General features: G+C 65.2%; 48 protein-coding genes, 1 tRNA gene and 2 pseudogenes (2 of these 51 running past the window's edge). 31 read left to right on the top strand and 20 right to left on the bottom strand.

The features are described 5' to 3' along the window. The 8 genes from RSPPHO_RS15040 to RSPPHO_RS15005 all read left to right on the top strand — a co-directional run. On the top strand, positions 1 to 207 hold the 3' portion of the coding sequence (locus tag RSPPHO_RS15040) for an SCP2 sterol-binding domain-containing protein (RefSeq protein ID WP_242390518.1). Its footprint begins 126 nt before the window's first position; 207 of the gene's 333 nt are visible here — the last part of the coding sequence; its start codon lies beyond the left edge, outside the window; it ends in the stop codon at positions 205 to 207. 158 nt (positions 208 to 365) lie between these two features. Beyond that, positions 366 to 1,670 carry an OmpP1/FadL family transporter gene (locus tag RSPPHO_RS15035; protein ID WP_014416072.1) on the top strand — a complete coding sequence of 435 codons (1,305 nt, stop codon included), beginning with the start codon at positions 366 to 368 and terminating at the stop codon, positions 1,668 to 1,670. A gap of 254 nt (positions 1,671 to 1,924) precedes the next feature. Further along, a complete protein-coding gene (locus tag RSPPHO_RS15030; protein WP_041795773.1) occupies positions 1,925 to 3,568 on the top strand; it encodes a long-chain-fatty-acid--CoA ligase in 1,644 nt (547 codons plus the stop codon). A gap of 175 nt (positions 3,569 to 3,743) precedes the next feature. After that, entirely contained in the window at positions 3,744 to 4,163 is a 420-nt protein-coding gene (locus RSPPHO_RS15025) for a MerR family transcriptional regulator (protein WP_041795771.1), read from the top strand. Between the two features lie 143 nt (positions 4,164 to 4,306). After that, complete coding sequence (locus RSPPHO_RS15020) at positions 4,307 to 5,443, top strand: thiolase family protein (RefSeq protein WP_041795769.1); 1,137 nt, start codon at positions 4,307 to 4,309, stop codon at positions 5,441 to 5,443. Further along, positions 5,443 to 7,764 carry a 3-hydroxyacyl-CoA dehydrogenase/enoyl-CoA hydratase family protein gene (locus RSPPHO_RS15015; RefSeq protein ID WP_041795767.1) on the top strand — a complete coding sequence of 774 codons (2,322 nt, stop codon included), beginning with the start codon at positions 5,443 to 5,445 and terminating at the stop codon, positions 7,762 to 7,764. Before RSPPHO_RS15020 ends, RSPPHO_RS15015 begins: the two co-directional genes overlap by 1 nt. A 94-nt stretch (positions 7,765 to 7,858) precedes the next feature. Beyond that, entirely contained in the window at positions 7,859 to 9,643 is a 1,785-nt protein-coding gene (locus RSPPHO_RS15010) for an acyl-CoA dehydrogenase C-terminal domain-containing protein (protein ID WP_014416066.1), read from the top strand. Positions 9,644 to 9,727: 84 nt separating this feature from the next. Further along, positions 9,728 to 10,252 carry a thioesterase family protein gene (locus tag RSPPHO_RS15005; RefSeq protein ID WP_041795761.1) on the top strand — a complete coding sequence of 175 codons (525 nt, stop codon included), beginning with the start codon at positions 9,728 to 9,730 and terminating at the stop codon, positions 10,250 to 10,252. Between the two features lie 777 nt (positions 10,253 to 11,029). Here RSPPHO_RS15005 and RSPPHO_RS19380 read toward each other — a convergent pair. Next, positions 11,030 to 11,245, bottom strand: a pseudogene (locus RSPPHO_RS19380) (IS1595 family transposase); the annotation flags it as partial. A 249-nt stretch (positions 11,246 to 11,494) separates the two neighbouring features. Beyond that, entirely contained in the window at positions 11,495 to 12,241 is a 747-nt protein-coding gene (locus RSPPHO_RS15000) for an SAM-dependent methyltransferase (RefSeq protein ID WP_041797636.1), read from the bottom strand. Positions 12,242 to 12,527: 286 nt separating this feature from the next. Here RSPPHO_RS15000 and RSPPHO_RS20235 point away from each other — a divergent pair, with 286 nt between their 5' ends. From RSPPHO_RS20235 to RSPPHO_RS14970, 7 genes are all read left to right on the top strand, one after another. Continuing rightward, positions 12,528 to 13,181 carry a toll/interleukin-1 receptor domain-containing protein gene (locus RSPPHO_RS20235; protein WP_157879266.1) on the top strand — a complete coding sequence of 218 codons (654 nt, stop codon included), beginning with the start codon at positions 12,528 to 12,530 and terminating at the stop codon, positions 13,179 to 13,181. An 18-nt stretch (positions 13,182 to 13,199) separates the two neighbouring features. Continuing rightward, positions 13,200 to 14,678: a tyrosine-protein kinase family protein gene (locus RSPPHO_RS18160; protein WP_081581808.1), complete on the top strand. Its 1,479-nt coding sequence runs from the start codon at positions 13,200 to 13,202 to the stop codon at positions 14,676 to 14,678. A gap of 31 nt (positions 14,679 to 14,709) precedes the next feature. Further along, positions 14,710 to 16,323 (top strand): ABC transporter substrate-binding protein, encoded by a 1,614-nt coding sequence (locus RSPPHO_RS19375; RefSeq protein WP_014416064.1) that lies wholly within the window; start codon positions 14,710 to 14,712, stop codon positions 16,321 to 16,323. Next, entirely contained in the window at positions 16,320 to 17,348 is a 1,029-nt protein-coding gene (locus RSPPHO_RS14985) for an ABC transporter permease (RefSeq protein WP_197535617.1), read from the top strand. Before RSPPHO_RS19375 ends, RSPPHO_RS14985 begins: the two co-directional genes overlap by 4 nt. Then, on the top strand, positions 17,345 to 18,250 hold the full coding sequence (locus tag RSPPHO_RS14980; RefSeq protein WP_014416062.1) for an ABC transporter permease: 906 nt from the start codon (positions 17,345 to 17,347) through the stop codon (positions 18,248 to 18,250). The genes RSPPHO_RS14985 and RSPPHO_RS14980 overlap by 4 nt, the downstream gene beginning before the upstream one ends. Positions 18,251 to 18,383: 133 nt before the next feature. Next, positions 18,384 to 19,238, top strand: a complete 855-nt coding sequence (locus RSPPHO_RS14975) for an ABC transporter ATP-binding protein (RefSeq protein WP_014416061.1) — start codon at positions 18,384 to 18,386, stop codon at positions 19,236 to 19,238. After that, a complete protein-coding gene (locus RSPPHO_RS14970) occupies positions 19,235 to 19,900 on the top strand; it encodes an ABC transporter ATP-binding protein (RefSeq protein WP_014416060.1) in 666 nt (221 codons plus the stop codon). Before RSPPHO_RS14975 ends, RSPPHO_RS14970 begins: the two co-directional genes overlap by 4 nt. Before the next feature lie 62 nt (positions 19,901 to 19,962). Here the strand turns inward: RSPPHO_RS14970 and RSPPHO_RS14965 are convergent, their stop codons facing one another. Next, on the bottom strand, positions 19,963 to 22,011 hold the full coding sequence (locus RSPPHO_RS14965) for an amylo-alpha-1,6-glucosidase (RefSeq protein ID WP_277905232.1): 2,049 nt from the start codon (positions 22,009 to 22,011) through the stop codon (positions 19,963 to 19,965). Between the two features lie 201 nt (positions 22,012 to 22,212). Here RSPPHO_RS14965 and RSPPHO_RS21595 point away from each other — a divergent pair, with 201 nt between their 5' ends. Next, positions 22,213 to 23,253 carry a diguanylate cyclase domain-containing protein gene (locus RSPPHO_RS21595; protein WP_014416058.1) on the top strand — a complete coding sequence of 347 codons (1,041 nt, stop codon included), beginning with the start codon at positions 22,213 to 22,215 and terminating at the stop codon, positions 23,251 to 23,253. Beyond that, on the top strand, positions 23,250 to 23,429 hold the full coding sequence (locus RSPPHO_RS21590; RefSeq protein WP_014416057.1) for a diguanylate cyclase domain-containing protein: 180 nt from the start codon (positions 23,250 to 23,252) through the stop codon (positions 23,427 to 23,429). The genes RSPPHO_RS21595 and RSPPHO_RS21590 overlap by 4 nt, the downstream gene beginning before the upstream one ends. Before the next feature lie 53 nt (positions 23,430 to 23,482). Here the strand turns inward: RSPPHO_RS21590 and parC are convergent, their stop codons facing one another. Further along, entirely contained in the window at positions 23,483 to 25,723 is a 2,241-nt protein-coding gene (gene parC / locus RSPPHO_RS14955) for a DNA topoisomerase IV subunit A (RefSeq protein WP_014416056.1), read from the bottom strand. Positions 25,724 to 25,930: 207 nt separating this feature from the next. Here parC and RSPPHO_RS14950 point away from each other — a divergent pair, with 207 nt between their 5' ends. The 4 genes from RSPPHO_RS14950 to RSPPHO_RS14935 all read left to right on the top strand — a co-directional run bounded on the left by RSPPHO_RS14950 (position 25,931) and on the right by RSPPHO_RS14935 (position 28,775). After that, positions 25,931 to 26,635 carry an ABC transporter permease gene (locus RSPPHO_RS14950; RefSeq protein WP_041795754.1) on the top strand — a complete coding sequence of 235 codons (705 nt, stop codon included), beginning with the start codon at positions 25,931 to 25,933 and terminating at the stop codon, positions 26,633 to 26,635. A 61-nt stretch (positions 26,636 to 26,696) separates the two neighbouring features. Beyond that, complete coding sequence (locus tag RSPPHO_RS14945) at positions 26,697 to 27,416, top strand: ABC transporter permease (protein ID WP_014416054.1); 720 nt, start codon at positions 26,697 to 26,699, stop codon at positions 27,414 to 27,416. A gap of 1 nt (position 27,417) precedes the next feature. Further along, on the top strand, positions 27,418 to 27,996 hold the full coding sequence (locus RSPPHO_RS14940; protein ID WP_014416053.1) for a hypothetical protein: 579 nt from the start codon (positions 27,418 to 27,420) through the stop codon (positions 27,994 to 27,996). 164 nt (positions 27,997 to 28,160) lie between these two features. Further along, on the top strand, positions 28,161 to 28,775 hold the full coding sequence (locus tag RSPPHO_RS14935; protein WP_014416052.1) for a 3'-5' exonuclease: 615 nt from the start codon (positions 28,161 to 28,163) through the stop codon (positions 28,773 to 28,775). A 50-nt stretch (positions 28,776 to 28,825) separates the two neighbouring features. On the opposite strand, the gene RSPPHO_RS14930 is transcribed toward RSPPHO_RS14935, so the two are convergent. The 7 genes from RSPPHO_RS14930 to glk form a co-directional block, all read right to left on the bottom strand. Further along, complete coding sequence (locus RSPPHO_RS14930) at positions 28,826 to 29,545, bottom strand: alpha/beta fold hydrolase (protein ID WP_041795752.1); 720 nt, start codon at positions 29,543 to 29,545, stop codon at positions 28,826 to 28,828. Next, positions 29,542 to 30,405: a bile acid:sodium symporter family protein gene (locus RSPPHO_RS18410; RefSeq protein WP_041795750.1), complete on the bottom strand. Its 864-nt coding sequence runs from the start codon at positions 30,403 to 30,405 to the stop codon at positions 29,542 to 29,544. The genes RSPPHO_RS14930 and RSPPHO_RS18410 overlap by 4 nt, the downstream gene beginning before the upstream one ends. A gap of 67 nt (positions 30,406 to 30,472) precedes the next feature. Then, on the bottom strand, positions 30,473 to 31,090 hold the full coding sequence (locus RSPPHO_RS14920) for a PqiC family protein (protein ID WP_014416049.1): 618 nt from the start codon (positions 31,088 to 31,090) through the stop codon (positions 30,473 to 30,475). Further along, positions 31,090 to 31,452 carry an MlaD/PqiB family protein gene (locus RSPPHO_RS21305; RefSeq protein WP_242390517.1) on the bottom strand — a complete coding sequence of 121 codons (363 nt, stop codon included), beginning with the start codon at positions 31,450 to 31,452 and terminating at the stop codon, positions 31,090 to 31,092. Before RSPPHO_RS21305 ends, RSPPHO_RS14920 begins: the two co-directional genes overlap by 1 nt. Beyond that, on the bottom strand, positions 31,403 to 32,713 hold the full coding sequence (locus RSPPHO_RS14915; RefSeq protein WP_014416047.1) for a PqiB family protein: 1,311 nt from the start codon (positions 32,711 to 32,713) through the stop codon (positions 31,403 to 31,405). The genes RSPPHO_RS21305 and RSPPHO_RS14915 overlap by 50 nt, the downstream gene beginning before the upstream one ends. Next, positions 32,703 to 33,977, bottom strand: a complete 1,275-nt coding sequence (locus tag RSPPHO_RS14910; protein WP_014416046.1) for a paraquat-inducible protein A — start codon at positions 33,975 to 33,977, stop codon at positions 32,703 to 32,705. The genes RSPPHO_RS14915 and RSPPHO_RS14910 overlap by 11 nt, the downstream gene beginning before the upstream one ends. After that, positions 33,974 to 34,957: a glucokinase gene (glk, locus tag RSPPHO_RS14905; RefSeq protein ID WP_041795748.1), complete on the bottom strand. Its 984-nt coding sequence runs from the start codon at positions 34,955 to 34,957 to the stop codon at positions 33,974 to 33,976. Before glk ends, RSPPHO_RS14910 begins: the two co-directional genes overlap by 4 nt. A 203-nt stretch (positions 34,958 to 35,160) precedes the next feature. On the opposite strand from glk, the gene RSPPHO_RS14900 reads away from it, so the two are divergent. The 4 genes from RSPPHO_RS14900 (at position 35,161) to menA (ending at position 38,558) form a co-directional block, all read left to right on the top strand. Beyond that, positions 35,161 to 36,288: a RuBisCO large subunit C-terminal-like domain-containing protein gene (locus RSPPHO_RS14900; protein ID WP_041795746.1), complete on the top strand. Its 1,128-nt coding sequence runs from the start codon at positions 35,161 to 35,163 to the stop codon at positions 36,286 to 36,288. Then, entirely contained in the window at positions 36,285 to 36,755 is a 471-nt protein-coding gene (locus RSPPHO_RS14895) for a cupin domain-containing protein (RefSeq protein ID WP_041795744.1), read from the top strand. The genes RSPPHO_RS14900 and RSPPHO_RS14895 overlap by 4 nt, the downstream gene beginning before the upstream one ends. A 111-nt stretch (positions 36,756 to 36,866) precedes the next feature. After that, positions 36,867 to 37,598: a class I SAM-dependent methyltransferase gene (locus tag RSPPHO_RS14890; protein ID WP_014416042.1), complete on the top strand. Its 732-nt coding sequence runs from the start codon at positions 36,867 to 36,869 to the stop codon at positions 37,596 to 37,598. Positions 37,599 to 37,640: 42 nt separating this feature from the next. Continuing rightward, entirely contained in the window at positions 37,641 to 38,558 is a 918-nt protein-coding gene (gene menA, locus RSPPHO_RS14885; RefSeq protein WP_014416041.1) for a 1,4-dihydroxy-2-naphthoate octaprenyltransferase, read from the top strand. Between the two features lie 40 nt (positions 38,559 to 38,598). Here menA and tldD read toward each other — a convergent pair whose 3' ends face one another. Further along, a complete protein-coding gene (gene tldD, locus RSPPHO_RS14880; RefSeq protein ID WP_041795741.1) occupies positions 38,599 to 40,041 on the bottom strand; it encodes a metalloprotease TldD in 1,443 nt (480 codons plus the stop codon). A 282-nt stretch (positions 40,042 to 40,323) separates the two neighbouring features. Here tldD and RSPPHO_RS14875 point away from each other — a divergent pair, with 282 nt between their 5' ends. Next, on the top strand, positions 40,324 to 40,533 hold the full coding sequence (locus tag RSPPHO_RS14875; RefSeq protein ID WP_041795739.1) for a cold-shock protein: 210 nt from the start codon (positions 40,324 to 40,326) through the stop codon (positions 40,531 to 40,533). A gap of 54 nt (positions 40,534 to 40,587) precedes the next feature. Here RSPPHO_RS14875 and RSPPHO_RS20600 read toward each other — a convergent pair whose 3' ends face one another. Then, complete coding sequence (locus tag RSPPHO_RS20600) at positions 40,588 to 40,782, bottom strand: hypothetical protein (protein WP_197535616.1); 195 nt, start codon at positions 40,780 to 40,782, stop codon at positions 40,588 to 40,590. 389 nt (positions 40,783 to 41,171) lie between these two features. Here RSPPHO_RS20600 and RSPPHO_RS22085 point away from each other — a divergent pair. Then, a pseudogene (locus RSPPHO_RS22085) lies at positions 41,172 to 42,482 on the top strand (right-handed parallel beta-helix repeat-containing protein); the annotation flags it as partial. Between the two features lie 185 nt (positions 42,483 to 42,667). Here RSPPHO_RS22085 and RSPPHO_RS14860 read toward each other — a convergent pair. Beyond that, positions 42,668 to 42,744, bottom strand: a tRNA-Arg gene (locus RSPPHO_RS14860). A gap of 54 nt (positions 42,745 to 42,798) precedes the next feature. Here RSPPHO_RS14860 and RSPPHO_RS18150 point away from each other — a divergent pair. The 3 genes from RSPPHO_RS18150 to polA all read left to right on the top strand — a co-directional run bounded on the left by RSPPHO_RS18150 (position 42,799) and on the right by polA (position 47,303). Next, positions 42,799 to 44,178, top strand: coding sequence for a type II secretion system protein (locus RSPPHO_RS18150; protein WP_051013925.1), 1,380 nt, complete (start codon positions 42,799 to 42,801; stop codon positions 44,176 to 44,178). 74 nt (positions 44,179 to 44,252) lie between these two features. Next, positions 44,253 to 44,426 carry a hypothetical protein gene (locus RSPPHO_RS20450; protein WP_173391154.1) on the top strand — a complete coding sequence of 58 codons (174 nt, stop codon included), beginning with the start codon at positions 44,253 to 44,255 and terminating at the stop codon, positions 44,424 to 44,426. Between the two features lie 99 nt (positions 44,427 to 44,525). Further along, positions 44,526 to 47,303 (top strand): DNA polymerase I, encoded by a 2,778-nt coding sequence (polA, locus tag RSPPHO_RS14850; RefSeq protein WP_014416035.1) that lies wholly within the window; start codon positions 44,526 to 44,528, stop codon positions 47,301 to 47,303. 50 nt (positions 47,304 to 47,353) lie between these two features. Here the strand turns inward: polA and RSPPHO_RS14845 are convergent, their stop codons facing one another. After that, entirely contained in the window at positions 47,354 to 49,627 is a 2,274-nt protein-coding gene (locus tag RSPPHO_RS14845; RefSeq protein ID WP_014416034.1) for a PAS domain S-box protein, read from the bottom strand. Positions 49,628 to 50,413: 786 nt separating this feature from the next. Next, positions 50,414 to 50,860 (bottom strand): response regulator, encoded by a 447-nt coding sequence (locus RSPPHO_RS14835; protein WP_014416032.1) that lies wholly within the window; start codon positions 50,858 to 50,860, stop codon positions 50,414 to 50,416. A gap of 240 nt (positions 50,861 to 51,100) precedes the next feature. Between RSPPHO_RS14835 and RSPPHO_RS14830 the strand changes: the two genes are divergently transcribed. After that, positions 51,101 to 52,345 (top strand): DUF1491 family protein, encoded by a 1,245-nt coding sequence (locus tag RSPPHO_RS14830; protein ID WP_242390516.1) that lies wholly within the window; start codon positions 51,101 to 51,103, stop codon positions 52,343 to 52,345. A gap of 60 nt (positions 52,346 to 52,405) precedes the next feature. Here the strand turns inward: RSPPHO_RS14830 and RSPPHO_RS14825 are convergent, their stop codons facing one another. The 4 genes from RSPPHO_RS14825 to RSPPHO_RS14810 all read right to left on the bottom strand — a co-directional run. Further along, positions 52,406 to 54,385 carry a methyl-accepting chemotaxis protein gene (locus tag RSPPHO_RS14825; RefSeq protein WP_041795732.1) on the bottom strand — a complete coding sequence of 660 codons (1,980 nt, stop codon included), beginning with the start codon at positions 54,383 to 54,385 and terminating at the stop codon, positions 52,406 to 52,408. 157 nt (positions 54,386 to 54,542) lie between these two features. After that, positions 54,543 to 54,887, bottom strand: coding sequence for a chorismate mutase (locus tag RSPPHO_RS14820; protein WP_051013924.1), 345 nt, complete (start codon positions 54,885 to 54,887; stop codon positions 54,543 to 54,545). A gap of 232 nt (positions 54,888 to 55,119) precedes the next feature. Next, the gene (locus RSPPHO_RS14815; RefSeq protein WP_014416028.1) at positions 55,120 to 56,481 is read right to left on the bottom strand and encodes a glutamate--cysteine ligase; all 1,362 of its coding nucleotides are present in this window, start codon (positions 56,479 to 56,481) and stop codon (positions 55,120 to 55,122) included. Positions 56,482 to 56,496: 15 nt separating this feature from the next. Beyond that, a protein-coding gene (locus RSPPHO_RS14810; protein WP_014416027.1) for a 16S rRNA (uracil(1498)-N(3))-methyltransferase crosses the window boundary here: on the bottom strand, positions 56,497 to 56,924 show its 3' portion. 346 nt of this gene lie beyond the right edge of the window; only the last 428 of its 774 coding nucleotides appear in the window; its start codon lies off the right edge, out of view; it ends in the stop codon at positions 56,497 to 56,499.

Here is a 56,924-nt window from a genome sequence, read left to right as displayed (position 1 = left end):
GCCCGCACCGCGGCCCCGGTCATGGTGCTCGACGACGATGACGCCCCGGGGGGCGACGACGTCGCGTGCAGTATCCGGCTGACACCGGACAATCTCTTGAAACTGATGGACGGTCGCCTTGACCCGTTGCTGGGGTACAGCATGGGAAAAATCAAGGTGAGCGGGTCCAAGGGCGTGGCCATGAAGTTGGTTGGCGTTCTGGCGTGAGGGTACCCTGGTCGTCAGGAGGATGACGGGGAATTGGTGCCAGCGCCTAACGTTGACGTTCACGTTATGCAGTTGACGTCAACGTCATCATGGTCTAGGGTCAACGTAACAAGGGCGGCGATCAAACCATAAGGAAACGCCGCGGGAGGAAACCTGAGATGACGATAAGCCAGGAACGCCGGAGGGGATCTCGGCAGGGCGGGGCAGGCGTGGCGCTGGGGGTGCTGGTAGCGGTCGGGATCAGCTCCCAGGCCCAGGCGGCGGGCTTCCAGTTGCGAGAACAAAGCTCCGAGGGGCTGGGCAACGCCTTTGCGGGATCGACGGCCAAGGCCTATAATCTTTCAACGATTTACTATAATCCGGCGGGCATGACGCGCCTCTCGGGCAACCAAACGGCGGGCTCGGCCACCTGGATTGCCCCCGTGTCGAAGTTTAGTGGATCGAACACCTTTGCCAATGGTCGGCAGACCGTAGGCAGTCAAGGCGATGATGCCATTGAAGATGCGGCGGTCGGGGCGACCTACCTGTTTTGGGATGCCAAGCCGGATTTGAAATTTGGTCTGGCCCTGACTTCGCCCTATGGGTTGCGCTCTAATTACGAAAAGGACTGGGTCGGGCGTTACCATGCGTTGGAAAGCTCGATCACCAATATCAACTTGAGCCCGTCCATTGCGTATCGCATCAATGACCAGTTGTCGATTGGTGGGGCGATCCAGTTGGCTTATGTGGATGTCACCTTGTCCCAGGCCTTGAACCTGTCGAGCCTGGGGTTTGCCGATGGCCGCACTAAGGTGAATGGGCACGACTTCGGGGTGGGGTTTGATATCGGGGCCCTGTATGAATTCACGCCGCAAACCCGGGTGGGCGTGAACTGGCGCTCGGAGATGAACTACACGCTGAAGGGCAATGCCGAGTATCGGGTGCCGGCAGCTCTGGCGGCCGCCATGGCAACCTTGCGCGATACCGACGCTCAGGCCGACCTGACCACCCCGGATACGGTGTCGCTGGGTGTTTACCACGAGATCACGCCGCAGTGGGCGGTGATGTCGGATATTGCCTGGACGAACTGGTCGGACTTCGACGACATCAGAATCAAGTACACGGATGGGCGCCCTCAGAGCATTACCGAAGAAAACTGGCGCGATACGTGGTTCTTCTCGGTGGGGACGACCTATCACTTGAATCAGACTCACGCCTTTAACTTCGGCGTGGCGTATGATCAGGGGGCTGTCTACGACAAGTACCGCACGGCTCGTATTCCTGACTCCAACCGCTACTGGGTGTCGGCCGGTTATACCTACGACTTCGGCAATGGCGATAACATCAACCTCGGGTACACCCACATTTTTGCCGATGCAGCCAAGATCAACGAAACCGGATCCGTGGCCAGTGCCGGCACCTTGAGGGGTGAGTATGACAGCCACGTTGATATTTTCAGTGCCAGCTTTGTCTACAAGTTCTGATGTCTCCTGAAGTCGGCGCGTCCGGGTCGTTTTAAACGCGGCGCGCTAGTCCGCAGGGAGGCGCCTCGGTTTGGTTCTGGGGGGCGATGGGGCGGGGCTCGGGAACGCGGGGCCGCCCCCGAGCCCCGCCTGGGGGCGAACGCCTCCAGACCTCTCCTTTTTTGGGTCACTCCAGGAAAAGAGGCCGGGCCGTGGCGCATCGCTCCGTTAAGAAAAAGTCGTCGCTGGACGAGGTTGGACCCGTGAGGAACACCATGCAGCATTCGACGTCCCCCCTTCCCGTTGGGCCCGTGGCCGCCTTGTTCGATCAGGCGGTGCAGGCGTGGCCCGCGCAGCCCGCCGTGGATTTTTTGGGCAAGCGCTATACCTACCGTGAGATGGGCGATCTTGTGAACCGGGCGGCCCGAGGCTTGCAGCAGCTCGGCGTCAGAAAAGGGACGCGCGTCGGCCTTTGTTTGCCCAACACACCGTATTTCGTGATCTTTTATTATGCGATTCTTAAGATTGGCGGAATCGTTGTGAACTATAACCCGCTCTATGTCGAGCGGGAGTTGCGTCATCAAATCGAGGACTCAGGCACCACGGTGATGATCACCCTCGATTTGCGCCAGATCTACCCCAAGGTCGCCACCATGCTGGAGGAGACCTGTCTGGAGCGCATCGTCGTTTGCCCGATGAGTAGCATTTTGCCCTCGGTCAAGGGCCTGCTCTTCCAGGTGATGAAGCGCTCCGAAATGGCCGAGATCCCCCAAGATCTCCGCCACGTGCCCTTCGAGCGCCTGATCGCCAACGATGGCCGGCCCCGCCCGGTCGAGATTACCGCAGACACCGATGTCGCCGTCTTGCAGTACACCGGCGGTACCACCGGCGTGCCCAAGGGTGCCATGTTGAGCCACGCCAACGTGACCGCCAATACCGAGCAGTTGTTCCAGTGGATCCCCGAAGTCCAGCAAGGTGCAGAGCGCATGCTGGGCGTGCTGCCCATGTTCCATGTCTTTGCCATGACCGTGGTCTTGAACCTGGGCGTGCGCGTTGGCGCCGAACTGATCTTGGTGCCGCGCTTCGATCTGGAGCAGGTGCTTAAGCTTATTGGGCGCAAGCGGCCGACCCTGTTCCCCGGTGTGCCCACCCTCTACACCGCTATCAACGGTGCCATGGGGCGGGGGACCTGGGATCTGTCGTCGCTCAAGGTGTGCATTTCCGGCGGCGCCCCCTTGCCCGTCGAGGTGCGATCGCGCTTCGAGACCCTGTCGGGCTGTCGTCTGGTCGAGGGCTATGGCTTGTCTGAATCCTCGCCGGTCGTGACCTGCAATCCTCTTTCGGGCGAGCCCCGGGTGGCCTCGATCGGCCTGCCCATGCCGCGTACTCTGGTCGAGATCCGCGACCCTCTCGCCCCCAAGACCCTGCTGGGGCCCAACGAAAAGGGCGAGCTGTGCGTGCGGGGGCCGCAGGTTATGTTGGGCTACTGGCAGCGCCCCGACGAGACCCGGGATATCTTTATCGATGGCGCCCTTCGCACCGGTGATATCGGTTATTACGATCAGGATGGTTATTTCTACCTCGTCGATCGCATCAAGGACGTGATCCTCTGTGGCGGCTACAACGTCTATCCCCGCGTCGTCGAGGAAGCCCTCTACCGTCATCCGGCGGTCGCCGAGGTGGTGGTGATCGGCATCCCCGACGAGTATCGCGGCCAGGCGCCCAAGGCGTTTGTTCGGTTGCGCGACGGGGCCGAGGCGACGCCCCAGGATCTGCGGGCCTTCCTGACCGATCAGCTCTCGCGCATTGAAATGCCCAAGAGCATCGAAATTCGTGACAGTTTACCCAAAACGATGGTGGGCAAGTTGTCGAAAAAGGAACTGGTGGCCGAGGAAAAGGCGCGGGCCGGGGCGTCCTGATCGCTGTCTTTTTTGTCGCTTAAACCAGCTTTCGGGTTCCGAATACCTCTTAAGAACGATGGAAAGTTCGCCACGATGGCCCTGCCAGCGTCCTGTTCATGTGCTATCAAGGTGACGTTGAGGGAAGCTCGTTTCCCTTTACGTTATCTCGTTGCCCCTGGGAAAATGGACGACCATGGAAAAGATCTACTCGATTACCGAGTTGGCCAAGGCGCTCGATATCACGCCGCGCACGATCCGCTTTTACGAGGATCAAGGCTTGATCGCGCCGCAGCGGGTGGGGACCACCCGGGTCTATTCCCATCGGGACCGGGCGCGGATGATCTTGATCTTGCGAGGCAAGCGGCTGGGGTTTTCGTTGAAGGACATCAAGGAGTACCTCGACCTGTACGACGTGGACACGACCCAGGTCGAGCAACTCCGGGTTTTGGTGAGCAAGGTCCAGGGGCGCATCGCCCATCTGGAGGACCAGCTCAAGACCGTGGAAACCAGTCTCACCGAATTGCGCGACATCGAGCGGGCCAGTCTCGACACGCTGCGCGCCAAGGGGGTGAGCCTGGAAATCGATCCGGCCGAGGTTCAAGACGAGACCTGAGGGGCGGTGATCGCGGCTTGCGTCCTCTGGCCCCGGGGCTGTGCGCCCGGGGAGCCAGGGCCGACGCCCGCGTGCCTCCCGGGGTGTGCGGCCTTGATCCAGACGGCTTTCCTCCCTCTCCCCTTATCCCAGGAGAAGATTCGATGACGAAGGTGGTTGTCGCCGGGTATGTGCGCTCGCCGTTTACCCCCGCCAAGAAAGGGGCCCTGGCCTCGGTGCGCCCGGACGATCTGGCGGCTCAGGTGGTCAAGGGGCTGGTCGAGCGCCTGGGCGTGCCGGGGGCGTCGATTGAAGACCTGTTGCTGGGCTGCGCCTTTCCCGAAGGCGAGCAAGGCCTCAACGTGGCGCGTCTCGTCGGCCTGATGGCCGGCCTGCCCCAGAGTGTGGGCGCCGCCACCCTCAACCGTTTTTGCGGCTCGTCCATGACCTCGGTTCACGTGGCGGCCGGCGCCATCGCGCTGGGCGCGGGCGAGGCATTTGTCTGCGCTGGGGTCGAGAGCATGACCCGGGTGCCCATGATGGGCTTCAACCCCCTGCCCAATCCGGCTTTCGCCGCCCAGATGCCCAGCGCTTACATGGGCATGGGCGATACCGCCGAGGCGGTGGCGGCGCGCTGGTCCATCTCCCGCGCCGACCAGGAGGCCTTTGCCCTGCGCTCGCACCAGCGCGCCTGCGCTGCCGCCGCTGCCGGAAACTTCGCCGACGAGATCGTGACCATCACCGGGCGCAAGGGACGGGTCGAGGTCGATGGCTGTCCGCGCCCCGAGACCACCTTGGAGGGACTGGCCAGCTTGCAGCCCGCCTTCAAGGCCGAGGGCGTGGTGACGGCCGGCACCTCCTCGCCCCTGACCGACGGCGCGGCTGCCGTTCTGGTGTGCTCCGAGGACTACGCCCGGACGCATGGCCTGGAGATTTTGGCGGCGGTCAAGGCGGTGGCGGTGTGCGGCTGCGACCCCGAGATCATGGGCATTGGCCCGGTCGGCGCCACCCGCAAGGCCCTGGAGCGGGCCGGGATCGGTGTTGCCGACCTGGATGTGGTCGAACTCAACGAGGCTTTTGCCAGCCAGGCCCTGGCCTGTATGCACGATCTCAAGCTGTCGTCCGATCAGGTGAACCTGGACGGCGGCGCCATTGCCCTGGGCCATCCCCTGGGCGCCACCGGCGCGCGCATCGTCGGCAAAGCGGCCAGCTTGCTCAAGCGCGAGAAGGGTCGCTACGCCCTGGCGACCCAGTGCATCGGCGGCGGCCAGGGCATCGCCACCATCTTGGAGGCGATGTGATGAGCGACATCCGCAAGGTTGCCGTCTTGGGGGCCGGCGTCATGGGGGCCGGGATCGCCGCCCATGTCGCCAACGCCGGCGTGCCCGTGCTGCTGCTCGATATCGTGCCGCCCGGGGCGGAAAATCGTAACGCCCTGGCCGAGGGCGCGCTGGCCCGGATGCAAAAGGCCGACCCGGCTCCCTTCATGAGCAAGGCCGCCGCTGCCTTGGTCACGCCGGGCAACATCGAGGACCACCTGGAGCAGTTGGCCGACGTTGATTGGATCGTCGAGGCGGTGGTGGAACGCCTGGATGTCAAGCAGGCGCTCTATGCTCGCCTGGAAGCGGTGCGCAAGCCGGGCTCGGTGGTGTCGTCCAATACCTCGACCCTGCCGCTCGCCACCTTGACCGAGGGCCTGCCCCCCAGCTTCGCCCGCGACTTCCTGATCACCCACTTCTTTAACCCGCCGCGCTACATGCGCCTCTTGGAAGTGGTGAGCGGTCCGGCCACCCGGCCCGAGGCGGTGGAGGCCGTCTCGCGCTTTGCCGATGTTCGCCTCGGCAAGAGCGTCGTGCCCTGCAAGGACCGGCCCGGGTTCATTGCCAACCGGCTTGGCGTGTTCTGGCTCCAAGCGGCGGTGGTCGAGGCCTTCGAGCGCGGGCTGGCGGTCGAGGATGTGGACGCGATCATCGGCAAGCCAATGGGCATCCCCAAGACCGGCGTGTTCGGCTTGCTGGATTTGGTGGGCCTTGATCTCATGCCTCATGTCAACGCCAGCCTCGCCGCCGCCCTGCCGTCCGAGGATGCCTTCCACACCTTCAATAAGCCGCTGCCGATCGTCGAGCGCCTGATCGCCGAGGGCTACACCGGCCGCAAGGGCAAGGGCGGCTTCTATCGCATCAACCGCGAGGCGGGGAAGCGCAAGGAAGCCCTTGACCTGACCACCGGCACTTACCGCCCGGCGCGCAAGGCCGATGTCCCGGCTCTGGGCGAGACCCGGCGCTCGGTTGGCGCGCTGCTAGCCCATCCCAGCGCCCACGGCCAGTATGCGTGGCGGGTCATGGGATTGACCCTGGCCTATGCCGCCGCCCTGCTGGGCGATGCCGCCGATGACGTGGCCGCCATCGACGAGGCCATGCGGCTGGGCTACAACTGGAAGTTCGGGCCCTTCGAGCTGATCGACCAGATCGGCCCCGACGTTCTGGCCCAGCGCCTCGCCGCCGAGGGCTTGGCCGTGCCGCCCGCCCTCACCCTGGCCCAGGGGCGGACCTTCTACCGCGACCACGAGGGCCGGCGTCAGCGCCTCGGTCTTGAGGGCGTCTATCACGACCTCGTGCGCCCCGAGGGCGTGCTGTTGCTCCAAGACATCAAGCGCGCCAGCAAGCCGATCTTGAAAAACGGCTCGGCCGCCCTGTGGGACATCGGCGACGGCGTGGCCTGCTTCGAGTTCACCAGCAAGATGAACTCGATCGACCCCGACATCATGGATCTGTTGGGCAAGACGTTGCGCCGGGTCAAAAAGGACTTCAAGGCCCTGGTCATCCACAACGAGGGCAGCAACTTCTCGGTCGGCGCCAACCTGGGCCTCGCCGTGTTTGCCGCCAACATCGCCGCCTGGGGCGAGATCGAAAGCATGGTGTCCCAGGGGCAGGAAACCTACCGCGCCCTGAAGTATGCGCCGTTCCCGGTGGTTGGGGCGCCCTCGGGCATGGCCTTGGGTGGCGGCTGCGAGATCCTCTTGCACTGCGATGCCGTGCAGGCCCATGCCGAAACCTACATGGGCCTCGTCGAGGTGGGCGTTGGGCTGGTGCCGGCCTGGGGCGGCTGTACCGAAATGCTGCACCGCTGGTCCTCCCTGGGCCGTCTGCCCAAGGGACCGATGCCGGCCGTGGGCAAGGTCTTCGAGATCCTGTCCACCGCCACCGTGGCCAAGTCGGCGGCCCAGGCCCAGGAGCTGTTGTTCCTGCGCCCGGGCGACGGCATCACCATGAACCGCGATCGCCTGCTGGCCGACGCCAAGGCCCGCGCCTTGGCCCTGGTCGAGGGCTACACCCCGCCCGAGCGCCCGACGTACACGCTGCCCGGCCCGGCCGCCCACACCGCCATGATGATGGCGGTCGGCTCCTTCCGCCGCCTGGGCAAGGCCACCCCCTATGACGAGGTGGTCTCGGGCGCCCTGGCTGGGGTCCTCTCGGGGGGCGCGACCGACGTGACCGAACCCCTGGACGAGGACGCCCTGCTCACCTTGGAGCGGGATCACTTCATGACCCTGGCCCGCACCCCGGGCACCCTCGCGCGGATCGAAACCATGCTGCTGACCGGAAAACCCTTGCGCAACTGAGCCTCAAGGACCGAGGGGTCTGGGGAGGCCCGCCTCCCCAGCCTTCCCTTGCCGTCCCCCGCTCTGCCTTGCCCCAAGACACAGGAACCTCCCCATGGCCAGCTACCGGGCTCCCCTGCGCGACATGCGCTTTGTCCTCTACGAGTTGATGAATGGCGAAAGCCTCGCCAGCCTCCCCGGGTACGAGGAATTCACCCGCGACCTGATCGACCCCATTTTGGAAGAAGCCGCCAAGGTCTGCGAACAGGTGCTCCATCCCCTCAACCGCTCCGGCGACGAGGAAGGCTGTACCCTGGAAAACGGCGAGGTTCGCACCCCCAAGGGCTTCCGCGAGGCCTACACCACCTTCCGCGAGGGCGGTTGGACGGCCATCGCCTGCGATCCCACCTACGGCGGCCAGGGCCTGCCCAAGAGCGTCAACGTGCTGGTCGAGGAAATGATCTGCGCGGCCAACCTGTCGTTCGGCATGTACCCCGGCCTCAGCCATGGCGCCTATGTTTCCGTGCACGGTCACGGCGACGATGCCCTGAAGGACCTTTATCTGCCCAAACTGGTGGACGGCACCTGGGCCGGCACCATGTGTTTGACCGAGCCCCATTGCGGCACCGACCTTGGCCTGTTGCGCACCAAGGCCCAGCCGCGTGGCGATGGCAGTTACTCCCTGACCGGGACCAAGATTTTCATCTCGGCCGGCGAGCATGACCTGACCGAAAACATCGTCCATCTCGTCTTGGCCCGCCTGCCCGACGCCCCCAAGGGCATCAAGGGGATCAGCCTGTTCCTGGTGCCCAAATTTATCCCCAACCCGGATGGCAGCCTGGGCGCGCGCAACGGCGTGTCGTGCGGCGCCATCGAGCACAAGATGGGCATCAAGGCCTCGGCCACCTGTGTGATGAACTTCGACGACGCCCAGGGCTGGCTGGTCGGCGAGCCGCACAAGGGCATGCGCGCCATGTTCGCCATGATGAACACCGAGCGCTTGTCGGTCGGCATCCAGGGCCTGGGTCTGGCCGAAGCCTCCTATCAAGGCGCCGTGACCTATGCCCGCGAGCGGCTCCAGGGCCGGGCCCTGACCGGCGCCAAGCATCCCGACAAGCCGGCCGATCCCCTTTTGGTTCATCCCGACGTGCGGCGCATGCTGCTGATCCAGCGCGCTACCAACGAGGGCTGCCGTGCCCTGGCCGCCTGGACCGCCCACCAGCTCGACTTGCAAAACCACCATCCCGACCCGGCGGTGCGCCAGGAAGCCGAGGATTTCGTCGCCCTGATGACCCCCATCGTCAAGGCGCTGATGACCGATCTCGGTTTCGAGGCCACCAACCTGGGCGTGCAGGTGTTCGGCGGCCACGGCTACATCCGCGAGCACGGTATGGAGCAGTACGTCCGCGATTGCCGGATCGCCCAGATCTACGAAGGCACCAACGGCATCCAGGCCCTTGATCTCGTTGGCCGCAAGCTGGCCGCCAATGCCGGGCGCTCGCTGCGCCGTTTCTTCCACCCGGTTTCGGCCTTCTTGGAGGCCAAGGGTGAAGATGAGGCCATGGCTGAGTTGGTGCAGCCCTTGGCCAAGGCTTTCGTGCGGCTGCAACAAGCTACGGCCCAGGTGGCGCGCGCCGGTCTTGCCAATCCCGACGAGGCCGGGGCGGCGGCCACCGATTATCTGCGGTTGTTTGGTCTGGTGGCGCTGGGCTACCTGTGGGCCCGCATGGCCGAGGTCGCTCTGGCCCATGAGGGGGACGATCCCGATGGCTTCTACCGCGCCAAGGTTGCGACGGCTCGTTTCTATATGGACAAGATCCTGCCGCAGACCGGGGCGTTGTTCTCGTCGCTGATGGCGGGGGCGGGGAGTGTGATGGGGTTTGAGGAGGAGGCGTTTTAGGGGAAGGAAAAAGGAAGGCTGGGGAGGCGAGCCTCCCCAGACCCCTCCATTCCCTTAAAATCCCTCTTCAGGAGGAGAAGGCCCATGAACCTCTGGCTTCGGTTGCTCCGGGTGATCCTGGCCAGTCTGCGCCGTCCGCGGCTGGTCCTTACCGAGGAAAGTGTGCTGGATTTCCGGGTCGTGCCCACCGACCTTGACATCAACATTCACATGAATAACGCCCGCTATCTTGCCTTGATGGATCTGGGTCGGCTGGATCTGATTATCCGTTCCGGCCTGTGGCGCGCCGTGGTCAAGGAACGCTGGTCGCCGGTGCTGGGGGGCTGCATTGTCCAGTTTCGTCGGCCCCTGCGCCCGTTCCAGCGCTTTGTCCTCAAGAGCCGCATGCTCTCCTGGGACGACAAGTGGGTGTATATCGACCACCGCGTGGAGTCCGAGGGCGCGCTGGTCTGTTATGCCATGGTGCGCGGTGCCTTCGTCGGCCGGGGTGGGGTSMGATCCCGCCGGCCCGTAGGTCGTGGCCCGTACCGCCCTTTACCGGTCCCCACGCCGCCGTTGCCCCCTTGGGCCCAGGCGTGGAGTAATTTGGCTTATGAATGCAGTATGTAACAGCTACGTTTTCTGCGCCGGGAAGTCTTCTTCTGTCTCCAATTGGGTAATTTATACGGTTGATATTGCTATCAATGAATTTTGCCACTAAAAGCTTAGGTCCTCTAGCGCCTTTTTCTGATAGATATTTTATAAAGGGAATTACGTTGTTCGAATTGCATTGATTGCCGCCCTGAAGGTGGTAAATCGCAAGATCCAATGAATCTAAGAATAAGTTGCTGTCAATCTGGATGTTGCTAAGATAGTAAATCGGGTCCTGATACCCTTCTGTTGGGCGCATGATGCTTGCTATAGCGCTAGAAATCAAAAACGCGTCATGATATTTTGGATCATCCTTAGTGAGGTTCACAATATTTTTAATTTTATCAATGTTATTAGAATTTCTGGCATTAAAAATCATGGTTCGATAGTCTGGTTGCAGACTAAAATAATTATATAACTCTTTGCATCCAAGAAAAATACCAATAAAAAGACCTATTGCTTCAAAAAATTTATAGGCGGTGTTCTGATTGACAAAAAAATTGTAACAAATAGACAGAAGTACTCGCATTTTAATCGCAATTTTTTTTATGAAACTTTTTGTTTTTCCCAATAGTGTTGCGAGTGTTGACATCGGTGTCTCTCTTTCAGGGTCCGTTCCAAAAGTGACGTTGGTCTCGAGATCCGAGATGTGTCCGTCGAACTTAGCTAAGTACTAAATTTGATTCATTATCCACGTTTACAATTTTTTCGGAAAAAAATCAACCGGAAAGATTATCCAAAGCACGCTGTGCGTGCTTATTCCTTTACTGCCGGCGTGATCAACCCCTTATAGGGGATGGTGTGAAGTGCGAGGTCTACCCAGCAGGGTGCGGAACGCGGTATGTGCGGTTTTGCGTCGGTTGAAGTGGAAGGCAAATTTGTAGAGGAAGAATTGGAGGTGCTGGCGACGAGACCATGGTAGACGCCGAGTCTCCAGGTCTTGAGGGTGGAGATGACGCGGTGAACCCAGGGGGGGCGACATGGGGTCATGGTGTCGATCAGAGGGGCGCTTTCGGTAACATTGGCCTTGATGAACGGATGTAGGCTGGCCGGCCGGCGAGGCATCGGCGATCATGCCGAGGGCAGGCGGTCCCGGCACCTTGTGGTCGGTAAACTTGACGCCGCGCAGGCGAATTCATTCACACGAATGATCTCAGCTTTCGCGGCAAGTCCTGAGGGTATGGGGGCGGGAAGTTGTAAGAAGCTTCCCGCCCTGGGCTCTCAGCGTGCCATGAGGACGAAGACGCCCCAGCCCAGATAGTCTCGGCCGTAGCGGGTGTAGCGTTCGGGGGACGAGGTAAGTTCGGCGCGGACTTCGGGGGCGAAGGTGTCGGTGGGATGGGCGTCGAGCCAGCGGCGCATCGTCAGCCATTTGGTGGCTTCGTAGCGGTCCCAGCTTTCCGGGCTGGCCAGGACCATTTCCACCACATCGTAGTTGAGGCGGCCGAACGACGCGATAAGGTCGGGCAGCACAAGAAAATCGGCGAGGGACGAGGCGCGGCAGCCCTGGGCGATCGCGTCGCTGGGGGGCAGATGCCGCCAGTAGGGTTCGCCGATGAGCAAGAGGCCGCCCGGGCGCAGGCTTTGCGACAACAGCGCCACGGTGCCCTCGACCCCGCCGCCGATCCACGTGGCGCCAACGCAGGCCGCCACCTCGACCTTTTCCTCGGCGACGTAACCGGCCGCATCGGCATGGTGGAAGGTGACTTTGTCGGCGACGCCCAGCTCCCGCGCCCGCTGTTGCGCCTGCTCGGTGAACAGCGGGCTCAGGTCGATCCCGGTGCCGCGAATGTCATGGTCGCGGGCCCACGTGCACAGCATCTCCCCCGACCCGCTGGCCAAGTCGAGCACGCGCGTTCCCGGTGCCATCCGCAGCGCCGTGCCCAGGGTGGCCAGTTGCTCTGCGGTCAGGGGGTTGTGGATGCGATGAGCGCTTTCGCTCACCGTGAAGATCCGCGGAATGTCCACTGTCATAAGCCCTTGTCGATCACGTGTTGCTGGGAGGAAGGCGTCGGGGAAAGGTGTTGGGGGGCGTGTATCGTCCGTGAGTGTGCTGATGGGAAGGGGGCTCGTCTCCTAGATCCCTTGTTTCTGAGGAAGAGAAGCTCGGCTCCGTGAGTCTCGTCAAGGGAAGGCGAAAGTAGAGTGCGCAACTTTAGATAATCAATTTGACAAAATATTATTTTTACGATAACCGATTATGGGGAGTGCTTTAAGCTGCCATGGGTTTGGTTCTTTGTCTTGAGAGGGGACAATGAGTGATCAAAATAAACCTCCGTTTAGAATAAGAGAAGATTATGTTTATCATGCTTTTATAAGTTATAAGCGGGGAGATCTTTTGCATGGTTGGTTGAGGACGCATTTTTATAAAGAATTAAAATCACGACTAACTGACGTGATGGGGGAAGAGGCAAAAATATTCGTTGACTATGACGTTGAGGTTGGTTTAGTCCCAAGTAATGCACTGTTGGAGTGCTTGTATCACTCAAGATGTCTTGTTTCAATTTGTGGTGATGCTTATTTTAGATCGCCGTGGTGTTCCGTTGAGTGGAGGACGTTCGAGGCGAGGGATCTTTCAAACGGTGATATCAATTTGAGTAAGGACGGGAAAAATTACACGCTTAAAAGGATTTTTCCCATCAGGTGGCAGGATTGTATTGCAAATCCGTTGGTTTCCGGGCCGAATGGCAGAGTATGCTATGATTTTAGAGAATATCGACATTCCCACGAAAGCTGGAGCAAACATGAAACATATATAGACTTTCAAAAGGATGTAGACTGTCTTGCTGAACGTATTTCTGCTCTGGTCGACGGAATAGAACCGTTGAGTGCGGTGGGGAGTTGGGTAAATCCGCTCTATTGTCCTCTCCTTAATACAACTCCAGAGGAATTTCCTTTTAAGCTGTAAAGGGAGAGGGGCGAGTAGATGGGAATGGTACTGACTTTTTATTCGTATAAAGGGGGCGTGGGGCGCTCAATGGCGTTGGCCAATGTGGCGTTTTTGCTGGCTTGTTGGGGCCGGAAGGTCTTGACCGTTGATTTCGATCTGGAAGCTCCTGGGCTTGAGCACTATTGGGCGGGCCTCAAGAAAGATTTTGAGCGAAAATATCGACCTGGAGTCGTTGATCTCCTGTGTTCTTTCCGGGATAGGAAAGAGACTTGTTGGAGAGACTGTTTAATTTCTATAGATGTTCCCGTTAACGTAAAAGGTGAAGGTTTTCTTCACTTCATTTCGGCGGGTAGAGAAACAAATGACTATATTAAACTGGTTCAATCTTTGAATTATGATGTTCTTTTTGATGATGAAGAGATAAGTTTTGGTCAGTCTCTTCTCAGAATGAGGCAGGAATGGTTGGAAAGCTATGATTTTATTTTGATTGATAGTCGGACGGGGATTTCCGATGTCGGCGGCATTTGCACGATCATCTTCCCGGATATCCTGGTTGCAATCTTTACGGCCAACAAACAGAGCGTTCTGGGGTGTGCGGAGGTGATCCGCCGGGCGCGGTCGGCTCAAGAAAAACTGCCCGAGGACCGTCGGTTTCTTCGAGCGCTGCCACTCCTCAGTCGGGATGATCGTCGAGCTGAGGGAGATCAATCCGAGGAGTGGAGGATAAAAATTGCAGGAGAAATCGAAGAACTCTTTCGGGGGTGGTTGTGGGAGAGCGGCAAGGCAAAAAAAGTTCTCGATGGTCTTTACCTGCCCTATGTGGCCCGTTGGAGTTTTGGTGAAAAGCTTTCTGTCCACGAGCGTCCCTCCGAGCTCAATGACCCTGGATCCTTGAGCGCGGCTTATGCTCGACTTGCCCGCCTGATCGACGCCGATTTGGAGTGGGATCTTGTTGAGCCGGCCGTGATCTCCAGTCCAGGCGACCAAGCAGAGGACCTCCAGTCTCGGGGGGAAAATCTTCCGGCTCCCAAAGAAATCAGGGAGGGGGATCACAGGGAGAGTTCAGAGAGAGCTGATGCGGACACTCTTGCTCAGATGAGTCGTGAAATCACGAGTTTAATTTCTGGTAAAGATTATGAAAATGATAAAGACTATAAAAATACTAAAGACCTCTTGGAAGAGGTTTTTGAGGTGTGCCTAGCAAAGTACGGCCCCTCAGACCAGAAGACGCTGGAAGCCATGGGGAGTTTGGCCGATTTTCATTGGAATCGAATGGACAAGGAGCAGGCGCAATACTGGGTTCGTAGAGGTCTGTTGGTCCTTAGAGAGGCCTCTTCCACTTCTCAGGCTGCCGAGGAGTTGAGGGGGCGAGCTGTCCCCATGGGGGTGTTGCTGAACGAAGATCCCTCTATGTCTACAGCTTTTGCGGGTTTCTTGCCGGAGCAGTTCCCTCCCTTTCCTGTGACAAACCAGTTGCCGCCCCGGCACGGAAGCTTCACCTTCCCGGAGGGATGAAGGGACTGGTCGTGCGCCCGGGGAGAGCCTGATGATCCGTGTCGGCGGTTTGCGTTGCTTGGTGCTCTGTGCCGGTTTGATGGTTGGACTGGGGGGAGGGGGGCAGGCGGTCGAGGCGCGTACCCCGCCCGACATGGCGGTCATCGCTTGGCAGCTCGATGAACTGATGAGCCTGGATCCGGCCGAGGCCTACGAGTTCTCTGGCGCCGAAATCGCGGCCAACGTCTATGACCGGCTGGTCTATTACAACATCGACAATCCCGAGGAGATCCGGGGCGGCATTGCCGAGCGCTGGGAGATCAGCGCCGATGGCCGCACCTTTACCTTTCACATCCGTGATGGCGTGCGCTTTCACTCGGGCACCCCGGTCACTGCCGCCGACGTGGCATGGTCGCTGCACCGTGTTGTTCGGCTGAACAAGGGGCCAGCGTTTATCCTCACCCAGTTCGGCCTGACCCCCGACACGGTGGCCGATAAGGTGCGGGCCCTTGATGACCGAACCCTGGTGCTGGAGACCGACCGCCGCTTTGCCCCCAGCTTTGTGTTGAACGGCTTGGGCTCTTGGGTCAGCTCGGTGCTTGACCGGCAAACCATCCTGACCCACGAGGAAAACGGCGATCTTGGCAACGGCTGGCTCAAGACCCACACCGCCGGCTCGGGGCCATTCATGCTCGGGGTGTGGCGGCCCAACGAGATGGTTTTGCTCCAGCGCTTTGACGGCTACTGGCAAGGGGCGCCGGCCATGAAGCGCATCGCCTTGCGCCATGTGCCGGAGAGCGGGGCGCAACGCCTGATGCTGGAAAAGGGCGATGCCGACATTGCCCGCAACCTGTCGCCCGACGACCAAGCGGCCCTGGCCCGCACCGAGGGGGTGAGCCTGCGCCGCGTGCCCCAGAGCGCCCTCTATTACCTCGGTCTCAACCAGAAAAACCCGTATTTGGCCAAGCCCGAGGTGCGCGAGGCCCTGCGCTGGCTGGTGGATTACGACGGCATCGAGCGCGCTATTCTCCAGGGCTCGAAAAAGCCGCACCAAACCTTCCTGCCCGAGGGCTTCCCCGGGGCGCTTGACGAGACTCCCTATCACCTGGACCTGGACAAGGCCCGCGCCCTGCTGGCCCAGGCCGGCCTTGCTCAGGGGTTTCCCGTGAGCATGGAGGTGCGCAACACGTCGCCCACCGCCGATATTGCCCAGGTGTTGCAAGCAACCTGGGCGCAGGTGGGCATTCGTTTGGAAATCCGGCCCGGCGATAACAAGCAGACTCTCACCCGCTATCGCGCCCGTCAGCACGATATCTATATCGGCCGCTGGGCCCCCGATTACCTCGACCCCCACGGCAACGCCCAGGGCTTTGTCTGGAACCCCGACAACAGCGACAGCAGCCCCACCACCTTGCTGGCGTGGCGCAACAGTTGGGTGATTCCCGAATTGACCGCGCGCACCGAAGCCGCCCTGGCCGAGCCCGATCCCGAGGCGCGGCGCCAGCGCTATCAGGACTTACAGCGCGCGGTTCTGGCCGACTCCCCCTATGTCATCATGTTCCAGGACATCGCGGTGATTGCCGAGCGGGCCGGGGTGCGGGGCTTTGCGGTCGGGCCGAACTTCGATGTGGTCTACTACCGTGGCTTGATCAAGGGCGGATCGTGACCCCAGGACGCGGACGGATCCACGGCGCGGCGCGGGGGCTGGCCTCGATCCTGGTCACGCTGCTTGGCTTGCTGGCGGTGACGTTCGTTATTGGCCGGGTGGTGCCGGTCGATCCCGCCCTGACCCTGGTCGGCGACCGGGCCGGGGGCGAGATTCTGGCGGCGGCCCGGGCCCAGTGGGGCTTCGACCAACCGCTGTGGCGTCAGTTTCTGAGCTATGGGGCGGCGGTGTTCCAGGGCGACTTGGGGACCTCGATCCTGACCGGGCGGCCGGTGCTGGAAGACGTGGCGCGGGTGTTTCCCGCCACCTTGGAACTGGCAAGCGTGGCCCTGGCGCTGGGGGTGGGGCTGGGGGTCCCAGCCGGGGTCCTTGCCGCGTGGCACCAGGGGCGCTGGATCGACCAGGGGCTGCGGTTGTTCGGCTTGCTGGGCTATTCCGTGCCGGTGTTCTGGCTGGGCCTGATGGGCTTGGCGGTGTTTTATGCCCGGCTCGACTGGGTGCCGGGGCCGGGGCGGCTTGATGTGCTCTACGAAGGCTTGGTGGCTCCGCGCACCGGCGTGTTGGTGCTGGATGCCCTGCTGGCCGGCGAGCCCGAGGTGGCGCGCAATGCCCTGGCCCACTTGGTCCTGCCCGCCGGCATTCTCGGCCTGTTCAGCATGGCCTCGCTGTGCCGCATGACCCGCAGTCTGATGCTGGAGCAACTGCGCCAGGAGTATATCTTGACCGCTCGGCTCAAGGGTCTGTCCGAGGCCCGGGTGGTGTGGCGGCACGCCCTGGGCAACGCCGCCGTGCCCCTGGTTACGGTGATTGCTCTGTCCTATGCCTCCTTGCTGGAGGGCTCGGTGTTGACCGAAATCGTGTTTTCCTGGCCCGGCCTTGGCTTTTACATCACCAATTCCCTGTTGAACGCCGACATGAATGCGGTGTTGGGCGGGACCTTGGTGGTCGGCGTGGTGTTTATCGGGCTCAATAGGCTGTCCGATGCGCTCTATCGCTGGCTTGATCCCCGGACCCGTCTCGAATGAGCCCACCGCGCGCTTGGCTGTTTACCGATCCCCCCACCTCCCGCGTGCAGGCCGACCTCGGGCGGCTGGCCCGGGGCGCACGACGCCTGGGACGCCAGCCGCTGGCCATGGCCGGGCTTGGCGTCCTGGTCGTTTTGGTCCTGCTGGCCTTTGTGGGACCGGCCTTGGCGCCGCAGGATCCGGCGGCCCAGGATCTAGCGGCGCGTTTGCTGCCGCCCGGGACCCCGGGCCATCCCCTGGGTACCGACGAACTGGGCCGCGACATGCTCTCGCGCCTGCTGTGCGGGGCGCGGCCCACCCTGGGGATCGTCGGGTTGGTGGCGATCAGTGTCGCGCCGCTCGGGTTGGTGGTGGGCACCCTGGCCGGTACGGTTGGCGGCCGCCTGGATGCAGTGCTCATGCGCCTGACCGATATCTTTCTCGCCTTACCCCGGCTCATCCTGGCCCTGGCCCTGGTCGCCGCCCTGGGACCCGGCTTGGAAAACGCGGTGCTCGCCATCGCGCTGACGTCATGGCCGCCCTATGCCCGCTTGGCGCGGGCTGAAACCCTGGCCGTGCGCCGGGCCGACTATCTGGTTGCCGCCCGGCTGGCCGGTGCCTCAACGGCGCGGCTGGTGGTCCACCACGTCATGCCGATGTGCCTGAGTTCGGTGATCGTGCGGTTGACCCTCGATATGGCCGGGATCATTTTGGCGGCGGCCGGCCTTGGCTTCCTGGGCCTCGGCGCCCAGCCTCCCAGCCCGGAGTGGGGGGCGATGGTGAGTAGCGGCCGCAAGGTGATGCTGGACCACTGGTGGGTGGCCACGGTGCCGGGGGTGGCGATTTTTGTCGTGGCCTTGGCCTTCAACCTGCTGGGGGATGGCTTGCGCGATGTTTTGGATCCGCGAATGGAGGAGCGCTAGTGCCTTGGCTCGGGGAAGAAGGGAAGGCTGGGGAGGCTCGCCTCCCCAGACCCCTCGTTGACCATGCCCCAGGAACGGAGGGGTCTGGGGAGGCGAGCCTCCCCAGCCTTCCCTTAAAAAAAGCCCCGAGCCCATGCCCCCCCTACTCGACCTTCGCACCCTCTGGATTGACTTCCCCGGCCCGGTCAGTGCCGTGCGCGGCGTCTCCCTAACCCTACACCGCGGCGAACGGCTGGCCCTGGTCGGCGAGAGCGGGGCGGGCAAATCCCTGACTGGTCGCGCCCTGCTGGGACTGCTCCCGGCCTCGGCGCGCTGGCGGGCCGAGCGCTTGACCTTCGACGGCCAGGACCTCACCACCGTGTCGGACAAAGGCTGGCGCACGATACGCGGGCGGCGCATCGCCATGATCCTCCAAGACCCCCGCTATAGCCTGAACCCGGTCATGCGGATCGACCTGCAACTGATCGAGGCCCTGCAAGCGAAGGACCCCCACGTGTCCCGGCGCGCCGCCCGGGAGCAGGCCCGCGCCGCTCTGGCCGCCGTCGGCCTCGACAACCCGGACCGGGTGATGGCGTCGTGGCCGCATCAGGTGTCGGGCGGCATGGGCCAGCGGGTGATGATTGCCATGATGGTGGCGCTGGGGCCCGACCTGCTGATTGCCGACGAGCCGACCAGCGCCCTCGACGCCACCGTGCAGCGCGACGTGTTGTCCCTGCTGGAGGCCCTGGGCCGCGAGCACGGCATGGGCTTGCTGTTCATCTCCCATGACCTGCCCCTGGTGGCCGAGTTTTGCGACCGCGTGGCGGTGATGTACGCTGGGCGCATCCTGGAAACCCTGCCAGCCAGCCAACTCTCGCACGCCCGCCACCCCTACACCCAAGGCCTGCTCGCTGCCCAACCGGACCCGCACCATCCACGGACCTGGCTCCCCACCCTGACCCGCGATCCGGCGTGGCGTGATGSCCCCCTGGAGGAGGAACGGCCATGATCGAGGTGCGCGATCTCCGGGTTTGGCATCACACGGCGGGCCGCCGAGTCGAGACAGTGCGCGGGGTGTCGTTCAGTGTGGCGCCGGGGGAAAGCTTCGGGCTGGTCGGCAACAGCGGGTGCGGCAAATCCACCGTGCTGCGCGCCTTGGTCGGGCTGGCGCCGGATTGGTCGGGTTCAGTGCGCCTGGGCGGCGTCGCCCCCAGTGACCTCAGCCCCAAGGCCTTGGCCCGCCGGGTGCAAATGGTCTTCCAAGACCCCTACGGCAGCCTTCACCCCCGCCATACCGTGGATCAGGCCTTGTCCGAGCCGTTGTTGATCCATGGCCTGGGCCGGGAGCGCGACGCGCGGGTCTGCCGAGCCTTGGCCGATGTCGGCCTTGATCCCCAGGTGCGGTTTCGTCTGCCCCACCAACTGTCCGGGGGGCAGCGCCAGCGGGTCGCCATTGCCCGCGCCTTGATGCTCGATCCGCCCCTGGTCCTGCTCGACGAACCGACCAGCGCCTTGGACGTGTCGGTCCAGGCCGAAATTCTCAACCTGTTACAACGCCTGCGCCACGAACGCGGCCTGACCCTGGTTCTGGTCAGCCATAACTTGGCGGTGGTCCACCACCTGACCGACCGCCGAGCCCGCATGCAAGACGGCCAACTCATCGAGCCCTGATCAACGGACCGCAGGGGTCTGGGGAGGCCCGCCTCCCCGGCCTTCCTTTTCTTTTGCCCCCCTCAACAACGCTCCCACCCCACCTCGTGCGCCTCTCCCCCCACCCTCAGTCCCCGCACCCTGACGAATGTCAGCCCCGCCGGCAGGCGCGGATCCTCCAGCCTCACCCGACCGGCCATCGGATCAAAGCCCAGGCCCAACGCCGCCCCCAACAAAGCCAGGGGAGCGGCGGCGGCCCAAGCCTGCGGGACGCAGGAGCCAGGGTAGGTGACGGGCGGGGTGCCCCGGCGGCGGGGGAAGCCGCAAAACAGTTCGGGCAAGCGCTGGTGCTCCAAGGCCGTGGCAGCGGCAATCAGCCCTTCCAGCAAGCGCACCGTCGCGTCTTTGTGGCCATAGCGCGCCAGCCCCAGGCCGATGAGGGCGGTGTCGTGCGGCCACACCGAGCCGTTATGATAGGAGAGCGGGTTATAGCGGGGCTCGCCAACCGCCAGAGTCCGCAGGCCCCAGCCGGAAAAGCTGGCATCGGTCATGAGGGTCTGGGCAAGGCGGGCGGCGCGCTCCGGGCTGGGCAGGCCGGCGAACAGCAGGTGGCCGGCGTTGGACGTGCGCACGCAACAGGGGCGCTTGTCGCCATCCAGGGCGAGGGCGTAGGTGCCCAGAGACTCGATCCAGAACGCATCTTCGACCTTTTGGCGCAAGGTCTCGGCCTCGGTTTCCAGGAGGCGGGCGCGTCCTGCGTCGCCAAGRGTGCGGGCCAGCCCGGCCGCCGCCCGCTTGGCGGCAAACACATAGCCCTGCACCTCGCACACCGCGAGGGGGCCTTGGGCCAGCCGGCCATCGGCGTGAAACACACTGTCGTCGCTGTCCTTCCAGCCCTGGTTGACCAAGCCGTCGTCGCAGCGCCGCCCGTACTCGACAAAGCCATCGCCATCGCGATCGCCGTGGTGATCGATCCAGGCCAAGGCCGCGTCCACCGCCGGCCACAGGGCGCGGGCAAACGCCCCGTCGCCGGTGCGCTCGACATAGGCCCCGGCCAACGCAACAAACAGCGGCGTTGCGTCCACGCTGCCGTAATAGCGGCCATAGGGCACCTCGCCCAGGGCGGCCATTTCGCCGTCGCGGCGCTCGTGCAAGATCTTGCCGGGCTCGGCGTCGGTGCGGGGCTCAAAGGTGGTGGCTTGGCACGCCGCCAAGACCTGCAAGACACCGCGCGCGATGTCGGGCGACTGCCAGAGCAGGAACCACGCGGTGAGCAGGCTGTCGCGGCCAAACAAGGTATTGAACCAGGGCAGGCCCGCCGCCGGATAGGAGCCGTGGGGGGTGGGGGTTTGCAGCCCGGCGAGGTCGTTGAGGGCACGCTCCAGCACCGCGTTGACCTTGGGGCAGGAGGTTTCCACGCGGGCGCCGCGAGCCCGCTCCAGTCGCACACGGCGCCGGGCGGTGCGCAGGGCTTGGGCAAAGCTCTGGGGCGCGTCCGAGGGCGGCAGAACGCTCACGCGCAGGGAAAGGACGGCCCGCTCGCCCGGGGCCAAGTCCAGGTGAAAGGTTGCACTGTCGCCGGTCAGGCGGGTTGGGGGCGGGCTGAAATCCAGGCGCGTGGCCCGGCGTTCGCCATCCAGGCCGGTGTAGGCCAGGGTAACGTGAAACGAACCTTGTTCTAGAGAATTGTTCTGGCCGCGCCGGGGGCGGGAGAAGCCCCGGACCTCGAACAGGTCGGCAAAGTCGGCGGCAAACTCCAGGCAGATTTCCAGCGCTTGCGGGGTCGGGCTGAAGGCCTGAACCTTCAGACAGCCGTGCAGGACCCCCGCTTCCAGGACCAGGGCGCTGCGGAGATGGATCTGGCCGCGTCCCAGGCCCTCAAGGTCGGGGTTGGTCATCTCGGCCACGAGTACGGTGGTGTCATCGCTGACCGTGGCGCCCAGCGTCAGGGGGCGCGCGCCGTTGATCCCGATCTCAAGGCGGGAGAGGTGGCGGGTTTCCCGATGATAGAAGCCGAGCGCGCTGTCCGGCCCAGCAAAAATCTCGCCGCTTTGCGCAAACACCGCAACACTGGTCCCCCCCTTCAGCGTGTGGGGCCGGGCCGTATGTAAGGCAGCACTGGCGGGGGTCATCAGCCTTCTTCCCCTTTTGGGTGGGGCGCAGAGCGAGTATATCACAGCCAGGGGGGGCTTTGGGACGGGTAACGCGGGGCTGCCGCCCCGGGCCCCGCCTGGGGCGATGCCCCAGACCCCCYTTTTTCTTCTGTTCATGGCCCTCCCCGCCCCCCTCCTTTTGAAAAAGCACGCTTTTCAAAAAGGAGGGGGGCCGGTGCGGTGGAGCGCCCTCCCAACGCCATCGCGAGCCCCGACACCCTGCGCCGCGCCGGTGGCGGGACCTTCGTGGTGGAACGGGCCCGGCCCGGCTTTGCCGGTGGCAGCGCCGAGATGGCGATGGCGCTGGGCCTCGACGGCAGCGACGCGGTGCTGGTCGGCATCACCCCATTGCGCGGCGCCACCTTTCTCGACACCTTGGCGCGGACCCAGGTCGGGCGAACCGGTGGACTGACGCTGGTCGCCCCCGCCGACGGGATCTTCCTCGCCGCCTCGGACATGGAGAGCGAACTGCGCTCAGTCCCGACCGAGGGACAACATCGCCAGCATGACTTGGCGATGCAGGGGTTTCGCGGCGTCGGCATCGACACCCGGACCGATGGCGTGCAGGAGCTTGCGGCCATCGCCTCGGTGCCGAGTCCCGGCTGGTTTGTCGTCGCCCGCATCCCAACCAAGGAGATTTTCGAGCCGGCCGACACAATCCAGAAATTTACCCTGCGCACCGCGCTGATCTCAGGCCTGATCCTGTCGCTGGTGCTGATCGCCGCCGCCCGCCATCAGTTCCGTCACCTGCGCCGCGCCGCCGCTCACGCCGACCTGATGACCCTGGGCCAGCAGCCGTTCGAATGCCTGCCGGTGGCGGGCAATGACGAAGTCGGCCACCTCACCGCCGCCTTCAACCGCCTGCTCAGTGCGCTGCTGGCCAGCCGGGCCGAGATGGAGCGCCTCGCCCTGTCCGATAGCCTGACCGGCCTCCCCAACCGCAAACAGTTCAACGACAGCCTGGAGCGGGCACTGGCCGAAGCCCGCCGCCATGGCGGCCCGGTCGCGGTATTCTTCATCGATCTCAATGGCTTCAAACCGATCAACGACACCTTCGGTCACGAGGCCGGCGACGAGGTGCTCCGTCAGGTCGCCCATCGCCTGTCTCAAGTGATCCGGCGCGAGGACCTGCTGGCCCGAATCGGCGGCGATGAATTCGCCCTGCTGCTCAACCCTCCCCCACCACGACCGGAAGCGACCTTGCCGCCGACCTCGCCTTGATCGCCGAGAAGTGTCAGGCCGCCCTGGCCGCCCCGATCCCCTACAAGGACCACACGCTGCGCATCGGCCTGTCGATTGGCAGCGCCCGCTTCCCCACCGACGCCACCACCGCCGCCGCCCTCCTCGCCCACGCCGATCAGGCCATGTACCACGCCAAACACGGCCGAAACACCTAGGCCCCGAGGGGTCTGGGGAGGCCGCCGCCTCCCCAGCCTTCCTTTCTTAACTCCTACACCCCCTCAAACCGGTTATTCCGCGGGAACCCCTGCGGCGGATTGCGCCCTTGGCCGGCGCGGTCGCCGAGCCACGGGGTGAGGTCGGTCTCGTGGCGGGTGCGTTCGCCGGACGGCCACGTCAGGCCGGCGGCGAGATCGAAGGTCTTGAGATCGGACAGGGTGGCTTCCTTGTAGCGCTGCAAGATCACCCCCTTGCCCCGGGTCATGACGGGGATTTGGGTCAGGGGGAAGACCAGCAACTTGCGATTGCTGCCAACCACAGCCACGTGGTCGCCCTGGACCGGATGGCACAAGACCGCGCGTTCGCCCTCGCCAAGCGTCAGGACCTGACGCCCGGCGCGGGTCTGGGCCAGCACCTCGCGCTCTTCCACGACAAAACCCCGGCCCGAGGAACTGGCCAGGATCAGGCGCCGCTCGGGGGCATGGACGAACAGGGCGACGATCTCGGCATCGGCGGGCACGTCCACCATCAGGCGGATGGGCTCGCCAAAGCCGCGACCGCGCGGCACCCGGTCGGCGCCCAGGGTGAAGAAGCGGCCGGTGGTGTCGAACACCAGGAGTTTGTCGGTGGTCTGGGCCTGGACCGTCCACACCAGGACGTCGCCGTCCTTGACCTTCACATCGTCGGTGGAGGTCTGGTGGCCCTTGACGGCGCGCAGCCAGCCCATGCGGGTTAAATAGATGGTGATGGGCTCGCGCTCGATCAGCGCCTCGATGGGCACGACCACGGCGCTCGGCGCTTCGGCGAGCCCGGTGCGGCGGGCGCCCAGTGCGGTCTTGGGGCCGAAGGTGGTGCGTACGTGGCGGATTTCGTCGGCGATGGCGGCGCGGCGCAGGGTTTCGTCGGCCAGCAAGGCCTGGAGCCGGGCTTGTTCGGCCGAGAGTTCCTCGTGCTCGCGGCGCAGTTCCATTTCTTCCAGGCGGCGCAAGGAGCGCAAGCGGGTGTTGAGGATAGCTTCGGCCTGAACGTCGGTCAGGGAGAAATGCTGGCACAGCACGGGCTTGGGCTCGTCTTCCTCGCGGATGATGCGGATCACCTCATCCAGGTTGAGGTAGGCGATCAACTGGCCGGCCAGCACCTCCAAGCGGTGGGCGATCTTGCCCAGGCGGTGCTGGCTGCGACGCTCCAGAACGATCAGCCGGTGGGCGATGAAAGCGGCCAGAACCTCCTTCAAGGACATCACGCGCGGCACGCCGTCGCCGTCGAGGACGTTCATGTTGAGGTTGAAGCGGATTTCCAGATCGGTAAGCCGGAACAACTGCTCCATCAGGGTTTCCGGCTCGACCGAGCGGCTGCGCGGCTCGAGAACGAGGCGGACCACGTCGGTCGATTCGTCGCGCACGTCGGCGAGAATCGGCAGCTTGCGCGAGGTGATCAACTCGGCAATGCGCTCGATGAGCCGGGCCTTTTGCACCTGATAGGGAATCTCGGTGACCACGATCTGATAGAGACCGTGCGACAGGGGTTCCTTGGTCCAGCGGGCCCGCACCCGCATGGCGCCGCGCCCGGTACGGTAGGCGGTGCGTAGGGTCTCGGCGTTTTCGGTGAGCAGGCCGCCGGTGGGGAAGTCGGGCCCTTTGACGTAGGTCAGCAGGGCGTCGGTATCGGCCTCGGGATGGTCGATGAGGTGGAGAACGGCGTCGCAGACCTCGGCAGCATTGTGGGGCGGGATGTTGGTGGCCATGCCCACGGCAATGCCGGTGGAGCCATTGGCCAGCAGATTGGGAAAAGCGCCCGGCATGACCAGGGGCTCTTCGTCCTCGCCGTCGTAGGTCGGGCGGAAATCGACGGCATCCTCGTCGAGTCCCTCCATCAGGACCTGGGCAACCAGGGTCAGGCGGGCTTCGGTGTAGCGCATGGCGGCGGCGTTATCGCCGTCGATGTTGCCGAAGTTGCCCTGGCCCTCGACCAGGGGATAGCGCGCGGCAAATTCCTGGGCAAGGCGGACCAGGGCCTCGTAGACGGCGCTATCACCGTGGGGGTGATATTTACCGATGACATCGCCGACAACGCGGGCGCATTTCTTGAAGCCCGACCCGGGGTCGAGCTTGAGCAAGCGCATCGCGTAGAGCAAACGGCGATGGACCGGCTTGAGACCGTCACGCACATCGGGCAACGACCGCGAGACAATGGTCGAAAGGGCATACGCTAGGTAGCGCTCCGACAGGGCCTCGGAAAGCGGGGTCTCGCGGATGTCCTGGGGGGGCGGATCGACGGGGGCGCCCTTTTTCATACGGTCTTTACTCCAGTCGCGACAAAAAGGCCGGCGGGCATCTTAGTGCCGTGGGGCCACGCGGCAAGCCCCCTGCAAAAAAACAAAAAGGGAAAGGTTGGGGAGGCGCGGCCTCCCCTGACCCCTCTTTCACGCAGAGCGCTTCCCAACGCGCTCAAAACCCCTCACACTGCGCCCAGTCAGACCGGGAGGGCGCGCGAGGCGAGCATGGATTTTCAAGGATATGGGCCCCTGTTGATTGCCGGGGCAGGCATGACGGCGCGTCTGGCCCTGGGCGCGTTGATTGTGGGCATCATCTTGGGCCTGATCGGAGCGTCCCTGAAACTGTCGGGAAGTCGCCTCGCTCGGGCTATTGGCAATGCCTACACCGACTTGTTCCGGGGCCTGCCCGAGTTGCTGGTGGTGCTGATCATCTATTACGGCGCCGAGGCGGCGGCCCGGGCTCTCCTCAATGATGGCTTGGGGCTAGGCCTGGATATTTCCTTCAGTCCTTATCTGGGGGGGGTGGCCGCTCTCGGGCTGATTTTTGGGGCCTATGCCAGCGAGGTGTTTCGCGGCGCCGTCATGGCCATTCCCCGAGGACACGTGGAGGCGGCCAAGGCGTTTGGCATGGGCTCGGTCCTCACCTACCGGCGCATCATCTTGCCCCAAGTGTGGCGGGTGGCCCTGCCGGGCCTGGGCAACTTGTTCCTGGTGACCCTCAAGGACACGGCCCTGGTTTCGGTCATTGGTCTTGAGGAGTTGATGCGCGCCGCCAATACCGCTGGGCGTTCAACGCGGGAGTACTTCACCTTTTTGCTCGCGGCCGCCGGGTTGTATCTGCTGCTGACCGTCGTGACCATGGTGGTGCTGCATTTCCTGGAGCGCCGCGCCAATCGCGGCCACCTGGGGGCGACGGGGCGCGCAGGATGAGAGAAGCAGGAAGGGACCGTGGTGTCATGCCTCAAGAGAGAGTCCTGGGCGGAGAGGGATCATGAGAGTCGATCTGATCGCCGATTTTCTGCCCCGCATGCTCATGCAGGGCCTTCCCGTCACCTTGTCGTTGGTGGCCCTGGCGGTGTTTATCGGCTTTTTTATTGCCATTCCCACGGCGTTGTTGCGGGTGCATCCCTTGGCAGCGGTGCGAGCGGTCCCGTATGCGTATATTTTCTTTTTTCGGGGCACGCCGCTCCTCATCCAGATCGCCCTAGTCTACTATGGCCTCTCCACGTTGTCTTGGGTGCGCCACAGTCCGATTCTCTGGTCCGTCTTGCGCGAGCCCTACTGGTGCGCCATCATTGCCTTCTCCCTCAACACGGGAGCGTATTCGGCCGAAATCCTGCGCGGGGCCATCCAGGCTATCCCGCGCGGCGAGGTTGAGGCGGCGCAGGCGATCGGCATGCGCGGCTGGCTTTTGATCCGCCGCATCATTCTCCCGCGCGCCTTCCAAATCGGTCTGCCCGCCTATGGCAACGAAATGATCCTGATGGTCAAGGGCAGCGCCCTCGCTTCGACCATCACCTTGCTCGACATCACCGGGGTGGCACGCAACCTCTATGCCCGGCATTACGCCCCTCTGGAGGCCTTCGTGACGGCGGGCGTCATTTATCTGGTGCTGGTGGCCTTGCTCACCCGGGCCCTGCGCCTGATGGAGCGCCGGCTGTCGCGCCACCTGCTGGGACCGCAAGAAACCGAACTGGCCCAGGACCGCTGACGTGCCGCCCTCGCCCCGCCCTCCCGCCGCCCCTGCCCGGCGGTCACGCCCTGGTGTCACCCCCTTGGTGATTCCGGGGCGCCTTGCCTCGGCGTGGGCGTATGGCGTCACGGCGGCCTTGTTTGGCCTCGTCGCCCTGGGGATCCTCGGGGTGGGAGGGGCGCGGGCCCTGCCCTGGCTGCCCGTGCTCCTGCTGCCGACCCTGGGCCTGGGGGGGCAGGCCTGGGGCCACGCGGTGCTGCGCATTGAGGTCAGTCTGGCCGGCGTACGCCTGCAAGCCCCGGGAGAGATCTTCGGGCTGTTCGTGCCGCCCCTGCGGCGCCACCGCTTCATCTGGACCGAGGTCGAGGAGATCCGCTTGCTAGAAGGCCTGCGCGATCGCCATCACGGCCTCCTCGACCGCGCCTTCGAGCCCCTGGGCGGGGTGTTGCTGATCCGGGCCAAGGGGGAAACTGTGCGCCTCACGTGGCCCATGCTGCGCGGCCAACTCCTGGACGTGGCCGAGTTGGTCTCGGTGGGGGCCGACAAGCCGGTTCATGGCTTTGGCGAGCCCTTTCTTCCGGGCATGCCTGAGCGCTAAGTTTGTCAGGGAAAAGTGGGCACCGCTTTTCCCGAAAAGACAAAGACGAACGGCGTCTGCCGTGACTGATCCGGGTTTTCGTTCACAGAGAAGGCTGGGGAGGCAGGCCTCCCCAGACCCCTCACTCCGTTAAAGAGTAAAGGCGCAGCGGCGGGAGCAGAGCCATGAAACGCTCAGGTGCCGGCATCCCCGAAACCCCCATCCCCCGCCCGGACGAGGTGGGCGCGGTGTCGGCCATCGCCATCGACTTTGAAACGGCCAGCACCAGCCGCGCCAGCGCCTGTGCTGTGGGCTTGGCCTGGGTCGCCAACGACCGGGTGGTTCACACCGCCCACCGTTTGATCCGCCCCCCCGAGCTGCGTTTTGACCCCTTCGCCATCTCAATCCACGGCATTCGGCCCGAGATGGTCGTGGACAAGCCCGAATTTCCCGAAATCTGGCGGGAGATCGCCCCACATCTCGGCGGAGCGCTGCTCTTGGCCCACAACGCGGCCTTCGACATGAGCGTGCTGCGGGCCATCTTGGAGGTGTACGGCCTGCCCCGGCCCACCGTGCGCTCGTTGTGCACGGTCAAGGTCGCCCGCCACGTCTGGCCCGCCCTGCCCCACCACCGTCTGCCCGACGTCGCCGGCCACCTCGGCATCCGGCTGCATCACCACAACGCGGCCAGCGATGCCGGCGCCTGTGCCGAAATCGCCCTGAGCGCGGCCCGCGCCCGCGCCTTGCCGGGCGTCACGGCGCTGCCCGAACACCTTGGGATCGTGCCGGGGTGGCTTTGACGGGACTGTCGGCGGAAGAAGCGGCCCCCCCGCCTTTCCCCCTGCGGCAGCTAGCCGACGATTTGCTCCAAGGTCTCGGCGAGCCCCTGGGGAGCGGTGACCATGGCATCGTGGCCGGTGGGCAGATCGACGATCGGCCACCCATAGCTGCGCACCCGTGCCCGCGAGATCTCGAGGGGGCCATACAAGGGATCGCTGCACACCACATAAGACAGAGGCACGCCGGCCCCGACCGGGCGCGACAACGAGACGCTGGAGCGATAGCTGTCGAGGGGATGGGGGGTCATGCGGGCCTCGATCCAGGCGGCAGCTTCGGGATCGCGCACGCCGAAAGCCCGGGCGGGGGGCACCGGCAGGCTCACCCCGCCGCTAGCGCGCGCGGCGGCCAGGATACGGGTGTTGACGATATCGGGATCCATGCGGTCGAAGGTGGTTTCGTCGCTTTCCAGGATGTGGGCATCCAGAAACACCAAGTGACGCAAGCGCTCGGGCACGCGGTCGGCCACGCCGCTGATGACCGCCCCGCCGAAGCTGTGCCCGACCAGCACGACGTCGGTCAGGCTCTCCCAGATCAGATGGTTGACGATATCGTTGACGAAGACCGCGAGGGTAATCCCTGGGGCGAGGAGATGGGAGCGCTCGCCCAAACCGGTCAAGGTGGGGGCCGTCACCTGATGGCCCCGGGCCCGCAGCAGGGCGACAACTCGTTCCCAGCACCAGCCCCCATGCCACGCACCATGAACAAGAACAAAACAGGTGGGGCGGGTCATGGGAGAGTCTCCGAAAGCACGGTGCGCCGCCGCATGAGTGCAACGAACGGCAGAGCCGTCAAGTTCATCACCAGGGCGTAAAGAATGGCGGGAACCACCATGTCGGGCCGCCCCAGCACCGAGGTCGCAATGAAAATGGCCAACGCCGCGTTTTGCAAGCCACATTCCAGGGTAATAGCAATGCCATCGGCGCGACCCAGACGCAAGGCCCCGGCCGTGAGCAAGCCCAAGGTCATGGTGCCCAGGTTCAAGGCCAGGACCAGGGGGCCAATCTCGGCGACGTGATCCATCATGCCCTGGCGCAGCCCGACAAAGGCGCTGATCACGATCACAACAAAAATGCCGGTGGACAACCGGTGGCACCAGGGACGCAGACGGGCGGCCAGGGCGGGCCCGCGGTGACGCAGGAGCATGCCCAGCGCCATGGGCACCCCGGACACGCCGAACACGCTGCCCAGAACCTGGCCCAAGGGCATGGTGACCTCGTGGCTTTGGCCCAGCACCACACTTTGCGCCACGCCGACGATCAGCGGCAAGGTCAGCAGACTGGCCATGCTGGTGATCGCGGTCATGGAAATGGACAGGGCCGCACTGCCCCCGGCCAGCATGGTGAGGAGATTGGAGCTGATCCCCCCCGGGCAGGCGGCAATCAGGATCAAGCCCAGGGCAAAATCGGGACGGCCGTCGTACAGCGCGACCAGCCCCACCGCCAAGAGCGGCAACACTACCATCTGGTTGAGCAGCCCGACCCCCAGCGGCACCGGCAAGCGGAACACCCGGGTGAAGTCCTGGAGGGTCAGCCCAAGACCGATGGAAAACATGATGAACGCCAACCCCAGGGGGAGCAACTGGGCGATCATAAAACCTCCTTGTGACACGCAAAACGAGATACCTGGGGGAGACCGCGCCTCCCCAGCCTTCTCTTTCTTACCGCCGCGGCTCGGCCTCACACGCTCCTCCCTCGCCCCGGGTAAAGGCATCAAGGCTGGCGGCAAGGAGGATCGCGATCTGCCCGGCACTCCGCCCCAAGGCGGCCACGGCGGCGTCGGCGGTGGGAGCGCTCACGGGGGTTTCCACGAGACGGCGGCACGCCAGCGGCGGGCCATCGGGCAGGCGGCGGACGGTCCAGGACGCTTCGACCCGCGCCTGATCGCCCGCCTCGAAGCGCTCGATCCGCACGGCGAGGCGCAGCAAGGGCAGCCGGGTCGAGCGGGGATCGACGGGCGCTCGGTAGACATCTTGGGCGCCGAGCCCCGCCCACAGGGCATCGGCCAGGATCTGGCGCATTTCATCGGGCAAGGGAGCGGCCCAGCGCTCGCTCTCGCGCACGCTCAAGGGCGCGCCGCTCGGCTCGAGAACGAGATCGAGGCGGTTCAGACGCTCGGGAAAGACCACGGGCAGCAGTTCGACCAACACCCGAGCCTCGCCCCCGGTCGCTGGGGGAAAGTCGGCCGCCAGCACGTGGAGGCGGCGCGGCGGCGACTCGGCGCAGGCCCCAAGCAGGGCCACCACCAGGGAAACAAGCAAGAAAGGGCGAAAGGTCATCAGTTGGACTCCCGGCGGCCGCGCAGAAGGGATTCGGGCTGGGACTCAACGGTATCGGCTAGGGTGCGCAAGGCCCGCGCGGCGTCGCCCAGGCCCTGGAGGGTCTGGCGCAAGTCCTGTTGCAGGGGGGCATCGGGGGAAGTGGCACCGCGCAGGGCCTCGATCGTCTGGCGTAGTTCGCGCAAGGCGTCACGCACCTCGGGCAGCACGGCCTTGTCGGTGCGGGCCAAGGTGGTGTCCAAGCGCGCCACCGTCGCATTCAAGGTGGTCATCAAGACGTGCGCATCCTCCCCCAGGGTATCGAAGGGGATCTTACTGACCTTGCGCAGCACGGCTTGAATCTGCTGGGTGATCTCCTGCATGTCGCCCTTGACCGTGGGCAGTTCCGGCGGGTCGGCCTTGGGATCGTAGGCCACCCGGGGGGGCGTCGGGGAAGAAATCGACGGCCACGAACAGCTTGCCGGTCAGCAGGCTGTCCGAGCGCAGTTGGGCGCGCAGGCCGTGGTCGATCTGCTGGGCCAGACTTTCGGTGCCGTGGGCCAGCAGGTCGCGGGCGCCGCCGGCCAGGGTTTCCAACTGGTCGGGATAGATCTCGCCCTCGACCACCGGCACGAAATCGCGGCTTCGGGGCTCGTAGACCAGCCGAATGGCCTTGACCCGACCGACCTCGACGCCGCGCAAATCCAGGGGCGCGCCGACCTCGAGGCCACGCACCGACTGATTGAAGCGCATGAGGACGCTAAAGGCCCCCTCGTGGACCGGCTCCAAGGCGCTCGACCGGTTGCGCGACAGCGGGAAGGAGGCCCCCTCGGAGATGAAGTCGTCGGCCCCGGGATCGTCAGGGGTCTCGAAGGCGATGCCCCCCATCAAGATGGCGGCCAGGGATTGGGTATCGACCCGCAGCCCCCGGGCATCCAAGCTAAAATCAATACCGCTTGCATGCCAAAAGCGGGTGCCAACGGTCACGAACCGGTCATAAGGGGCGTGGACGAAGATGCCAATGCTCACCCCGCGCCCCCGGGGGTTGAGGACCACGCCCTCGACCTGCCCGACCGGCAGGCGCCGGAAAAACACGGGCGCGCCAACATCAAGGGAGCCGGAGTCCTCGGCCTCCAATTGAAAGCGCCGCCCCGGCAGGTCGGTCGCGATCACCGGGGGCGTTTCCAGGCCGGTGAAACGCTCGGCGGTGTCGCTGGCCCGTCCGCCCTCGGCGGCGATGTAGGCCCCCGACATCAGGGTCTCCAGACCCGAAATGCCCGAGCCGGCAAAGCGCGGGCGCACCACCCAAAAGCGGCTGTCGCGGGCGGTGAACGAGCGGGCTTCCTTGGCCAGTTCAATCATGACCTCAACATGGGAACGGTCGGGGGCCAGATGCACCGCAGTGACCTGACCGATTTCCACATCCTTGACCTTGACCCGGGTCTTGCCGGCTTCGATCCCCGTGGCGGCCTGGAAGGTCACCACGATGCTGGGGCCCCGATCAATCACGGTTTTGTAAAGCAGGGACAGGCCGACCAAGGCGGCCAGAACGGGCACGCTCCACACCCAGGAGACCCGCCAACGCCGGGGCGGGCGGACATCGGGCTGGACGGCGGTGGGCACAGAAAAGTCATCAGGGGCCATGGTCGGTCTCGTCGGGATCCCACATCAACCGGGGATCAAAGCTGTGGACGGCCAGCATGGTGAGGATCACCACTGCCCCGAACGCCGCCGCGCCGGGACCAGCCTCAATGCGGGCCAGGGCCTGAAAGCGGACCAAGCCGACCATCAAGGTGACCACGAACACGTCGAGCATGGACCAGCGGCCAATGGCATCGACGAGGGCGAACAGACGCAAGCGGGTATGGCGCCGCCCGGCCCAGCGCCGATGCGTCGAGGTGATCAAGAAGGCCAACGCCGCCATCTTTACCAAGGGAATCAGAACACTGACACTAAAGATCAGGATGGCCAGTTCCGGCGATCCCGTCTCCCAAAAATAGACCACCCCGCTCAGGATGGTATCCCTTTTTTCCCCCTTGAGGGTCGTTGTTTGCATTACCGGGAGCAAATTGGCCGGAACATACAAAATCACCGCCCCCAGCAGCAGGGCGCCAACCCGCTGAAGGCTGGCGGGCTTGCGCGGGTGTATGGGCGCGTGGCAGCGCGTGCACGGGCCGACATGGGCCCGGGGATGCAGTTGGCCACACGTCTCGCAGGCCACCAGACCGGCAGCCCGGGCCGACACCAAGGCCGGCGGCGCCTGGGGAGACGGCGCGGCCTCCCCGGAGGAAGACGCTCCCGCCTCCCCCGCCCGGTTCCACAAGAAGCGGGGGTCAAAGGTCAGGATCGGCACCAAAAGCACGGTCAGCGCGGCAAAGGCCCACAGCGCCGGACCGGGCAGGATCTGGGTCTGGGCCGATAGCTTGACCAAGGCGACCAGCACCCCCAGCATGAACACCTCGACCATGCCCCAGGGCCGCAAGGCCAGGATCAGGCGCAAGGCCGGAGCAAACCAGACCGGCCGCTCGCCACGACTCCAGCCCAGCAGCACCGCCGCCAGCAAGCCCAGATCCAGCACGGGAAAAACCACGGTGGTCAGCGCCGCCAGCATCCCCACCAGCGGCTCCCCCTCCTCGACCAACAAGACAATGGCGCCGATCAAAGTGGTGGAACTGGCCAGCCCGCGAAACTGGATCTCGACGATGGGGGTGGTGTTGGCGATGCCCCCCAGGATCAGGGCCCCCAGCACCAAGGCCAGCATCTGCGAGGGGGAGAACCGGGAGCGGGTATAAAGACGGCTGCCGCAGCGCAGACAATGGGCGCTCGCCCCGGGAGCGATCTCGGTGCGCAGATACACGGTATCGCAAGCGGGGCAGGCCCCCAGCCGGTCCAGGGCGGCGGGCGTCATGGCTGGTCAACAAGCCCGGCAAGGCCGACGAAGGCAGGATAGGGATGGGCCACCAACACCCGGGGCACCGCCTCCAGACGGTCTTGAAAGCGGCCCTTGCCGGCAAGACGCCGGACAAACGGCGAGGCCTTGAGGGGTTCGACGCAGCGCGGCAAAATCCCCCCCATCAGCCACACCCCCCCCCAGGCCCCGGTCGAGAGCACCAGATTGCCCGCCACCGTGCCCAGAAAGGCAAAAAACAGCGACACCGCCTCGGCCCGCACCGGACAGCGGCCGTTGATCCCGTCGGTCATCACGTCGGCCGGCTGCTCGTTGGGCACGGCGGGCAGGCCCGCAAGGCGGCGCACGGCGGGCAGGCCCGCAAGGCGGCGCACGGCGGCGGCTAGATTGACAAGACCCGGCCCCGACACCGCCCGCTCGGCCGAGACATGGCCAAAGGCCTCGGCCAGGGCGGCAATCACCTGGGCCTCGCGCCGGGTGGTGGCGGCCAAGGTGACATGCCCGCCCTCGGTCGCCAGGGCCTCGCGCCCCCCGGGCAGCAAAACCGCCACCCCGAGGCCAGTTCCCGGGCCCAGCACCGCCACCGGCGCACCCGGCGTGTAAGGGGCCTGGGTCTCGTCAAGCCGCACCAGCGACGCCGCCGGCAGGTGGGGCACGGCCAGGGCATTGGCCACAAAGTCGTTGACCACAGTGAACGCTTCCAGCCCCAGGGCGGCGGCGGTCTCGCCCCGGGAGAACGACCATGTGGGGCGATTGGTCACCGACACCTGATCCCCCTCAACCGGACCGGGCAGGCAGGCGGCGGCTCGGGTTGGCCGGGGCTCGGAAGGCGTCAGCGTGGCGTCGAGGTAGGCGCGGGCAGCGGCGACAAAATCGGGGAAGTCGTCACAGGGGAAGATCCGCTCGTCGCGCCAGCCGCCGTTGGCCGTGAGGGCGAAGCGGGCATTGGTGGCGCCGATATCGGCGATGAGTCCGGTCATGACGGTCCTTCCTAAGCGCTGCGGGGTCCACCCTTTTGGCGAGGCCAACACAGGAGCCGGCCGGGGAAGTGGGCCTCCTCGGACCTCTCTTGTTCCTCGCCTGATGTCACGCCCTCCTTCCCCCGAAAGGGACCGTTGCCCGGGGCGCGCAAACCGGGCTACCTTGCCGACCTTCGAGTCCAGATCCGGGATTGGGCCTAGGGATGACATCCAGAATTACGGCAATTTACCATGTGACCGCCACCGCGGCGACCATTGAAAGCCGGGCTCAGGGCATCGCCGTCGAGCAAAGCGTCGAGATGCCGCTGGCCGCCATCGACGACCCTCGCGTCCTTGAGGAGATCGTCGGTCAGGTCCAGTCCATCACCGACCTGGGCCAGGGCGTCTACGAGGTGCGCATCGGCCTTGCGGTCGAGACCACCGGCCTGGAAGCGGGCCAGCTCATCAACATGCTCTACGGCAACACCTCGATCCAAGACGATACCGTCTTGTGGGATGCCGAGTTCCCCGAGGAAGTGTTCGCGGCCTTCAAAGGCCCCAACGTCGGTCTCGAAGGCTTGCGTGCCGACAAGGCCCCGGGCCGGGCGATGACCTGCGGCGCCCTCAAGCCCCAGGGCTTGCCGGTCGCCCGGCTGGCCGATCTTGCCCGGCGCTTCGCCGACGCCGGCCCCGACTTCATCAAGGACGACCACGGCCACGCCGATCAGGCCTTCAGCCCCTATGCCGAGCGGGTCCCGGCCATCGCCCGGGCCGTGCGCGAGAGCAACGCCCGCACCGGCTTCAAGACCCGCTACCTGCCCAGCCTCAACGGCAACCTCGACCAGATGCGCGCCCAGATCCGCCTGGGGCAGGCCGAGGGGCTCGATACCTTCATGATCGCGCCGATGATCGCCGGTTTCTCCACCTTCCATACCTTGGTGCGTGAAAACCCGACCACGGCCTTCTTCTCCCACCCGACCATGACCGGCGCCTCGCGCATCGCCCCGGCCTTCCTGCACGGCAAGCTGTTCCGCCTCCTGGGGGCGGATGCGGTGATCTACACCAACCACGGCGGACGCTTCGGCTTCACCCGCGAGACCTGCCGCGCCATCGCCCGCAACGCCACCAAGCCCTGGGGCGGCCTCAAGGGCGCCGTGCCGGTGCCGGCCGGCGGCATGACCCAAGACCGGGTCCCGGAAATGGTCGAGTGCTACGGCGCCGACGTGATCTTGCTGATTGGCGGTGGTCTCCTGCTGGCCCGCGAGCGCCTGACCGAGGAAACCCGCGCCTTCGTCGAAGCCGTGGCCGCCTTGCCCGCCCCCCCGGGGCCGGGCGCCGAGGAGGTCGCATGAGCGAGACCCCCACGACAGACCCGGCCCGCGTACGCTCGCAGGATGCGCCCTTCCGCTGGCAGGGCGTGGACTTCCTGCCCTACAAGGAAACCGGCGAGGCCCCGTTCAAGGCGGTCTCGCGGCAGGTTCTGTTTCACCATCCGGCCCTTCAGGGCGAATTGCGCTATTTCGAGGTCGAGGCCGGCGGCCACACGACCTTGGAAAGCCACGAGCACGCCCACGCCGTGATGATCCTGCGCGGTCGCGGCCGCGTCTTGGTCTATCCCGAGGTGCGCGCCGTTGCGGGGCATGATCTGGTGTTCATCGCCCCCCACACCTGGCACCAGTTTCGCGCCGATGCCGAGCCGCTGGGCTTTTTGTGTCTGGTGAACGTCGAGCGCGACCGGCCCCGTCTGCCGACTGAGGCCGATTGGGCCTTCTTGCGGGCCGATCCGGCGGTTGCGGCTTTTTTCGACGACAGTCCGTAGGAAAGAAAAGCTGGGGAGGCGCGGCCTCCCCAGACCCCGCGAAAACGTTGTGAGGGGTCTGGGGAGGCCAGCCTCCCCAGCCTTCTCTTCCCGCCCCCAGGAGGACCCGCCGTGTCCGAGTTCACCCCCACGCTCCCCGAGTCCGACCGCTCCGATCCCCAACGTCATTTCACCCGCATCCAGACCATGTTCAACATGGTGGCCGCGCGCTACGACCTGATGAACGACCTGATGAGCGGCGGCACCCATCGTTGGTGGAAGCGACGCTTCGCCACCGTGGCCGGGCCGGCACCCGCCGGGGGACGGGCCCTCGATCTGGCCGGCGGCACCGGCGATATCGCCCGCGCCCTGGCCGACCGGGGCTGGTCGGTGGTGGTCTGCGACCCCTCGCTCGGCATGATGACGGTAGGCCGCGCCCGCACCCCGACCCCGGCCATCACCTGGAGTGCCGGTGCCGGCGAGGCTCTGCCCTTTCCCGATGCCAGCTTCGACCTGATCACCGTCAGCTTCGGCTTTCGCAACATGACCGACCGCGATGCCGCCCTGCGCGAGGCGCTGCGCGTGCTCAAGCCCGGCGGCCGCTTCCTGTGCTTGGAGTTCTCGACCCCCCATCAGCCGCTGGCCACGCCCTATGCGTGGTATTCCCGCCACGTCATCCCCCGCATCGCCGCCTTCGTCTCGGGCCGGCCTGAGGCTTACGACTATCTGGTGGAATCCATCCGCGCCTTCCCCGACCAGCGGACCCTGAAAGGCATGATGGAAGCCACCGGCTTCGTTGGCGTGACCTGGGAAAACCTGTTTCTCGGTATTGCCGCCATTCACAGCGGCCAGCGCCCCGCCTGAGCCCTGTTGTTCTTGTTCCCCTGACCCTTATCGGACTTTGCCATGCACCCGTCGCGGCCCCGGCCTTCCTGGCTTCGTGTCTGGACCCTCGCAGCCCGCCCCCACACCTTGCCTCTCTCCGCCTCGCCGATTCTGGCCGGTATCGTTCTTGCCTGGGCCGAAACGGGCCAGACCGCCCTTGGGGTCAGCGTGGCCGCGCTGTTGACCGCTGTGGCCATCCAGATCGCCACCAATCTCCACAACGATGCCGCCGACAGCCTGGATGGTACCGACCAGCCCGACCGCAAAGGGCCGTTGCGTGTCGTGCAAGCGGGCTGGGTCAGCGCCCAGACGGTGCAGCGAGCCGCCCATCTCGTGTTCGGCTTTGCCTTCCTGTGCGGTCTCGTGCTGGTGGTCAAGGGCGGCTGGCCCATCTTGCTGGCCGGTCTCGCCTCGTTGCTGGCCGGCTACGCCTACTCGGCCGGGCCCTGGCCAATTGCCCGCGGCCCGTTCGGCGAGGTGTTCGTCACCTTGTTTTTCGGCCTTGTCGCCGTGGCCGGCATGACCTTCCTGATCACCGGCACCGTCACCCTGGCCGCCCTGCTCCTGGGCCTGGGCGTCGGTCTGACGGCGGCGGCGGTCTTGTTGGTCAACAACACCCGCGACCGCGAAGGCGACACCCGGGCGGGGCGGCGCACCCTGGCCATCCGTTTGGAGCGTCCGGGGATCAATCGGCTGTATGCGTGGTTTATGGGGGGCGCGGTGGCCTCTGTTGGCCTGATGGCTCTCTCGACGCCCGTCTTGTGGGGGGGCTTGGCCGTTTTGGCGTGTGTGCCGTTGGCCCGCAAGGCGATCCGGGCGTTTTGGCAGGCCGAGGATCCCTGCGTGTTTAACCTCTGTTTGAAGAGGACAGCCGGGTTTCAGGTGGTGTTGTGTGGGTGTTTGTGTGTTGGTTTGATTGTGACCCGGGTGGTTTTTTAGAAGGGTGGGGAGGCGCGGCCTCCCCAAGCCCCACGTTCTTTTAGGCGGCTTCGGCGGTGCCGCCGACGGTCAGGAGATCGACCTTGAGGGTGGGTTGGCCGACACCCACCGGGACGCCCTGGCCTTCCTTGCCGCAGGTGCCAATGCCCGGATCCAAGGCAAGGTCGTTGCCAATCATCGAGACATGGGTCAGCACATCCGGGCCGTTGCCGATCAGGGTCGCGCCCTTGACCGGCGCCCCCAGGCGGCCGTTTTCGATCAGGTAGGCCTCGGAGGCGCTGAACACGAACTTGCCCGAGGTGGTATCGACCTGCCCGCCGCCAAAGTTAACGGCATAGAGCCCCTTCTTGACCGAGGCGATGATGTCGGCCGGCGCGTCCGTCCCGGCCAGCATGAAGGTGTTGGTCATGCGCGGCAGCGGCACATGGGCGTGCGACTGGCGCCGGCCATTCCCCGTCGGTGCCATGCCCATCAGGCGGGCGTTGAGGCGGTCTTGCAGATAGCCGGTCAGGATCCCGTCCTCAATGATCACGGTGCGCGCGGTCGGCGTGCCCTCGTCATCGACATTGAGCGAGCCGCGCCGTCCGGGCACGGTGCCGTCGTCCACGATGGTCACCCCCGGGGCGGCAATCCGCCGGCCAATCCCTTGGGAAAACGCCGAGGTCCCCTTGCGATTGCCGTCGCCCTCCAGGCCGTGACCAATCGCCTCGTGCAGCAACACCCCGGGCCAACCCGGCCCCAACACCACGGGCATTTCCCCAGCCGGCGCGTCAATGGCCTCCAGACTGACCAGGGCTTGGCGCAGGGCCTCGTTCACCGCCTTTTGCCAAACGCTCTCGACCATCACCCCGTCATAGAGCAGGCGCCCCCCCAGGCCATGGGAGCCGGTTTCCCGCCGCCCGGCCGCGTCCTCAACCACCACGGCCACGTTGAGCCGCACCAACGGACGGATGTCCCCGGCCCCCGGGCCATCGGCGCGCACAATGCGCACCGCCTGCCACGAGCCGGTGAGCGACGCCATCACCTGGACCACGCGGGGGTCCCGGTCGCGGGCATAGGCGTCCATCGCCGCCAGCAGGTCCACCTTGGCGGCAAACGGCACCCCTTCCAGCGGGTTGTCGGGGGTGTAAAGCCGCTGGGGCGCCACACGCGGTGCCAGGGCCACGCGGCCCGAAGCCCCCTGACGCACAGCGCGCACCGTCTCGGCGGCGCGGGCCAGACTGTCCAGCGTCAACACGCTGGCGTGCGCAAACCCCACCGCCTCGCCACTCACGGCGCGCAGGCCAAAGCCCTGGGAGCTGTCGTACCCGGCTTGGCGGATCTTGCCATCCTCCAGCGACAGGCTTTCGCCATGGCGCCGCTCCAAGAACAACTCGCCATCGTCGGCCCCCTCCAGGGCGTGGGCCACCAACCGGGCCGTCTGGTCGGGATCAAGGCCACCCTCGGCAAAAAACAGGGCGTCGGGCGTCAGGGCATCGCTCATGCGGAAACTCCCCAAGGGACAGAAAATCCTCTCCCCTAGATCAGGCCCCGATGCCCCCGGTCAAGAGGCCTGACACCGTCGCGTGGATCACCCCGTCCTTTTAACAAAAAGATCCCGCGAAGGGGCTTGTCCTGGACACAAAAATCGGGAATAATCGGCCCATCGACTTTACTTCTGGGTTTTCGACCTGCCTTCGCGGGCCTTCCCCGACGTGATTTTGAGGCCCGAGCCGCACTCCCGCACCGGGCAACACCGACCGGGAAGCGATCCCAGGAGGTTTTGATGAGCATTGGTACCGTTAAGTGGTTCAATAACACCAAGGGTTATGGCTTTATCCAGCCCGAGGACGGTTCCACCGACGTCTTCGTCCACATCTCGGCCGTTCAGCGTTCCGGCCTCGGCGATCTGCAGGAAGGTCAGAAGCTCAGCTTCGATACCGTCCGCGATCCGCGCCGCGGCAAGACCTCGGCCGAGAACCTGCGCGCCATCTAAGGCGCGCCTCCTCGACGAGGTTTGGAACGGTGGCAGTTCTCTGCCACCGTTTTTTTATTGTCCCGCGTTCGCCGTCTCCTGCGCACCAGACGGGCCGCAGCCGTCCAAATGCGCGGCGCCAATCTCCTGATACAACCGAAATAAAGCGCGATGCGCCTGGGCCGCCAGGGCAAACCACTCGGGCTTAACGGCAATGGCCGGATGCCCCAGCAAATCCCGATCAACAGCTCCCATCAGCACAGACGCCATATGCAAGGCCTCGTGGCATCCGAACGTGCCAGGCCGAAAGACCTCTGGCGTCCAATCGTCTCCCAACTCCTCCAGGATCTCCTGGCGGAGACACTCCGTCTCCTGGGTCTCCAACGCCCTCTCCCCGACTCCTTATGGCCGGCAAAAAGGATAGGTTGCTCCTCCCAAAAGGGCAAGCCCATCAAGAACAACCGGCTCCAAAAGAGAGGGGCAACGGGAAATTCATTCTCCCTGGTTGTGGGGTAGGGAAAAAGAAAGGGGTAGGAAGGCCGGGGAGGCGAGCCTCCCCAGACCCCTCCGTTCCTTAAGTCGTGTCCTTGCCGCAGGGTGGTCTGTCGCTCATACTCTCGTTGGGCAAGACGGTTTGAGCAAAACACGCGGCACAAGAAATGATCCTGGCAGGGTTTTGGAGCTACACCCGTTTCGACGACGATCACGAAGGAGGGCGGATCACACGGCTCCGGGAGCGACTGGAAAGAAGTATCCGCTTTGTCACCGGGGCGGACCTCCCCATTTTTCAAGACCGCAAGGATATCGGTTTTGGAGAGAACTGGGAGAGGCGGATCACAAAGTCACTCGACGAAACTCTCCTGCTCTTTCCGGTGATGACTCCCTCCTTTTTGACGAGTGTGGCCTGTCGGCAGGAGGTTCTTGCATTTGCCAAGCGGCAAGAGGCGCTCAAGCGCGATGATTTGATTTTGCCGATTTCCTATTTTTTGACAGGTCAGAAAAACGCGTCGCCCCTTCTCCTTGCCGACCCGGAGGCACGGGAGGTGGCGGAGATCCTGAAACGCCATCAATCCGAAGATTGGCACTCTCTGCGGGGAACCCCCGAGACCGACCCGGCCTATCGTGACGCCATTGAACGACTGGCCCGCAGAGTCGAAGAGGCGCTGATCCGCAGCCGAGGCGCCATCGGTACCTCGGATAACCGCCCGCCCCCTCCCCACCCCGTGGCGTCGCCAGAGATCGGGGTTCCCCCATCCGTCATCGGCACCGCCAAGGAGACAGGAGCGGCACGCCCCGAGAACGACCGGGGAGACGCGGCGCCCATTATCCTCAAGACCGTTCATCAAATGCCCGGACGCGGCGACTACACCTCCATCACCGAGGCGGTCAAGGCCGCGGCCCCTGGGACACGCATTCTCGTCGCCCCTGGATTATACCGCGAGAGCATCACTCTCGATAAACCACTGGAACTGATCGGTAACGGCGAACGCGACGACATCATCATTGAAGCGACAGACGCCGAGACCCTGATTTTCGATACCAACATCGGCCTCGTCCGCAACCTGACCCTGCGCAGCGTCATGAGAAACATAAAAAGTTACTGTGTCTGGATCAGGCAGGGGCGACTGGAACTCGACGCCTGCGACCTGTCCAGCGATAGCTTGGCGTGCCTAGCAGTCGAGAACAACGCAGCCCCCTGGGTACGGCGCAACCGCATCCACGACGGAAAAGCAGGCGGAATCTTTGTCTATGAGCAGGGCCGAGGGACCTTCGAAGACAACGAGGTGACCGGCAATGCTAGCGCCGGGATTGAAGTGATAGAAGGGGCCGACCCGGTCGTGCGGCGCAACCAGATTTCCCAAAATGCCTACGAGGGAATCTGGGTCTATAACAAGGGCGCAGGGACTTACGAAAACAACGACCTGCGCAACAACGTGCGGGGAGCCTGGGACATCGACACCTCATCCAAGGCTCTGGTCAAACGCTTCGACAATCGGGGAAACGTGACCCTCCCCCTCACCCCCCCCCTTACAAGGAATAGGGTCAAGGGACTTGGTCCCTTGCGGGGCGCGGGGCAGAGCCCCGCATTTTTTGTTTTCCCAACACAAAAGCAAAGACCCCCGGGAGACGGGGGCCTTGGGCTGCTTTATAAGAATGGTGCGTCCGGCGGGATTCGAACCCACGACCTTTGGCTTCGGAGGCCAACGCTCTATCCAGCTGAGCTACGGGCGCGTCGGGAGGCGCAATGTAGCCAGGGGGGCTGGGGCTGCCAAGAGGGAAAATGAGGTGAGGGGGATTTTTTTTCGGACGCGCCCGGGCGTGGCGCTGATGGAGATGGCGATTGTGGTGGCGGTGCTGGGGGTGGCGGCGTGGGCGGGGCTGACGCTGGCGGGGCCACGGGCACGTCAGGACCGGGAACGCGAGGCGCGGGCGGAGGTGGCGGGGATGTTGGCCTTGCTGACTCAGCGGGCGCGACTGGAGGGGCGGCTGCCCTGCCCGGACACCACGGGCGATGGGGTGGCCGATGGGGCACCGGGAGCGTGCGCGGCGGCGCGAGGCGCGTTGCCCTGGGTATCGATGGGGGCGGCCCCGACCCAGGCGCGCGATCCCTGGCATCGTCCGTTGGTGTATGTGGTGACGCCGGCGGCGACTGCGCCCGGGGCTCTGGACTGTACGGCAGCGTTTCCCGATCCGGGGTTTGTCCTGATCTCGCGGGTTGGGGCGGAGGGCCGGGGGGTTTTGGTGGCGGTGGTGTCGGAGGGGGCGAACGGGGCTCTGAGCCCGCCGCCGTCGGTGGCCGAGGGCCTGAATCGGCGGGCTGGGGCCGAGCCCACGCTGTACGGCGCCCCGCTGGCGACAGAAACGGGTGGCTTTGACGACGTGGTCGGGGCGCTTGGGGTCGGCACGTTGCGGCAAGGGATGGGGTGCCCGGCCTCCCCGTTTCGCATTGTGGGCAGTGTGCCGACCACGGCCGACGCGTTGAGCGAGGCCGCTGGGGTGGTCTGGACACCACGAACCGCCGAGGTCCTGGACAGCGGCCAAACCACCGTGTCGCTGCCAGCGGGCGGCCCAACCCTGGTGGCAGGCGGCGGCACCTTGGCGGTGTCGGCGACGGGGGCCGGGCTGGGGGTGTGGTCGGAGGCGACGCCGGCCGGTGCTTTTCCCGAGGACCAAAGCGGCCTTGAGGTGACGACCACCACCAGCGGCGTGGCTCGAACCTTGGCACTCGTGTGGGCGGCGCCGGTGGCTGGCGTTACCTTGAGCGTAAGCGGCCTGTCGCGCGAGCGGGTGGTGCCGCTGCCTTGGCGCCAAAGCCATGATCCCCAGGGGACCCGCTGCCTGGACGCTGTTTTGGCCGATGGCTCGTGCCGGGTGGCCTGGATCGAAGGGCTGGCGCTGGAGGCGTGGCGGGGTGATACCAGCCTGGGCCGGCTCACCCTGCGGGCCTGCCCCAGCGCTCCCGAGGGCAGCTTGGCGTCTTTCTCCCGGATTGCCTTTGCCGGGGGCGCCTTCGACCGCCTGCGTCTGTCGGCCCTGCCGGTCATCGACGGGTCCGGCGCGGTTCTGAGCGGGGAGAGCAGCGGCGCCTTGCTGGCCGGTCTCGCCCTCGTAAGCTGCGCTGGCGGGTGTCCGGCGAGTGCCTTGGTGCTGACCGGCTGCCCTTGACAGGCCGGGGTGGGAACGCCTTGATGGTCCGGCCCGGCCCGAGCTCCGCGCCGGGTTTCATGGAGGCTTGGCGCATGCAGGTTCTGGGATTCTTCCTCCTTCTGCTCTGCTTTGTCTGGGCGGGCACCAATGTGATCGTCAACCGCACCACCTCGAAGCTGGCCAAGGGGCTGTGGATGGCCGCCTTGATGGTGCCGGGGGTCGGTTTTCTGGCCTGGATCTTTCTGGGCCCGCGCGCATCCTTGTAAAACGAGGGGTCTGGGGAGGCCCGCCTCCCCAGCCTTGGTTTTTTTATTTTTGCGCCCCCGCGCCCCTAACGACGACCGTTCATCACGAGGAGGGCCACGATGGCCGTTTCACCCCATCTGACTCTCGTCGATGGCTCGGGCTATATTTTTCGGGCCTATCACAGCCTGCCGCCCATGACCCGGCCGGATGGCACGCCGGTCAATGCGGTCTATGGCTTTACCACCATGCTGCTCAAGCTGATGGCGGACTCGGCCTCCGACCATCTGGCGGTGGTGTTCGACGCGGGGCGGCGGACCTTTCGCACCGAACTGTACCCAGCCTACAAGGCGCAGCGGCCCGAGCCCCCGGAAGATCTGGTGCCGCAGTTTGCCGTGATCCGCGAGGCGGTGCGCGCCCTGAACGTGCCGTGCCTGGAGCGCGAGGGCTTCGAGGCCGATGACCTGATCGCCACCTATGCCCGCCACGCCCGCGCCCAAGGGGCCCGCGTGACCATTGTGTCCTCCGACAAGGACCTGATGCAGTTGGTCCGCGACGGCGTGGACATGCTCGACCCCATGAAGAACAAGACCATCGGCCCGACCGAGGTGATGGAGAAGTTTGGCGTGCCGCCGACCCGGGTGGTCGATGTCCAGGCCCTGGCCGGCGATTCGGTGGACAACGTGCCGGGGGTGCCGGGCATCGGGCTCAAGACCGCCGCGCAGTTGATCAGCACGTATGGCGACCTTGATACCTTGCTGGCCCGGGCTGGCGAGATTCCCCAGCCGCGCCGGCGCCAGATGCTGCAAGAGCACGCCGACGACGCCCGCCTGTCGCGCGAGTTGGTGCGCCTGCGCGATGACCTGGAGATCAGCGAGACCCTGGCCGACCTCGGGCTGACCAAACCCGATCCCGAGACCTTGCGCGCCTTTTTGAGCGAAAACGGCTTTCGCTCCTTGCTGGCCCGGGTCGAGGCGGTGTGCGGTCCGGCCCCGGCCGGCACCCCGGCGACAGCGGCCGCGTCCCCGGCCGTGGATGACTATCATCTGGTGACCACGGTCGCGGCCCTGGAGCCCTGGATCGCCGAAGCCCGCCACGCCGGGGTGGTGGCGGTGGACACGGAAACCAACTCGCTCAAGGCGCGCACGGCAACCCTGGTCGGGGTGTCGCTGGCGACGCGACCGGGCCGGGCCTGCTACATTCCCTTTGCCCACCAACCACCCCACAGCGGCACCCTCGCCCTGGACGGCCCCGCCACCGGCCCCTTCGCCATCGACGACCGGGACGGCGCTCTGGCCCTGCTGGGCGAGCTGCTGGCCGACCCGGGGGTGCTCAAGGTGGGCCACAACATCAAGTTCGACCTGCATGTGTTCAAGGGCGTCGGCCTCGACACGGTGGCGCCTCTCGACGACACCATGGTGCTGTCTTACGTCCTGGATGGCACCTTGCACGGTCACGGTATGGATGAGTTGGCCGAGCGCCACCTCGGCCGCACGACGATTCCTTTCGAGGCGGTGTGCGGCAAGGGCAAGACCCAGATCACCTTTGACCGGGTGCCGCTCGACAAGGCCCTGGCCTACGCCGCCGAAGACGCCGATGTGACCTTGCGCCTGCACAAGGTGCTGCGCCCGCGCCTGCTGGCCGAGCGTCTGGTGCGGGTCTACGAGACCCTGGACCGGCCGATGGTGCCGCTGCTCGCCGCCATGGAGCAGGCCGGGGTTATGGTGGATCCCTTACGGCTGCGGGCCTTGTCCGAGACCTTTGCCCGGCGGATGGGCGATCTTGAAGACGAGATCCACGGACTGGCTGGCCATCCGTTCAACGTGGCGAGCCCCAAGCAATTGGGCGAGGTGTTGTTCGACGAAATGGGCCTACCGGGCGGCAAGCGCAGCAGCAAGACCGGCGCATGGTCCACCGATGCCCAGGTTCTCGATACCCTGGCCGGCGACGGCCACGTGCTGCCGGCCAGGGTGCTGGACTGGCGCCAGTACGCCAAGCTCAAGAGCACCTACACGGATGCCCTGGTTGAGGACATTGACCCCGCCACCCGGCGCGTTCACACCACCTATGGCCTGACCACCACCTCGACCGGCCGCCTGTCGTCCAACGACCCCAATTTGCAAAACATCCCGATCCGCTCGGAAGATGGCCGCAAGATCCGCGAGGCCTTCGTCGCACCGCCCGGGCACCGGCTTGTGAGCGCCGACTACTCGCAAATCGAGTTGCGGCTGGTCGCCCACGTGGCCGACATCAAGGCCCTGCGCGACGCGTTTGCCCACGGGCAAGACATTCATGCCCTCACCGCCTCCCAGGTGTTCGGGGTGCCGATTGAGGGGATGGATCCGCTGTTGCGCCGGCGGGCCAAGGCGATCAACTTCGGCATCCTGTACGGCATCAGTGCCCACGGTCTGGCCCGCCAGTTGGGCATCACCCGAGGCGAGGCCGGGGCGTTCATCGAGGCCTATCTGGCGCGTTTCCCGGAGATCCAGGCTTACATGGACCGGGTCAAGGAGGAGGCGCGGGCCAAGGGCTATGTCGAAACCCCCTTCGGCCGGCGCATCCCCACCCCCGGCATCAGCGACCGCAACCCGGTCGCCCGGGCGATGGCCGAGCGGCAGGCGATCAACGCGCCCATCCAAGGTGGGGCGGCCGACATCATCAAGCGGGCGATGATCCGCCTGCCCGACGCCTTGGCCGAGGCTGGCCTGACCGCCCGGTTGTTGTTGCAGGTCCACGACGAACTGATTGTTGAGGTGCCAAAGACCGAGCTTGACGCCTTGGTGCCTTTGTTGCGCCGGACTATGCGCGACACCGTAGCCCTGACCGACGACAAGGGCCGCACCACGGTGCCGCTGGAAGTGGACGTGGGGGTGGGCGGCTCCTGGGCCGAGGCGCATTAAGCAGAAAGGGAAGGCTGGGGAGGCGGGGGCCTCCCCAGACCCCTCGCTTTTTAGGGGTTTCCTTCGCGCGCGGGGAGCGTTTGTGCGCCTGGGGCTACGGGCAAGGTGAAGCGGAAGGTGGTTCCCTGGTCTTCGGCTCCCTCCAGCCAGATGCGCCCGCCATGGCGCTCGACGATCTTTTTGGCCAAAGCCAAGCCGATCCCAGTGCCGTCGATCGCCTCGCGGCTATGCAGACGCTGGAAGATCATGAAGACCTTTTCGGCAAAGCGCGGATCGATGCCAATCCCGTTATCGCGCACGAAGAACTCCCACACCTCGCCGCGCCGTTCCACGCCAACCTCCACTTCGGGCGTCCGGCTCGGGGCGCGGTATTTCAGGGCGTTGCCGATGAGGTTTTGAAACAAGCTGGTCATCTGGACGGCATCCGCCTGCACCCAAGGCAAGTCACCGATGCGCAGGCGGGCCTGGGTTTCTTCGAGAGAGCCGCGCAGGTTTTCGACGGCGTGATTGACGCAGGCAGCAACGTCCACCCGCTCGAACGGCACGCCCCGGGTATCCAGGCGGGAGAATTGCAGGAGATCTTGGATCAACGCCTGCATCCGATGGGCCCCCTCGATGGCGTAGCGAATAAACTGCTGCGCGTCTTCGTCAAGACGGCCGCCGTAGCGTCGCCGGAGCAACCCCAGATAGCTCGACACGGTGCGCAACGGCTCTTGCAGGTCATGCGAGGCGACATAGGCAAACTGCTCCAGCTCCTGATTGGATCGCCGCAACTCCTCGGCCGTTTGTTTGAGGTCGGTAATATCGGTCATCACGGCGACAACGCCGCTGACCTGCCCCACTGTGTCGCTGAAGATGGCCTTGGCGACGGCCAGGGTCCGCGTCCCGCCTTGCTTGTCGGTGAGGGCCATGTCGAAAAAATGCCGCCCACCGCGTTCGAGCGGACTGGAGCCCGGAGCAACGAGCAAGGCGGCTTGGCTCTGGTCGGCCAGGGCGTCGCATAGGGGTTCGCCCAACACGAGGTCGGGCGGTTCCTTGAGGAAATCGGCGAAGGCCCGATTGCAGCCCAGCAACTGCCCTTCCTGGTTGGTGTAAAAAACCGGGTTGGGAAGGGTGTTGAGAAGGGTTTGCTGGAATTCGAGTTGGTCGGATAAAGCCCGCTCGATGCGCTTTTGACCGCTCACGTCGGTAAAAAACCACACCCGCCCCCAGGTGGCGCCATCCTCGCCGGCCACGGCCATGGACGCCCGCTCAAAGATGCGTCCGTCGGCCAAAACAAGATCCACCCCGGCCTCGACCTCGCCGGGGCTGGCGGTGAGCGCGCGCAGGGTCTCCAGGCTTTCACGGGGCTCGGCGACCCGGATGGAGAGCGTGGCGAACAAGGCCCAGGGGGTCTCGTCGCGCACCTCCATCGGGCTGAGGGACCACATCTGGCGCAGGCGCTGGTTGGTCAGGCGGGGCCGCCCCTCGAGATCGGCCACCAAGATCCCGCTTGGCGAGGCCTCCAGCACCGCATTGACGGTAGACACATGAAAGCTCAGGCGTTCTTGTAACCGATGGCGCTCGGTGATGTCCTCGTGCACCGAGACGAAGCCCGTCAGCCCCCCCTCGGCATCGCGCACCGGCGTCAAGGTCACCCGGTGCCAGAGGCGCCGGCCGTCAAGGGCGCGGCAGATCACGTCGCCCTCCCAGGCCAAGCCCTCTTGCAGGGCCACCGCGAGGGCGGCCTGCGTCGCAGCCGGGGTCTCGTCGGACCAGACCAGCGAAAGGGGACGGCCGGGCAAGTCGGCCGGATCGCGCCCGGTCAAGGCTTCGACCCGGCGGTTGGCCGCCTCAATCAGACCGGCGGCATTGCAACTCAGCACCGCCAGCGTGCTGTTCTCAATGGCCGAGGACAAGCGGCGGCGCTCAAGATCGTGCGCGGTCTGCAAGGAGACATCGGACCACAGCCCGGTCAGATGCAAGGGCTCGCCCGGCGCGGCCAGGGCGCGACCCTGTAAGCGCAGGCAGGTTTCGCCCCCCGTGTCGAGCCGGAACCGGCAGCGTAGGTCCACCTGGGCCTGCGGCGCCGCCACGTGGGCCGCGAAGGCCTTCAGCACCCGCTCGCGGTCGCCCGGCACCATCCGCTCCAAGGCATTGACACACGTGCCCTCGGCCACGTGATCTTTGCCATCGCACACATGCAGCACCGCACTCTCGGGGTCCCATTCCCAAAAGCCCACGCCCGAGCCACTCAAGGCGTGGGACAATTGGCGCTCGCGCCGGCGCAAGGCCGCCTCGGCGGCGGTAGCCCGGGCGCGCTGGCGCATGAGGACCGGAAGCAAGACCAGCAGGGCGCCCCCCCCCCAAGGCCACCAGCAGCACCAGCACGGTGGTATGACGGTACCAGGGACGTAAAAGCTCGTCCAAGGGTTCGCGGATCTCCAGCACCAGGGGGGTGTCGGGAACGGGCTGGGTCACACTCATCCAGGAGAGCCCGGCTCCTTTACCCACCGAGCCACGGCTCTCGGCGGGGCAGGCCCCGACCCGGGCGGCTTCTTGCGTCTCCATCCACAAGAGGGCGCAGCCAGATAGCACGCCCAGATCGTCAAGGAACCACTGGCCATCGAGCCAGACAAGGACCGAGCCCCGTTGCCCCTCCAACGGAAGAACAAGACGCAGCCGCCGCTGATCGGGGATCACCAGCAAGCGCGACCCGGTCGGGGTAGGCGAGCCGGCCGCCGAATCGGGGGAAGCACTCGCCGTGCCCTCTTGCGTCAGCACCACGGTATCAGCGCCATCGCGCACTTCCAGGCGAGCAATGACGGGAAAGTGAGGGACAAGGGCGGCGACGTGGCGAGCCACTCGGTCAAGGGCCCCCGGATCGACAGCCGCCCCGCCTGGGGGAAGGGCCAAGGCCGCATCGGCGGCAAGAGCGCCGGCCAACCCCCGAACCCCGGCAACCCCGGCCGACAGGTGCCGGGCACGCGCCTCTAGATGATGCTGCCAGTGGGACTGGGCGGTCTCAAGAACGCTTGCACGTTCGTCAAGAACCGCGCTGATAAGAAACACCCCAACCAGCCCCGCTCCTCCCATGGCCCCGAGACGACGCCAGTGCAACTTCCAGAAGGTCACGACTCGTCCACGCCCCGCGCCCGCGCCTGGACCATCTCGGCGATGGTGCGGGGATTGCGCAGGCAGCGATCGATGCGCCCCAACAGCACCTTGGCGTTAAAAGGCTTGACGATGAAGTCGTTGGCGCCGGCGGCCGAGGCTCTTTGGATGGTCTGGGCCACCCCATGGCCGGTGATGATGATCACGGGCAGGCGCGCAAGCTGCGGATCGCTGGCGGCTCGAATGGCTTCGGTCAAGGCCGCTCCGCTTTGGCCGGGCATCTGGTAATCAACCAGAGCAATATCGGGTTTCCAGGTGGCCAGGATGTCCAGCGCTTCGGCGGCACTGCCGGCCTCGCGGACATCCTCAATGGCGGCGGTCTCCAGCAGCGTGCGCATGAGCAGACGCATTTCCGCATTGTCGTCGACCAGAAGAACCTTTATGGCGGAAACGCTTGTCGTCATCCAGATCAGTCTCCCGTAGGCCGGGACACCTTACCCCCTGCTCCAGGGGCCCGTCCACCCGAACCCGTGGCCGGTGGGGGGGCGGCAAACAATAAAAACAAGGGAAGGCTGGGGAGGCAGGCTTCCCCAGACCCCTCATTCGATTGGCGCCTGAGGTCACCCCCAAGCCCCCGGAACGGAGGGGCCTGGGGAGGCCCCGCCTCCCCAGCCTTCCCTTCTTCCTTTCACCAAGGAAACCCCATGATGGAGCCCCCTCGCCTGCGCACCCAAATCACCGTCCAGGCCTTGACGCGTCGCTGCCACGCCGAGGGACGGCCGGCGTTTGTGCTCAAGCGCGGCGACCCGGACGCCGGCGCCCTATTTCTCAAGCTCAATGGCCTGGGCCAAGGGTTCGTGGTTCTTGCCCCGGTGCGCGACGGGACGGGGCAACCCGCCTGGCTCAAGGCCACCGGCCCCGAGCCCGTGGACGAAAGCGTTGCCAGCGCGTATTTGGAACGCCAGCGTCGCATCGACCCCGACCTCTGGATCCTGGAGATCGAGGACGCTTCGCTGGCGTTGCCGCTCGACGCCCCCTCCTGTAACCCCATCCCCCAAGGCGCCGCCGTTGAAAGGTCCCCCATCGTGAACCCAACCCCTCTGTTTTTGGTTATTGAAGGCAACACCCGGGCCGCCGTGGCCCGCATGGCGACCTGGGGCGCCCTGCCCTTCGCCGAACAGTATGGCCGGGTCTTGCAGGAGGAATGGCCCGGCAGCCAGTTTGTGATCGTGCGTCCGGCCGATGGCGAAAGCGCCCTGCCCGAGGGCCTGGGTCTGCGCGACCTGGATGGTGTTGTGCTGGGGGGCTCGGCCCTCAATATCCCCACGGGCGGCCCCGAAATCGACGCCCAGATCGCTCTGGCCCGCGCCGTCTTTGAAGCCGGCGTGCCCTTCTTCGGCAGTTGCTGGGGCTTGCAAATCGCCGCGGTGGCGGCCGGCGGCTCGGTGCGCAAGGCCCCGCATGGCCGCGAGGTCGGGGTAGCGCGCAAGATCACCGCCACCGACGCCGGCATCCGCCACCCCTTGCTGGCCGGCCGCCCCACCGCCTGGGACGCGCTGGCGGTCCACGAGGACGAGGTGGACCGCCTGCCCACCGGGGCGCAAGTGCTGGCCACCAATGGCCATAGCGCCGTTCAGGCCGCCGAGATCCGCCACGCCGGCGGGGTGTTCTGGGGGGTCCAGTATCATCCCGAATTCGATCTGCCCGAGGTGGCGCGCACGCTTGACCGCCTGCGTCCGTTCCTCCTGGCCGAGGGGCTGTTCGCCGACGAGGCCGCCGCTCTGGACCATGGCGCCGCGTTACGCGCTCTGGCCGAAACGCCCGAGCGCCAGGATATCGCGTGGCGTTTGGGCATCGACGCCGATGTCTTGTCCACGCCGACCCGGCGCTTGGAAATCCGCAACTGGCTGACCCATGCCGTAACGCCCCGCCTGCGAGCCCGCAGTTAGGGGCCCGAGGGAAGGCTGGGGAGGCGGGGCCTCTCCAGACCCTCCTCTTCGGGCTGGGGATCAGTTCCCTTCGCGAATGTGGCGCAGGAAGCCGGTGACTTGGGCCTTAAGGTCGGCGGCCTGCTGGGTCAGGGCCTGGGCCGCGTCCAGAACCTCGTTGGCGGCGCGCCCCGTGTTGTCGGCGGCCTGGGCCACTTCGCCAATGGTGGCGCTGGAGCGCTGGTTGCCGGTGGCGGCGCGCTGGGTGTTCTGGGCGATGGCGCGCGCTGCCGCGTCTTGCTGCTCCACGGCCGCGGCGACGGTGGCCGAGACCTGATCAAGATCGGCAATGATTTCGGCGATCGACGAGATGGCGTTGACGGCCTCGGCGGTCGCGCCTTGAATGTCGCTGATCTGGCGGCGGATATCCTCGGTGGCCCGGCTGGTCTGGTTGGCGAGGGTCTTCACCTCGTTGGCGACCACGGCAAACCCCTTGCCCGCATCGCCGGCCCGCGCCGCCTCGATGGTGGCATTGAGGGCCAACAGGTTGGTTTGCTCGGCAATGTCGGTGATAAGGGCCACGACTTGGCCGATATGCTCGGCGGCACTCTTCAACTCGGCGACCTCGGCCTTGGCCTTGGAGGCGCGCTCCACCGCCGAGCGCGAGATGCTGGTGGAGTGGTGCACCTGCCGGCTGATCTCGCTGATCGAGGCATTGAGCTGCTCGGTGCCCGCCGCCACGCTTTCGACATCGCGGGCCGCATCCTCGCTGACCTGCGACACCTCGACCACCCGCCGGGCGGTGTCATCGGCGATGCCGGCCATGGCCCGGGCGTGGGTTTCCATCTGGCTGGTGGCGGCACCGATGGTGCCGATGGCGCCACTGACGTTGTCTTCCAGTTCGTCAGCCAAGCGGCGCAAGGCGGCGCGGCGATCGCCCTCGGCGCGCTTTTCGGTTTCGGCCTGCTCGCGGCGCAAGATTTCCATGCGCTGGCTATAGTCTTTGAAGACCTGGGCGGCCTTGGCCATGGCGCCGATTTCATCGCGCCGACCGATACCGGGAATATCCGCCTGGGCGTCGCCTTCCGACAACCGGGTCAAGACGCGGGTCATGGCCTCAATGGGGCGGCTGATGGAGCGACCAATCAAGGTCGCCAGCACAAGCCCCAGAGCCAGAATCAAAAGGTTGGACCAAATCACCACGTCGCTCGCCGACTTGAGGCTGGCACCGGTCGCGTCGCGGATCTGTCCTTGTTCAAGCAAGGCGGATTCCTTAGCCGCCTCGGCCGCTTCGGTGATATCGTAGCTAAGGCCCCGCAGCCGCTCCTCGACCTGGGCAATCTCCCCCAAAATCCCCGAGAGCGTGTTCAGGTTTTCTTCGTAGGCGGTATAATGGGTGCGACCGGCGCCGGGATTGCTCAGACGGTCCAAAGATTCACCGACAGCGAACAGGGCTTCCCAAATCGCGACAAAGTGCTTTTCGTCGCGGGTATCAACATAGTCCTCGGTTTCAAGGCGGGCGCGCAGGATGAATTCCAGAACCCGGGACGCGGCCTGCGCTTCCTCGGTGTTGCCCTGGGCGAAGGCTTGGTCGCGCTGCGCGGCGGCCCAGGAGGTGAGCCCCTCGGCAGCGGGCTTCATGGCGTTGTCAATCAAGTCAACGCGCTTCGAGACCAGTTGGATGGCCGGACCCAACACCTGTTCAAGCTCGACATTGACCTCCAGCAGGCGCTCGGCGAAGGGCGCCTGGGGGGTCTCCTTAGCCCGCTGACGAAAAGATTCCACCGCTTGGCGCACACTAGCCCGGTCCGTCTGAATCGACTGAGCCAACCGGGGATCGCCCGTTTCCAGATATTCGGTTAAATGACCGCTCAGGCTATGAAGTTGCCGGTTCATGGCCAACGCCGACACCGCCACCTCCGAGGAGCGGGCCACCTCGGTAAACTCTTGGTCCACTTTGGTAAAAATGCTGTAGGACATCAGCCCCACCCCGCCCATCAAAAACAGGACAAGGAAGAATCCGACGAACAGACGAATGTTGATGGGCAGTTGCTTCAGCATGGACGGATTTCCCACCTCCCCGGCCAGCCGGCGGGGGACATGAAGGGGACGCGAATCGGATCACCGGGACCCAGACCCGCAACCAAACGGATCAAATCCCTCGGGCTTTTGCGCCAAAACGATGGTGCATTCTGACATAGAACGAACACAAACCCAATCATCTTCCGCTGGGGCGAGCTTCCCGACGGTCGAAGTGCCATGCTTCCCAGTCGATGGAAATCGCCATCAAGGAACGCCAGATCTGTTCTATCGTATCGGCATCGGCCCCGATCGCCATGGCGCATTCCCGCACTTTGGCCACAACCTCCTCGATGCGCCAGGGAACGACCACATCGGCGCGGGTCGGCTTGTGGCGGGCAGCCTGGGCGACATAGGCCAGCCGTTCGGCGATCAGGGGCACCAACAGTCGGTCCAGACGGTCAATCTCGGCACGGACCTCGTCCATCGTGGCGCACGGCCGCGACGCCACCACGGGACGGATTTGGGGGCTTCCCTCACTCATGCCAACGTCCTCCATCGGGGGGGTTTGGAAAAACGAAGCGGCAAGACACCATGACGGGGTCCTGCCGGTCTAGCGTTTCATTGCTTTTGAAGCAGAAAATCCGCAATATCGTTTCTTTGGCGTTCCAAAAACCCCAAACACCCTGGCAGAATCGACCGACTTTTGCATCGTCAAGGGACCGTGGGGTCTGGGGAGGCCCGCCTCCCCAGCCTTCTCTTTGCGAGCCCCCGCCCTAGTAGGCGCACTCGACAAACACCGGGTCGATGTCGCCATTCCAGCGGCTATGCCAGCTTTCGAGCAAGTCCTCGGCCTGGGTGCGGCCCGACTCGGCAATAATCCACAAGGCATCCAGGAAGCCGGTTTCGTCACGCCCCTTGGAATTCAGGCGGGCGCGGGCCCGCAAGCCAGCCTCGGCAATTTCCAGAATGCGCAGGGCCAGAGTTTGCAAGGTGCCACCGCGCCAGGGCGTCTTCAGAGCCAAACGCGGCACCTGATCACGCAAGAGAGCATGCTCCTCGGGGGTCCAGTCGCGCACCAAATCCCACGCCGCGTCCAGACTGTTGCTGTCGTAGAGCAAACCAACCCACAGAGCCGGCAAGGCACACAGCCGGTTCCAGGGACCGCCGTCGGCGCCGCGCATCTCGAGATAGCGCTTGAGCCGCACCTCGGGGAAGGCGGTGGTCAGGTGGTCGGCCCAATCGTCGAGGGTCGGCATCTCGCCCGGCAGCGCCGGCAACCGGCCTTCCAGAAAATCGCGGAAGGACTGACCGGCGGCGTCGATGTACCGGCCCTCGCGGTAGACAAAATACATGGGCACATCAAGCATGTAATCGATGTAGCGCTCGAAGCCCATGCCCTCTTCAAAGACAAACGGCAAAATCCCCGTGCGGGCCGGATCCGTGTCGGTCCAAATGTGGCTGCGCATCGACAAATAGCCCGAGGGCTTGCCCTCGACAAACGGGCTGTTGGCGAACAAGGCCGTGACCACCGGCTGCAAGGCCAGCGACACCCGGAACTTCTTCACCATGTCCGCTTCGGACATAAAGTCCAAGTTGGCCTGGACCGTGCAGGTCCGCACCATCATGTCGAGACCCAGCGACCCCACCCGGGGCATGTGGTTGCGCATGATGCGATAGCGGCCCTTGGGCATCCAGGGGATGTCCTCGCGCTTCCACTTGGGGTTAAAGCCCATGCCCAGGAACCCCACGCCCATTTCGCTGGCCACCGCCTTGACGCGGCGGTGATGGTCGGTGACCTCGGCGCAGGTTTCGTGCAAGGTTTCAAGGAGGGCGCCCGACAGTTCCACCTGCCCGCCCGGCTCCAAGGTGACGGATCCTTTCTCGGGACAGGTCAGGGCGATCAGCGCCTCGCCCTCATAGACCGGCTTCCAGCCAAAGCGGGTCAACCCCTCCAGCAAGGCGCGGATGCCGCGCTCGCCCTCGTAGGGCAAGGGGCGGCCATCGTTGATGGTAAAGGCAAATTTCTCGTGCTCGGTTCCCACCCGCCATTGGTCGGAGGGGCGACAGCCACTTTCCAGGTAAGCAAGCATCGCCTCGCGGGTGAGCGGGGCGCGGGAAGCGGAGGGTGTTGGCATGCGCGCACGTCCGGTTCAAAAGGAGGCCAGAGGGGCGGGCGACAGCGGCCCCCAATCCCCGGCAACGGCCTGCCACACGGCAAGCACGGCGGCCGCGGCGGTCTCGGCGCGCAAGATGCGCGGCCCCAGATCTACCGTACAAGAAGCGAGCTGGGCCGCGCCGTCAAGATCCCTGTCGTCGAGCCCTCCCTCGGGTCCGACCAAAAAGGCCACAGGCTGGCCCCGCAAGGCCTCGAACGCCGCCCGAGCCTCCACTCCCTGGCGCCGTTCGCCCAGGATGCACAGGTGTCGCCCCGCCGGCCACTGCGCCAACACCTCGGGCAAAGGCCGCGCCGCCTCCACCTCGGGCACATCCAGGCGCTCGCACTGTTCGGCCGCCTCCACCGCCTGGGCGCGCAGGCGATCCACGCGCACCGTCTGGGTCTGGGTGCGCCGCGTCATCA

The organism is Pararhodospirillum photometricum DSM 122 (assembly GCF_000284415.1).
GTDB lineage: Bacteria > Pseudomonadota > Alphaproteobacteria > Rhodospirillales > Rhodospirillaceae > Pararhodospirillum > Pararhodospirillum photometricum.
This window is presented reverse-complemented; position numbering and strand designations above follow the sequence as displayed.

Excerpts from the sequence above, each read along its gene's own strand:
- RSPPHO_RS15035 (WP_014416072.1), top strand. The coding sequence starts at position 366 with ATGACGATAAGCCAGGAACGCCGGAGGGGATCTCGGCAGGGCGGGGCA.
- RSPPHO_RS15030 (WP_041795773.1), top strand. The coding sequence starts at position 1,925 with ATGCAGCATTCGACGTCCCCCCTTCCCGTTGGGCCCGTGGCCGCCTTG.
- RSPPHO_RS15025 (WP_041795771.1), top strand. The coding sequence starts at position 3,744 with ATGGAAAAGATCTACTCGATTACCGAGTTGGCCAAGGCGCTCGATATC.
- RSPPHO_RS15020 (WP_041795769.1), top strand. The coding sequence starts at position 4,307 with ATGACGAAGGTGGTTGTCGCCGGGTATGTGCGCTCGCCGTTTACCCCC.
- RSPPHO_RS15015 (WP_041795767.1), top strand. The coding sequence starts at position 5,443 with ATGAGCGACATCCGCAAGGTTGCCGTCTTGGGGGCCGGCGTCATGGGG.
- RSPPHO_RS15010 (WP_014416066.1), top strand. The coding sequence starts at position 7,859 with ATGGCCAGCTACCGGGCTCCCCTGCGCGACATGCGCTTTGTCCTCTAC.
- RSPPHO_RS20235 (WP_157879266.1), top strand. The coding sequence starts at position 12,528 with ATGAGTGATCAAAATAAACCTCCGTTTAGAATAAGAGAAGATTATGTT.
- RSPPHO_RS18160 (WP_081581808.1), top strand. The coding sequence starts at position 13,200 with ATGGGAATGGTACTGACTTTTTATTCGTATAAAGGGGGCGTGGGGCGC.
- RSPPHO_RS19375 (WP_014416064.1), top strand. The coding sequence starts at position 14,710 with ATGATCCGTGTCGGCGGTTTGCGTTGCTTGGTGCTCTGTGCCGGTTTG.
- RSPPHO_RS14980 (WP_014416062.1), top strand. The coding sequence starts at position 17,345 with ATGAGCCCACCGCGCGCTTGGCTGTTTACCGATCCCCCCACCTCCCGC.
- RSPPHO_RS14970 (WP_014416060.1), top strand. The coding sequence starts at position 19,235 with ATGATCGAGGTGCGCGATCTCCGGGTTTGGCATCACACGGCGGGCCGC.
- parC (WP_014416056.1), bottom strand. The coding sequence starts at position 25,723 with ATGAAAAAGGGCGCCCCCGTCGATCCGCCCCCCCAGGACATCCGCGAG.
- RSPPHO_RS14950 (WP_041795754.1), top strand. The coding sequence starts at position 25,931 with ATGGATTTTCAAGGATATGGGCCCCTGTTGATTGCCGGGGCAGGCATG.
- RSPPHO_RS14945 (WP_014416054.1), top strand. The coding sequence starts at position 26,697 with ATGAGAGTCGATCTGATCGCCGATTTTCTGCCCCGCATGCTCATGCAG.
- RSPPHO_RS14935 (WP_014416052.1), top strand. The coding sequence starts at position 28,161 with ATGAAACGCTCAGGTGCCGGCATCCCCGAAACCCCCATCCCCCGCCCG.
- RSPPHO_RS14930 (WP_041795752.1), bottom strand. The coding sequence starts at position 29,545 with ATGACCCGCCCCACCTGTTTTGTTCTTGTTCATGGTGCGTGGCATGGG.
- RSPPHO_RS18410 (WP_041795750.1), bottom strand. The coding sequence starts at position 30,405 with ATGATCGCCCAGTTGCTCCCCCTGGGGTTGGCGTTCATCATGTTTTCC.
- RSPPHO_RS14920 (WP_014416049.1), bottom strand. The coding sequence starts at position 31,090 with ATGACCTTTCGCCCTTTCTTGCTTGTTTCCCTGGTGGTGGCCCTGCTT.
- RSPPHO_RS21305 (WP_242390517.1), bottom strand. The coding sequence starts at position 31,452 with ATGCAGGAGATCACCCAGCAGATTCAAGCCGTGCTGCGCAAGGTCAGT.
- RSPPHO_RS14915 (WP_014416047.1), bottom strand. The coding sequence starts at position 32,713 with ATGGCCCCTGATGACTTTTCTGTGCCCACCGCCGTCCAGCCCGATGTC.
- RSPPHO_RS14910 (WP_014416046.1), bottom strand. The coding sequence starts at position 33,977 with ATGACGCCCGCCGCCCTGGACCGGCTGGGGGCCTGCCCCGCTTGCGAT.
- glk (WP_041795748.1), bottom strand. The coding sequence starts at position 34,957 with ATGACCGGACTCATCGCCGATATCGGCGCCACCAATGCCCGCTTCGCC.
- RSPPHO_RS14900 (WP_041795746.1), top strand. The coding sequence starts at position 35,161 with ATGACATCCAGAATTACGGCAATTTACCATGTGACCGCCACCGCGGCG.
- RSPPHO_RS14895 (WP_041795744.1), top strand. The coding sequence starts at position 36,285 with ATGAGCGAGACCCCCACGACAGACCCGGCCCGCGTACGCTCGCAGGAT.
- menA (WP_014416041.1), top strand. The coding sequence starts at position 37,641 with ATGCACCCGTCGCGGCCCCGGCCTTCCTGGCTTCGTGTCTGGACCCTC.
- tldD (WP_041795741.1), bottom strand. The coding sequence starts at position 40,041 with ATGAGCGATGCCCTGACGCCCGACGCCCTGTTTTTTGCCGAGGGTGGC.
- RSPPHO_RS14875 (WP_041795739.1), top strand. The coding sequence starts at position 40,324 with ATGAGCATTGGTACCGTTAAGTGGTTCAATAACACCAAGGGTTATGGC.
- RSPPHO_RS20600 (WP_197535616.1), bottom strand. The coding sequence starts at position 40,782 with ATGGCGTCTGTGCTGATGGGAGCTGTTGATCGGGATTTGCTGGGGCAT.
- RSPPHO_RS20450 (WP_173391154.1), top strand. The coding sequence starts at position 44,253 with ATGCAGGTTCTGGGATTCTTCCTCCTTCTGCTCTGCTTTGTCTGGGCG.
- polA (WP_014416035.1), top strand. The coding sequence starts at position 44,526 with ATGGCCGTTTCACCCCATCTGACTCTCGTCGATGGCTCGGGCTATATT.
- RSPPHO_RS14835 (WP_014416032.1), bottom strand. The coding sequence starts at position 50,860 with ATGACGACAAGCGTTTCCGCCATAAAGGTTCTTCTGGTCGACGACAAT.
- RSPPHO_RS14830 (WP_242390516.1), top strand. The coding sequence starts at position 51,101 with ATGATGGAGCCCCCTCGCCTGCGCACCCAAATCACCGTCCAGGCCTTG.
- RSPPHO_RS14825 (WP_041795732.1), bottom strand. The coding sequence starts at position 54,385 with ATGCTGAAGCAACTGCCCATCAACATTCGTCTGTTCGTCGGATTCTTC.
- RSPPHO_RS14820 (WP_051013924.1), bottom strand. The coding sequence starts at position 54,887 with ATGAGTGAGGGAAGCCCCCAAATCCGTCCCGTGGTGGCGTCGCGGCCG.
- RSPPHO_RS14815 (WP_014416028.1), bottom strand. The coding sequence starts at position 56,481 with ATGCCAACACCCTCCGCTTCCCGCGCCCCGCTCACCCGCGAGGCGATG.